Origin of the sequence: Pseudomonas gingeri, assembly GCF_013386165.1 — a bacterium.
Lineage (GTDB): Bacteria > Pseudomonadota > Gammaproteobacteria > Pseudomonadales > Pseudomonadaceae > Aquipseudomonas > Aquipseudomonas gingeri_C.
Genome location: NZ_JACAOS010000015.1, coordinates 668,923 through 725,353, shown reverse-complemented (window position 1 = coordinate 725,353; position 56,431 = coordinate 668,923). Strand labels below are relative to the sequence as shown.

Genomic DNA, 56,431 nt, shown 5'->3' with positions numbered 1-56,431 from the left:
TCACCGACGGCGCCCGTGACCGTTTCGAAGCGGCCCACTGGCAGGAAGCGCAGGTGGCTTCGGCGGCGCGCATCAATCTCTACGAAGAGAAGGTCAGCGAGGTCAATACCCGGCTGCGCGCCGGCTTCGATGAAGGCGCCTTGCTCGATGTCACGCTCTGGCCCCTGGTGAAAAGCGCCTATATCAGCCTGATCGACCTGCGTTTCGACGATGAGCTGGCGGAAACCTGGTACAACTCGACCTTTTGCGGACTGTTCAGCCACGACCTGATCAGCGACGGTTGCATGTTTATCCACACCACCCGGCCGTCACTGCGTCGGGCACGGGCGGCGCAGACCCGGATCTACCGGCCCCAGGGCGAATTGTCCGGCATGCTCGAGCAGATTTTCGCCGACTACAGCTTCAGCGAGGCCTACGCCGATTTGCCGGGAGACCTGCGACGTCTGGAAGCCCAGTTGCGGGAAAACCTGCCGGATTGGGTGTGCAAGGACCCGGAGCTGAGCGTCGAACTGTTTTCCTCGGTGCTCTACCGCAACAAGGGCGCCTACCTGGTGGGTCGCATCCATACCCAGGACGAACAATGGCCCCTGGTGATTCCATTGTTGCACCGTGAAGGGCGTGGCATCCAGATCGACGCCCTGATCACCGACGAAGCCGACGTGTCGATCATCTTTTCCTTCACCCGCTCCTATTTCATGGTGGATGTGCCGGTGCCGGCGGAGTTCGTCGGCTTTCTCAAGCGCATCCTGCCGGGCAAACATATCGCCGAGCTGTACACCTCCATCGGCTTCTACAAGCACGGCAAGTCCGAATTCTACCGGGCGCTGATCAATCACCTGGCCAACACCGACGACCGTTTCATCATGGCCCCGGGCGTGCGCGGCATGGTCATGAGTGTGTTTACCCTGCCGGGCTTCAACACCGTGTTCAAGATCATCAAGGACCGCTTTTCGCCGTCGAAGAACGTCGACCGCGCCACGGTGATCGAAAAGTACCGCCTGGTGAAAAGTGTCGATCGGGTCGGGCGCATGGCCGATACCCAGGAATTCGCCGACTTCCGCTTTCCCTTGAGCAAGTTCGAGCCGGCGTGCCTGGAGGAACTGCTGGAGGTGGCGGCGTCCACGGTGCAGGTCGAGGGTGACACGGTGCTGATTCGCCACTGCTGGACCGAGCGGCGCATGACCCCGCTGAACCTCTACCTGGAAAATGCCAATGACGCCCAGGTTCGCGAGGCGCTGGAGGATTATGGCCTGGCGATCAAGCAACTGGCGGCGGCGAATATCTTTCCCGGCGACATGTTGCTGAAGAACTTCGGCGTGACCCGCCATGGCCGCGTGGTGTTCTACGACTACGACGAAATCTGCTTTCTCACCGAAGCCAACTTCCGACATATTCCCGCGCCGCGCACGCCTGAGGATGAAATGGCCTCTGAACCCTGGTACTCCATCGGGCCACTGGACGTGTTCCCCGAGGAGTTTCCACCCTTCCTGTTCGCCGATATGGCGCAGCGACGGTTGTTCGACCAATTGCATGGCGAGTTGTACAACGCCGACTACTGGAAAGGCCTGCAAGAGGCGATTCGGGCCGGCAAGGTGATCGACGTGTTTCCCTATCGGCGCAAGGATCGGGATAGCGAATAAGGCAGCGGCAAGTTACAAGTTGCAAGCCGCAAGCTAAAAGCTGCGATAATCTTGCCGCTCGTAGCTTGCCGCTGCTTTTCTCTTCCCCCGACCTTGCGTACCTGATGACTGACGAATCGCCCGCTATCGACCAACTGCTGAAAAACCTCGACCAGGCCATGATTGCCGACCGCCACCGGTTGCGGCGGCAGTTGCTCGAGTTGCGCAAAAAGCCCGACGAAAGCAAGTTGGCCCAGTGGGTCGAGCGGATGCAGGCGTCCTGTGCCCAGGTCACGGCCCGGGGCAAGAGCGTGCCGCTGATTCGTTATGACGACAGCCTGCCGATCGCCGCCAAGCGCGACGAGATCAAGGAGGCTCTGCTCAAGCACCAGGTGCTGATCATCGCTGGCGAAACCGGTTCGGGCAAAACCACCCAGTTGCCGAAGATCTGCCTGGAAATCGGCCGTGGCCAGCATGGCCTGATCGGTCACACCCAGCCGCGTCGGATCGCGGCACGCAGTGTGGCGAGCCGGGTGGCCGACGAATTGGCCACGCCCCTGGGCGCGTTGGTCGGCTATCAGGTGCGTTTCGAAGACCAGAGTGATTCCAACACCCTGATCAAGTTGATGACCGACGGTATCCTCCTGGCGGAAACCCAGAACGACCGCTACCTGGAACGCTACGACACGATCATCGTCGACGAGGCCCACGAGCGCAGCCTGAACATCGACTTTCTGCTGGGTTACCTGAAAACCCTGTTGCCCCGGCGTCCGGACCTGAAGGTCATCATCACCTCGGCGACCATCGACCTGGAGCGTTTCTCCAAACACTTCAACGATGCGCCGATTGTCGAAGTGTCCGGGCGGACCTTTCCGGTGGACACCTGGTATCGCCCGTTGACCTCGCAGCAGGATGAAGAGGGCAACAGTGTCGAGGAGGATCTGAGTGTGGATCAGGCGATTATCGCCACCCTCGACGAGATCGCCGCCTTCGAGCGCAGCGAGCGCAAGAGTCCGGGCGATGTGCTGGTGTTCCTGCCCGGCGAGCGGGAGATCCGCGACGCCGCGGACATGTTGCGCAAGGCCCAGCTCAAGCACACCGAGATTCTTCCTTTATATGCACGCTTGTCGCCGGCCGAGCAGCAGCGGATTTTCCAGTCCCATCCGGGGCGTCGAGTGGTACTGGCGACCAACGTTGCGGAAACCTCGCTGACCGTACCGGGGATCCGTTATGTGATCGACAGCGGTACGGCGCGCATCAGTCGCTACAGTTATCGCGCCAAGGTCCAGCGCCTGCCGATCGAAGCGGTGTCCCAGGCCAGCGCCAACCAGCGCAAGGGCCGCTGCGGACGGGTCGAGCCGGGCATCTGCATTCGCCTGTACAGCGAGGACGACTTCAACGGCCGTCCGGAATTTACCGACCCGGAGATTCTGCGCACCAACCTGGCGGCGGTGATCCTGCAGATGCTGCACCTGCGGTTGGGTGAAATCACCGCGTTCCCGTTTATCGAGCCGCCGGACGGCAAGGCCATCAGCGACGGTTTCAACCTGCTGCAGGAATTGTCGGCGGTCAACCGCGAGAACCAACTGACGCCGTTGGGCCGCCAACTGGCGCGCCTGCCGGTGGACCCGCGCATGGGCCGCATGTTGCTGGAAGCGGCTACCCTCGGCAGTCTGCAGGAAGTGCTGATTGTCGCCAGCGCCATGTCGGTGCAGGACCCGCGCGAACGTCCGCCCGAGCGCCAGCAAGCCGCCGACCAGGCCCACGCGCAGTGGAAGGACGTGGATTCGGATTTCGCCGGGTTGATCAATGTCTGGCGTGGTTTCGAAGAACAACGCCTGGCCCTGGGCGCCAGCGCGTTGCGCAACTGGTGCCGGAAGAACTTCCTCAATTACCTGCGGATGCGCGAATGGCGTGATTCGCACCGTCAGTTGGGGCTGATTTGCCGTGACCTGCAGTTGAGTGTCAACAAGGAACCGGCCGACTATCCCAAGCTGCACAAGGCGGTGTTGTCCGGGCTGCTCAGCCAGATCGGCCAGAAAACCGAAGATGGCGACTACCTGGGCGCCCGCCAGCGGCGCTTCTGGGTCCACCCGTCCTCGGGCCTGGGGCGCAAGCGCCCGCAATGGCTGATGGCCGCCGAGCTGGTGGAAACCACCAAGCTCTATGCGCGGATGGTCGCCAAGATCGAGCCGGACTGGATCGAACCCCTGGCCGGGCACCTGATCAAGAAGAACCACTTCGAGCCCCATTGGGAGAAGAAGCGCGGCCAGGTCGTGGCCTTCGAGCAGATCACCCTGTTCGGCCTGATCGTGGTCGGACGTCGCCCGGTGCACTTCGGTCCTATCGAACCGGTGGCCTCCCGCGAGTTGTTTATTCGTGAAGGCCTGGTGCGCGGCGAGATCCAATCGAAAGCCAAATGCCTGAGCGCCAACCAGCAGTTGCTCGAGCAACTCGACGAGCTGGAGGCCAAGGCCCGGCGGCGCGACATTTTGGCCGACGAAGAAACCCTGTTCGCCTTCTACGATGCACGCCTGCCGGCGGAGATTCACCAGACCGCGACCTTCGACAGCTGGTACCGGGTCAACAGCCAGAAAGACCCGCAACTGCTGATCATGCGCGAAGAGGATGTGCTCGCCCGCGAGGCCAGCGAAGTCACCGCCGCGCATTATCCGGACACCCTGCACCTGGGCGACCTGGCCCTGGCCTTGAGTTATCACTTCGAGCCCAATCATCCGCGCGACGGCGTGACCCTGCGGGTGCCGGCGCCGTTGTTGCCGGCCTTGCCCGGCGAGCGCCTGGAGTGGTTGGTGCCCGGGGTGATCGAAGCCAAGTGCATTGCCCTGGTGCGCAACCTGCCCAAGGCGTTGCGCAAGAACTTTGTGCCGGTGCCGGATTTCGTCAAGGCGGCGCTGCAACGGATCGAGTTTGCCGAGGGCTCCTTGCCCCTGGCGTTGGGCCGTGAGCTGTTGCGCATGACCGGTGCGCGGGTCAGTGATGAAGCCTGGGCCGAGGCGGCGCAGCAGGTGGAAAGCCATCTGCGGATGAACCTGGAAATCGTCGACGCCCAGGGCAAGTTCCTCGGCGAAGGCCGCGATCTGGCCGAGCTGACGGCGCGGTTTGCCGAAGCCAGCCAGGCGGCCCTGGCCGTGCCGCAGACTGCGAAAAGCCAGCAGCCGGTTCAGGCCAAGGAGTTTGCCGCGGTGGCCCAGAGCACCCAGCAGAAGATCGCCGGGCTGTCGATGACCGTGTACCCCGCGCTGGTGGAAGACGGCGGTACGGTCAAGGAAGGGCGCTTCTCCACGCCGGCCGAAGCCGAGTTCCAGCATCGCCGGGCCTTGCAACGCCTGCTGCTGCAGCAGTTGGCTGAGCCGGCGAAGTTCTTGCGTGGCAAGTTGCCGGGCCTGACCGAGCTGGGTTTGCTTTATCGCGAATTGGGCCGGGTTGAGGCATTGGTCGAAGATATCCTGCTGGCGAGCCTCGACAGCTGCGTGCTGGACGGTGAGGACAGCCTGCCGCGCGATGGTGTCGGGTTGGCGTCCCTGGCCGAACGCAAACGCGGCACCTGGACCGAACATGCCGAACGCCTGGCGCGCTTGACCCTGGAGACGCTCAAACTCTGGCACGCGCTGCAAAAACGCTTCAAGGGCAAGATTGATCTGGCTCAGGCCGTGGCCCTCAACGATATCAAGCAGCAGTTGAGCCAGCTGGTTTATCCCGGTTTTGTCCGGCAGACCCCGGGTGTCTGGCTCAAGGAGTTGCCGCGCTACCTCAAGGCCATTGAGCTGCGCCTGGAAAAACTGCCGTCCCAGGTGCAGAAGGACCGGGTCTGGAGTACTGAACTGACGGGGCTGTGGGCCCAGTACCAGGCGCGGGCGGCCAAGCATGCCCAGGAAGGCAAGCGCGATCCGCAACTGGAGCTGTATCGCTGGTGGCTGGAAGAATATCGGGTGTCGTTGTTTGCCCAGCAGTTGGGGACCAAGGCACCGATTTCGGACAAGCGCCTGAGCAAGCAATGGAGCCAGGTCGAAGCCTGATACGCGATTCGGCGGCCGGGCCCCGGGGGCCCGGTTGTGTTCCATTGATCTCGGCCCTAGGGTCAAATCCCAATGTTTATGGCACACTTGACGGCTATAAATGCCGATTCCACGGTTTGAGCGCTGCAGGCTCGACCGGGACGGAAGAAAACGACTCCAGGCCCTTTGCCGTTTTGACGGCATTGGCCCTTTTATGTATTGGTACGAATGTACCAATGCCTTCTGCCTGAACAGAATAGAGGAACGAGCGTGCATAACGTCGTCATCAGCGGCACCGGCCTGTACACCCCGGCCAACAGCATTTCCAACGATGAGCTGGTGCAGTCTTTCAACAGCTATGTGCAGCAGTTCAACCTCGAAAACGCCGCCGCCATCGAGCGCGGCGAGGTTCAGGCACTGACCGAGTCGAGCGCCGCCTTCATCGAGAAAGCCTCCGGTATCAAGAGCCGTTTTGTCATGGACAAGGACGGCATTCTCGATCCGCAGCGCATGCGCCCGCGCCTGCCCGAGCGCTCCAATGACGAGTGGTCGATCCTCTGCCAGATGGCCATTGGTGCCGCCGAACAGGCCTTGCAACGCGCCGGCAAGACCGCCGCGGACATCGACGGCGTCATCGTCGCCTGCTCGAACCTGCAACGGGCTTACCCGGCGGTGGCCATCGAGGTCCAGGAAGCCCTCGGTATCCAGGGCTTCGGTTTCGACATGAACGTTGCCTGTTCCTCGGCGACCTTCGGCATCCAGACCGCCAGCAACAGCATTCAACTGGGCCAGGCCCGGGCGATCCTGATGGTCAACCCGGAAATCTGCACCGGTCACCTGAATTTTCGCGACCGTGACAGCCATTTCATTTTCGGTGATGCGGCGACGGCGGTGGTGGTGGAGCGGGCTGACCTGGCGACCTCGCCTTACCAGTTCGATATTCTCGGCACCAAGCTGCTGACCAAATTCTCCAATAACATCCGCAACAACTTCGGCTTCCTCAACCGCGCGGCGGAAGAGGGCATCGGCGCCCCGGACAAACTGTTTGTCCAGGAAGGTCGCAAGGTGTTCCGTGACGTCTGCCCGATGGTCGCGGAACTGATTGCTGCGCACCTGCAGGAGAACCAGCTGAACATCAGCGATGTGAAACGTTTCTGGTTGCACCAGGCCAACCTCAGCATGAACCACCTGATCGTCAAGAAGCTGCTGGGTCGCGAGGCCACTGAAGAAGAGGCCCCGGTGATTCTCGATACCTACGCCAACACCAGCTCGGCGGGTTCGGTGATTGCATTCCACAAGAACCAGGACGATCTGGCGGCGGGTTCGCTGGCCGTGCTCAGTTCGTTCGGTGCCGGTTATTCGATTGGTAGTGTGATTCTGCGCAAGCGTTGATTGGATGCCACTGACCCGATGACCTGTAGGAGCGAGCTTGCTCGCGATGGACGTCAACGATAACGCGGGAATCCTGATTGATACCCCGCAGTGCGCCAGCTACCATCGCGAGCAATCGAGCGTCGACCGACTGTTCCTACAGAGGGCGGCGTGAATCTTGAACCCTGAGGTTGTGAATGGCGGCGCCGGACGATAGTCAACTGCTTGAACGTTTACTGGCAGGCGAACAAAAGGCCTATAAGGAGTTGGTCAGCACCTACCAGAGTGCAATGCGGGCCGTGGCCTATGCCATTGTCGGCAGTCGGCAGGCCGATGAGGCGGTTCAGGATGCCTGGCTGGCGGTGGTGCGCAACCTGGCCGGTTTCCAGGGCCGCTCCAGCCTCAAGACCTGGCTGCTGACCATCACCGCCAATGCGGCAAAGAACCGCTACAAACAGAACCGTCGTGAAGTGCTGCTGGACGACCTTCCGTCGCCCCATGGCACCATCGGCGACGAACGGTTTGCCGCCGACGGCCATTGGGCATTGGCGCCGCACGCCTGGCACGAGGACACCCCCGAAGCCCTGCTCAGCGAAGATGAGCTGCGCCAGTGCCTGGAACATACGCTGTTAAGCTTGTCCGAGTTGCAGAGCAGTGTCTTGTTGTTGCGCGAGCGCCAGGGGCTGGAGCTGGAGGAGATCTGTAATCTTCTGGGGCTCTCGCTCTCTAATGTCAGGGTGCTGCTGCATCGGGCACGTTTGAAAGTCTTTGCGACCGTGGAGCATTTTGAGGAGACCGGCGAATGCTGACCTGCAAGGAACAAGTGGCACGTTCCAGCGACTATCTCGATGGCCAGTTGGGCTTTCGTGAGCGCTTGATGGTGCGCCATCACTTGATGTTCTGCCCCAACTGTCGGCGTTTTATTCGTCAGATGCGCTTGATGCAGGCCACCCTGAAGCAAATGCCCGAACCGCCGGTCGAAAACCTTGAAATTTTGTCCGCCCAGTTGGTGGCTCAGCACAAAGGTGCAGGAAACGACTAGTCGCAAAAGGCCATTGTTTTTCCATCAAAGCCCCGTAAACCGGGGCTTTTTGCTGATTTTTATTTGTCGTAAAAAGTTCCGCTGTCACAAAACCTTAATCTACCAGCAACGGCTCTGAAATAACCCCACGCCAAGATTCCCTCCCAACAAAGCAGGTCAGGCCCCGGCAACGGCTGCGCACCCGCGTGATGGCAACGGATGCCACAAAAAGACCCGAAGAGTTTGAATCCAGAGGAGCGAAACAATGAACAAGTGCACCTTGGCCCTGGCAGTGGCCGTAGGGGTTTTGTCCCAGCAGGCGTACGCCGATGGGCAAGCTGATGCAAAAGGTTTTATCGAAGGCGCTACGTCGACCCTGGGTCTGCGTAACTTCTACATCAACACCGATAACCGTAGCGGCAAACCGGCTCAGAGTCTGAACTCGGAATGGGGCCAAGGCTTCGATCTGCGTTTCAACTCCGGCTACACCCAAGGCACTGTAGGTTTCGGCCTTGATGTGATTGCCTTGGAAGCTATTCGCTTGGACAGCGGCAGTGGTTCCAACGGCGCGACCAAAACATCGGCTGGTGGTACGGTATTCCCAACCGAAGCCAATGGCAGTAAAAATCCAAGTGCAGTCAGTGACTTCGGTAGCCTGGGCCTGACCGGTAAAGTCCGTGTTTCGCAGACCGAACTGAAGATCGGTACCCTGCTGCCGAACAACCCGGTGATCAAGTACAACGACGGTCGTCTGCTGCCACAAACCTTCACCGGTGGCGAGATCAAGTCGAACGAGATCAAGGACCTGACCCTGACCCTCGGCCAGGTCGAGAAAGCCAAGGGCCGTAACTCCAGCAACGACGAAGATCTGTCGATTGCCGGCGCCAACGCCAGCTCGAACTACTCCGAGGGCACTACTGGCCGGTTCAGCAACAAGTTCCAGTACGCCGGTGCCGACTACAAGATCACCAAGGATCTGATCGCCTCGTACTACTATGGCGAACTGAAGGACTTCTACAAGCAGAACTTCCTGGGTCTGGTGAACAACTGGGCCATTGGTCCTGGCGTCCTGAAAAGCGACCTGCGTTACTACAACAGCACTAGCGATGGCGCCAACAACAATACCTCGGCCTACTACACCTCCGGTTACTACGGCGGTGGTGTCACCAAGGGCAAGGTCGACAACGATCTGTACAGCTACCTGGCCCTGTACTCGGTTGCCGGTCACACCTTCGGTGCTGGTTATCAGTACAGCAAAGGCGACAGCGACTTCCCATGGTTGAACCAGGGTGACGGCTCGTCTAACAGCACCATCACCGACATGCAGATCCAGAAGTTCGCCCGTGCCGGTGAGAAAACCTGGCAAGCTCGCTATGCCTATGATTTCGCCAAGGTCGGCGTACCTGGCCTGACCGCCGGTATCATTTACCTGCACGGCGACAATATCCAGAACACCGCTGGCAGCCAGAGCGAGTGGGAACGCGATATCAGCCTGTCCTACGTGATTCCTGAAGGTACCTTCAAGAACCTCGGTTTCGCCTGGAAAAACGCGATGTGGCGCACCAGCACCCTCGTTGCTTCCAGCGGCGACCAAGACGAAAACCGTCTGATCGTCAGCTACACCATTCCACTGATGTAAGCTCTGCTCTTTTGGCGCCCCGTTCGACGTAACTGTCGCGCGGGGCGTTTTTTTGTCTGTCTTTCGGACATGCTCAGCGGTTCTGTCCTTCCGCCATCTCTGCCCTGAGAGCTCCTGTCGGACAACCCGGCCGCTGTCCTGGAACCCTTGTCGAATGGTGTTCCCAGGCGACTTTCAAGTCCAATGAAATAGTTTTTAATATTCCATTCCCAGCGGGCTTTCAGACCTTTATCGGTTTTCCGTTCTACCTGTCGCCCTTCCTGCCACACTTGCGCGATACTCGCTCTGCGTGTTGCACCTGCCTGGGGATATCGATGCCGTTACAACGTCTGCAAAGCCTCTCTGAGGTCGCTGCCGAGCAATGGGATGCGTTGGTGCCCGACGGCCAGCCTTTCCTCAGCCACGGGTTTCTCAGCGCCCTGGAGGACAGCGGCAGCCTTGGCCCGCACTCGGGCTGGCAGCCGGAGCATCTGCTGCATGTGGAAGACGGTCGGCTGGTGGCGGCCTTGCCGAGTTATCGCAAATGGCATTCCTATGGCGAGTATGTGTTCGATCACGGTTGGGCCGAGGCCTGTCAGCGCGCGGGCATCGCCTATTACCCCAAGCTGCTGACCGCAGTGCCGTTCAGCCCGGTCGGCGGTGCGCGCCTGCTGGCGGCCAGGGCTGAGGATGGCTTCGAGCTGCTGGCCGCCTTGCCGGGCTATCTGGAGATCGAAGAGCTTTCCAGCGCCCATATCAACTTCACCGATACCCTGGCCGATGCCGCCCTGGCTGAACAACCCGGCTGGTTGCAGCGCTACGGTTGCCAGTTTCATTGGCAGAACCGCGGTTACCGGGATTTCCAGGACTTCCTCGATACCTTGAGTTCACGCAAGCGCAAGCAGATGCGCAAGGAGCGCGAGCAGGTCGCCGGGCAGGGCTTCGATTTCCAATGGCTGGAAGGCCGTGAGTTGAGCGAGGCGCAGTGGGATTTTGTCTACGCCTGCTATGCCAATACCTACGCCGTGCGCCGGCAGACGCCCTATCTGACCCGGGAGTTTTTCAGCCTGTTGGCCGCGCGCATGCCCGAGTCGATCCGCGTGGTCCTGGCCAAGCAAGGCGGGCGCCCGGTGGCCATGGCCTTCAGCCTGATCGGCGGCGACAGTTTCTACGGTCGTTACTGGGGCTGCCTGGCGGAGTTCGACCGGCTGCATTTCGAAACCTGTTTCTACCAGGGCATGGACTACGCCATCGCCCAGGGTCTGCAACGCTTCGATGCCGGTGCCCAGGGCGAGCACAAGCTGATTCGCGGCTTCGAACCGGTGATCACCCATTCCTGGCATTACCTGCTGCATCCGGGACTGCGGGCGGCGGTGAAGGACTTCCTCGCCCAGGAGCGAGTGGGCATCCTGGCCTACGCCGAAGAGGCGAGGGCAGCGCTGCCTTACCGCCAGGCCTGATCGCGCAACCGCCCGGTCCCGAACGGGGTTCAATCGATCCCGACAAACCCGCCGGTCTGGTGCTGCCACAAGCGTGCATACAGGCCGCCATGGGCCAGCAGCTCGGCATGGCTACCGGTTTCGGCGATCCGGCCATTTTCCAGGACCACCAAGCGGTCCATGCGGGCAATGGTCGACAGCCGGTGGGCGATGGCGATCACGGTCTTGCCTTCCATCAGGGTTTCCAGGCTTTCCTGGATCGCCGCTTCCACTTCCGAGTCCAGGGCCGAGGTCGCTTCGTCCATGATCAGGATCGGCGCGTCCTTGAGCAGTACCCGGGCAATGGCGACGCGCTGGCGCTGGCCACCGGAGAGTTTCACGCCACGCTCGCCGACATGGGCGTCGAAGCCGGTACGGCCCTCGGCATCCGACAGCAGCGGGATGAACTCATCGGCCCGGGCCTTGCGCACCGCTTCCCAGAGTTCGGCATCGCTGGCATCTGGCTTGCCGTAGAGCAGGTTGTCGCGAATCGAACGGTGCAGCAGCGAGGTGTCCTGGGTAATCATGCCGATGCGTTCGCGCAGGCTTTCCTGGGCGACTTCGGCAATGTTCTGGCCATCCACCAGGATTCGCCCGCCTTGCAGGTCATAGAGCCGCAGCAGCAGGTTGACCAGGGTCGACTTGCCGGCACCGGACGGCCCGATCAGGCCGATTTTCTCGCCGGGGCGAATGCTCAGGTTGAGATCGCTGATCACGCCGCTGCGTTTGCCGTAGTGGAAGTCGACGTGCTCGAAGCGCACTTCGCCCTGGCTGACCACCAGGCGCGGCGCTTGTTTGCGGTCGATGACGTTGATCGGTTGAGCGATGGTCTTCAGGCCGTCCTGGACCATGCCGATGTTTTCGAAAATGCCGTTGACCACCCACATGATCCAGCCGGACATGTTGACGATGCGGATCACCAGGCCGGTGGCCAGGGCGATGGCTCCGACCGAGATCAGCGACTGGGTCCACAGCCATAGCGCCAGGCCCGTGGTGCTGACGATCAGCAGGCCGTTGAGGCTGGTGATGGCGACGTCCATGCTGGTCACCACGCGGGCCGCCAGCTGGGTTTTCTCGGTTTGTTCCACCAGCGCTTCACGGGCGTATTGCTGCTCGAAACGGGTGTGGGCGAACAGCTTCAGAGTGGCGATGTTGGTGTAGCCGTCGACGATCCGGCCCATGAGTTTGGAGCGCGCTTCGGAGGAGATCACCGAGCGCTCCTTCACCCGTGGCACGAAGTAGTACAGGGCGCCGATGTAGCCGGCCAGCCAGACCAGCAGTGGGATCATCAGGCGCCAGTCCGCCTCGACGAACAGCACCAGGGAGCTGATGACATAGATCAGCACATGCCAGAGCGCGTCGACCGCCTGGACGGCGGAGTCACGCAAGGAGTTGCCGGTCTGCATGATGCGCTGGGCGATGCGTCCGGCGAAGTCGTTCTGGAAGAAGTTCAGGCTCTGCCTGAGCACGTAGCTGTGGTTTTGCCAGCGGATCATGCTGGTCATGCCCGGGCTGATGGTCTGGTGCACCAGCAGGTCGTGCAGACCGAAGAAGATCGGGCGCAGGATCAGGGCGACCACGGCCATCCACAGCAACTCGCGGCCATGGATCTGGAAGAATTCGGTATTCGGGGTGCCCTGGGCCAGGTCGATGATCCGGCTCAGGTAGCTGAACAGCGCCACTTCGATCAAGGCGGCGAACAAGCCGACGATCAACAGTGCGGCGAAACTTGGCCAGACCTGGCGCAGGTAATACAGGTAGAAGGGCAGGACGGTGTTCGGCGGGGCGGCAGTGGGGGCGTCGCGGAAAATATCGATCAGTTGTTCAAAACGACGATAGAGCATGGGTTCTGCGCCCGTCAGGCGGGCTCTCCTTGAGGTGGGGCAGTGGCAAGCTCCAAGCTTGAGGCTTGAGGCTTGCCGCTGTTCTTAATCGATCCTTTTGGCCGACTTGATATACACCGGGTCCGATGGCACGTCCGACATGCCTTGCTTGGTGGTGGTAGGCGAGTTGACGATGATATCGACCACTTCCATACCCTTGACCACCTTGGCGAAGACCGCGTAACCGGCATCACGGCCCGGGTCGAGGAAGTCATTGTCCTTCACGTTGATGAAAAATTGGCTGGTGGCCGAGTTCGGATCCGAGGTACGCGCCATCGACAAGCTGCCGCGCACGTTGTGCAGACCGTTGCTGGCTTCGTTCTTGATCGGCGCCTGGGTCGGCTTTTGCGACATCTGTGCGGTGAAACCACCGCCCTGGACCATGAAGCCCGGAATCACCCGGTGGAAGATCGTGTTGTTATAGAAACCACTGTCCACGTAAGCGAGGAAGTTCTTGGTGCTGATCGGCGCATGGACCGGGTCCAGCTCGATTTCAATGGTGCCGTTGGTGGTCACCAGTTGTACATGGGGCGCCTTGGCGGCGTCGGTGGCCGCCATCAGGTTGGCGGCGAACAGGACGGAGCCGGTGAACAGGGCGATTTTTTTCAGCATGGTTCAGTGATCCTGGGTGGTGGTTTCGACTGCAGTTAGAAACTCAAGCAGGGTTTGATTGAAGACCTGGGGTTGATCCAGCGGCGTGCCATGACGTGAGTCGGCGATCACCACCAGGCGCGCATCGGCGATCAGTTTGACATAGCTTTCCTTCAACGCGACCGGCGTGTAGTCATGGTCGGCGCTGACGATCAGGGTTGGACAGGCAATCCGTGAAAGTTGTTCCTGGACACCCCAGCCGACGATGGCGTCGAAGCTGGCGAGATAAGCACGTTTGTCGTTTTTTGCCCAGCGCTCAGCCATCTTGTGCCGCAATGGCGCCTGTTCCGGCTTGGGAAACAGCACCTTGCCGAGGATCTTGCCGATGCGTCTCAGGCCCACCACCCGGCCGAGGATCCAGCGCGAGGCCCATTGCAGATAATCGCTGGGTTTGCGCACCTTGACCTCGGGCATGCTGTTGACCACGCACAGGCTCCCGAGCACGTGCGGCTGGTCCACCGCCAGTTGGAAGCCGATCATCCCGCCCATGGAAATGCCCACCAGGTGCGGGCGGTCCAGGTTCAGGTGTTCGATCAAGGCCAGGATGTCGGCGCTGAATCCGGCGATGCTGTAGCGCTGGCGGGGCTTGTCGGAGCGGCCATGGCCGCGCATGTCCATGATGATCAGCCGGTGTTGCGCGGACAATGCCGGTATCTGCAGTTCCCAGTCCAGGGTGCTGGAGCCCAGGCCGTGTATCAGCAGTACCGGCGTGCCTTGGCCGTATTCCTCATAATGCAGCGTACAACCTTCGTGTTCGAAATAGGCCATCGATCAACGTCCTGTCAGGCTTGCTGGGGAGCGGCAAAGGGCGCGTCCAGAGGCGCGGTGTCGAAGGTACGCAGCAGTTCGATGAGAATCTGCGTGGCCGGCCCCAGGGGTTTGTCCTTGTTCGAGTACAGATAAAACGTCGGGTGGCGGCTGCCGCCCTGGTCCAACGGTAGCACCTTGAGCAGGCCTTCCCGGATTTCCCGTTCGATCATGTGTCGGGGCAGCCAGGCAAAGCCCAGGCCATTGCCGATAAAGGTGGCAGCGGTAGCCAGGCTGCCGACGGTCCAGCGCTGCTCGGCGCCGAGCCAGCCGACGTCCCTTGGTTGCTGGCGGCCGGAGTCGCGGATCACCACCTGCAACTGGCTTTCCAGGTCCTGGAAGGTCAAGGTGCGTTGCAGGCGATGCAGGGCGTGTTCCGGGTGGGCGACGGCGACAAACTCCACCGCACTCATTTCGGTGCCCAGGTAACCGGGGATATTGAAGCCGCTGATGGCCAGGTCGGCGACGCCTTCGAGCAAGACTTCCTCGACGCCCGACAGCACTTCTTCGCGCAGGCGCACACGGCAACCGCGGCTCTGCGGCATGAACGCGGTCAGCGCCCGGACCAGGCGCGCGTTGGGGTAGGCGGCGTCCACCACCAGGCGTACTTCGGCTTCCCAGCCCTGTTCCATATGGTGGGCCAGGTCTTCCAGCTGGCTGGCCTGTTTCACCAGTTGCCGGGAGCGCCGTAGCAGCACGCCGCCGGCTTCGGTGAGCACGGCTTTGCGCCCGTCGATGCGCAGCAGCGGCACGCCGAGCTGATCCTGCATGCGGGCCACGGTGTAGCTGACGGATGACTGCGAACGGTGCAGGGCTTCGGCGGCCTGGGCGAAGCCACCGTGATCGACCACGGCCTGCAGCGTTCGCCATTGATCAAGGGTCACGCGGGGCGCTTTCAAGTTGGGTTCCTCTTGTCCTAAGCTGGCGGTCCTTACTGGAGACTGCCGAATGAGAAAAATCTGTTGTGTGTTGCTGGCCATGCTGCCGTTGACGGCGTTTGCCTATCCCATCGACGTTGAAAAACAACTCAACGGCCAGAGCATCGACTACACGACCTTTGATACCGATACGGATATCGGCTCCATCCAGGTGAACAACTACGGGAAAACCGATGCCCTGTGCACGGTGGTCTTCCGTAATGGGCCCGAGGCCCCGCGGACCCGCAAGCTCGAACTGGGGGCCGGGCAAAGCAAGAATGCCAGCATCAAATTCACCCGCAGCATTATCCGATTGAGCCTGCAACTGACCTGCGTAGCGAAATGACACCCGAGGAGCATTCTGCCAAGCATGCTCCGCCTATCAACAAATTTATAGATAGGTTGCAGTCATTTTTTCGGCTTTTTTATCGGTTAATCGCTGTTTAATCTTCGCTCCATCGACTTACAACCCTTAGCGATGGAGCCTATATCCCATGTCTCGCGTACTGATCATCGAAAGCAGCGCCCGCCAGCAAGACTCGGTTTCCCGCCAGTTGACCCAGCAGTTCATCGGCCAATGGCAAGCTGCCCACCCGGCCGATCCGATCACGGTTCGTGACCTGGCGACCGACCCGGTGCCGCATCTGGACAGCCACCTGCTGGGTGGTTGGATGAAACCTGTCGAGCAACGCTCGACCATCGAGAAGGCCGCGCTGGAGCGCTCCAATCACTTGACCGACGAACTGCTGGCGGCCGACGTGCTGGTGCTGGCCGCGCCGATGTACAACTTCGCGATCCCGAGCACGCTCAAGGCCTGGCTCGACCATGTGCTGCGTGCCGGCTTGACCTTCAAGTACACCGACACCGGTCCGCAGGGTCTGCTGATCGGCAAGCGAGCCTATGTTCTGACCGCACGCGGCGGGTTGTATGCCGGTGGCACCAACGATCATCAGGAACCCTACCTGCGCCAGGTGCTGGCGTTTATCGGGATCCACGACGTCACCTTCATTCACGCCGAAGGCCTGAACATGGGTGGCGACTTCCAGGAAAAAGGCCTGAACCAGGCCAAGGCGCGGATCGCACAGGTGGCTTGAGGGCTTAATGTTCAGCTAATCGCCGGTTGTTTAAGTGGCGTCAGCAAAAGTTATTCAAACAGCCCCTTCAAGTTGTTTGCGCATCGAACCTCCCTTTGCACTGGTTGCTCCCTGAGTGCATGCAACCCGATCCGGCCGCCCAGCCGATCGGGTTTTTTTTTGCCCTGGATTCCTTGTGCGGCAGAAAGTCGCTAAGGTCGCGGCCATTATTTGCGAGGCACTCATGGGCTATCTACTTTTCGTCACGCTGCTCCAGGCGTTTTCCTTCAGTCTGATCGGTGAATACCTGGCCGGTCACGTCGACAGCTACTTCGCCGTGCTGGTGCGGGTGCTGCTGGCCGGCCTGGTGTTCATTCCCTTGACCCGCTGGCGTCAGGTGGAGCCGGCGTTCATGCGCGGCATGTTGCTGATCGGTGCCTTGCAGTTCGGCGTCACCTACGTGTGCCTGTACCTGAGTTTCCGGGTGCTGACGGTACCGGAGGTCTTGTTGTTCACCATCCTCACGCCTTTGCACGTGACCCTGATCGAAGATGCCTTGAACCGGCGTTTCAATCCCTGGGCCTTGCTCGCTGCGTTGGTGGCGGTGGCCGGTGCGGCGGTGATTCGCTACGACCGGATCAATCCGGATTTCTTCATGGGTTTCCTGTTGCTGCAACTGGCCAACTTCACCTATGCCGCCGGGCAGGTGCTCTACAAGCACCTGGTGGCGCGTCACCCCAGCGACCAGCCGCATTATCGGCGTTTCGGCTATTTCTACCTGGGGGCATTGGCGGTGGCGCTGCCGGCGTTTTTGTTGTTCGGCAAGAGCGGTTACCTGGCCGTGGCCCCCTTGCAGTGGGGCGTGTTGCTGTTCCTCGGGCTGGTCAGCACGGCGCTGGGCATGTACTGGTGGAACAAGGGGGCGTGCCTGGTCAATGGCGGTACGTTGGCGGTGATGAACAACCTGCACGTGCCGGTGGGCTTGCTGATCAACCTGCTGATCTGGAATCAGCATGAACCGCTGGGGCGGTTGTTCTTCGGTGGCCTGGTGATCCTGGCGGCGGTCTGGGTCAGCCGCCTGGGCGCCCGCCCGCTCAAGGCCTAGAGCGCATGCTCTTGCGGCTCGGGAATATGGCTGGCACCCAATAGCGCCGGCAGCATTCCGGCCCGCAGGTCGTTGCCGCTGGGCTGCTGGTACAGGCTCAGGCCGAACTCCGGCAGTACCGCCAGCAGGTAATCGAAAATATCCCCCTGGATCCGCTCGTAATCGGCCCAGACGGTGGTGGACGTGAAGCAGTAGATCTCCAGCGGCACGCCCTGGGCCGTGGTCTGCATCTGGCGGACCATGCAGGTCATGCCCTGCTGGACTTCCGGATGACTCTTCAGGTACGCCAGGGCATAGGCGCGAAAGGTCCCCAGGTTGGTCATGCGCCGGCGGTTCGCCGACATCGCCGCCACATTGCCCTGGGCCTCGTTCCAGGCCTTGAGCTCGGCCTGCTTGCGGCTGATGTAACCGGTCAGCAGATGCACCCGGCTCAGCCGCTGTTCTTCGTCATCGTGGAGGAAGCGCACGGCCCCGGCGTCGATGAACAGGCTGCGCTTGATCCGCCGGCCACCGGATTGCTGCATGCCGCGCCAGTTGCGGAACGACTCGCTCATCAGCCGCCAGGTCGGGATCGAGACGATGGTCTTGTCGAAGTTCTGCACCTTGACCGTATGCAGGGTGATGTCCACCACATCGCCGTCGGCACCGACCTGGGGCATCTCGATCCAGTCGCCGACCCGCAGCATGTCGTTGCTGGTCAACTGCACGCTGGCGACGAAGGACAGCAGGGTGTCCTTGTAGACCAACAGGATCACCGCCGACATGGCACCCAGGCCCGACAGCAGCAATAGCGGCGAACGGTCGATCAGCGTGGCGACGATAACGATGGCGCCGAACACGAACAGCACCATCTTCGCCAGTTGCACATAACCCTTGATCGAGCGCGTGCGGGCGTGTTCGGTGCGGGCGTAGATGTCCAGCAGAGCATTGAGCAGGGCGCTCATGGCCAGTACCTGGAACAGGAAGGTAAAGGCCAGCGCGACATTGCCGAAGAAGATCAGGCCGTTCTTGCTCAGTTCCGGCACCAGGTGCAGGCCGAACTGGATCACCAGCGACGGCGTGGTTTGCGCCAGTCGATGGAAAACCTTGTTCTGCAGCAGATCGTTGACCCAGTGCAGCGCCGGCTGGCGCCCCAGCAGCCGGGCGGTGTGCAGCATCAGATAACGCGCCACCCGGCCGAGCACCAGCGCCACGATCAGCAACAATGCCAGGCCGAGCCCCGCCTGCAGCAGGGGATGTTGATCGAGTGCGCCGAAAAAATCCTGGGTGCGCAGCCAGAGCTGTTGGATATCCATGGGGGATGACGAATCTTCTGAAGGAAATGATCGGGGGGATTAGATCATTTAACACCTGGAAGATGACCATTGCAGACAAGCCCGCTCACAAAAATCTCGCTGGCGAGCGGATTCCCGTCTCAGCTCATCCAGTTCCCGCCGTCGACGTTGTAGGTTTGGGCCACGACATAGTCGCTCTCCGCCGAGGCAAGGAAGATCGCCATTCCCGTCAGGTCTTCAGCGGTGGCCATTCGGCCATAGGGCACTTCCGCTCCCACCAGTCTCTTCTTTTCTCCCAAGGGGCGATTTTCGTGCTTGGCGAACAGGGCATCGACGCCGTCCCAGTGCTCACCGTCGACCACCCCGGGAGCGATGGCATTGACGTTGATCTGGTGCTTGATGAGGTTCAGGCCGGCAGACTGGGTCAGGCTGATCACGGCCGCCTTGGTTGCGCAGTACACCGCGACCAGGGCTTCACCGCGACGTCCGGCCTGGCTGGCCATGTTGATGATCTTTCCGCCATGGCCCTGGCCGACCATCTGTTTCGCGGCGGCTTGAAGGGTAAACAAGGTGCCGGCCACATTGATTGAGAACAGACGCTCGTAGCTTTCGCGGGTGATCTCGGTAATCGGTGCCAAATCAAACAGCGCAGCATTGTTGACGAGGATGTCGAGTTTGCCGGTCTGGGCCACCACGGTGGCAATGGCATCGTCGATGGAAGCCTGGTCGGTGACGTCCATTTTTACCGCGTAAGCCTTCGGGCCCAGTTCGATGGCCGTCGCCTGTGCGCGCTCCAGGTTGATATCGGCGATCGCCACGCGGGCGCCTTCGCGGATGTAGGCTTCGGCGAATGAGCGTCCGATGCCACGAGCCGAACCCGTCACCAATGCGCTTTTTCCTTCAAGTCGTTTCATCAGCTGTTTTCCCGTTTGCGAAAATACGGGGCTGCCGGCCAAAGGGCGGCGGCAGCCAGGGGGGTTATTTTTTAGGGTAGCCCGCGCGTTTCATGTCCTTGAGCGTGGTGCTCTGAGCCTCGCTCAGTGCCTGTTCCACCGACACCTGGCCGGTGAGCGCGGCGGAAAACAGTTTGCCCACCGAGGTGCCAATGGCCTGGAACTCGGGAATCGTCACGTACTGGATGCCAACATAGGGCACAGGCTTGGCCGACGGATGGGCAGGGTCGGCGTTCTTCATCATCTGCAGGGTGACTTCGGCGAAGGGCGCGGCTTTCAGGTAGGCGTCACTGTAAGTGGACAGGCGGGTGCCCGGCGGCACATTGGTGATGCCGTCCTTGTCGGCGACCAGTTGTATGTAGTCTTTCGACGTGGCCCAGGTGATGAAGGCCTTGGCGGCCTCTTTGTGCTGGGAGGTGGCGGGTATCGCCAATGACCAGGCATACAGCCAGGACGCGCCTTTGTCCGTGACTTCGACGGGCGCCGGGGCGAAGCCCACCGTGTCGGCGACTCGGCTTTGGGTCTTGTCGGTGGTAAAGGAGCCGGCGACGCTGGCATCGACCCAGATGGCGCATTTGCCACTGTTGAACAGGGCCAGGGTTTCGTTGAAGCCATTGCTTGAAACACCCGGCGGGCCATAGTTTTTGAGGGTGTTGACGTAGAAATTGGCTGCGGCGGTCCACTCAGGTCCGGTCAGCTCGGGCTGCCATTGCTCGTCGAACCAGCGCGCACCAAAGGTATTGGCCATGGTGCTGAGGAGCGCCATGTTCTCGCCCCAACCGGCCTTGCCACGCAGGCACATGCCGTATTGCTCTTTATCGGGATGGTGCAATTTGGCGGCGAACTGGCCGAGCTGGGTCCAGGTCGGATGTTCGGGCATCGTCAACCCGGCCTGCTTGAACAGGTCCGTGCGGTAATAGGTGACGGTACTTTCACCGTAGAAGGGCAGGGCATAGAGGGTGCCGTCGAGGGACAGGCCCTGGCGCACCGACGGGAATATATCGGCGACATCGTAGGCCGCCGGCAGATCCTTCATCGGCTCCAGCCAATGCTTGGCGGCCCACAGCGGTGTTTCGTAAGTGCCGATGGTCAAGACGTCAAACTGCCCGCCTTGTGTCGCAATGTCAGTGGTCAGCCGTTGGCGCAGGACGTTCTCTTCCAGTACGACCCAATTCAGCTTGACGTCAGGATGCTGTTCTTCGAAAACCTTGGAGAGCCGCTGCATGCGGATCATATCGCTGTTATTCACCGTCGCAATGGTGAGGGTCTCGGCGGCTTGGGCGGCACAGGCCAAAGACAAGCCCGCGGACAGGATGAGCGCGTGATGCCGGGTCTTCATGATGCTCTCCACTCCACGCCGCTGGCGTGGAATCATTATTGTTGTTGTAAGCCGCGGCTGGTCAAAAACGTCCTGGCCCGCGGCGGGTGACGGCTGGATTACAGCAGCTCCCGGAAGGCGCAACAAACGCGTTGAGGACGAGAAACCGATACTTTTTTAATCGTGCCGGCTTGTCCTTGGCAGGATCAAAAAAGTACCAGTCATGAGCCGTGCCCTGGGTAGCGAAGACGGCTTGATCCGGCTATGTTTCCGTTCAGAACTATAAAAGGGGCAAGCCATGCCTGACCGCCGCACCGCGCTATTCGAGCAGCACCCGGCCGAGCTGGAAGTCATCCTGCCCCAGCCGGAACACAGCTTTCGCTGGTACGAGCACGACTACCCCTACGCGCTTGCCCGCTGGAATCACCATCCCGAATACGAAATCCATCTGATCCGCCAGGGCAGCGGCAAACTGTTGGCGGGCGATTACATCGGTGCGTTTGCCGCCGGCCATGTGGCGATGATGGGGCCGGACCTGCCCCATGACTGGATGGGCGACTTGGCGCCGGGAGAGCACCTGGTGGGCCGCGATGTGGTGTTGCAATTCAACGGCGCGGCGCTGCTGGCCCTGCGCGAAGCCATGCCCGAGCTTGGCGATTTGCAGGTGCTGTTCGAGCGTGCCCGGCGCGGCCTGGAATTTACCGGCGATACGGCGCTTGAAGCGGCCCGGCTGTTGGAGGCCATCGGTCCTGCCCAGGGTTTGCAGCGTTTGCTGATGTTCCTGCAATTGCTGAACACCCTGGCAAGTGCGCCGGAGAATGAGGCGTGCTGTCTGGCCAGCACCTGTTATATGCCCTCGCTGGATGAGCGGAGCGCCGAGCGCATCCACAAAGCGTTCGATTACCTGCTCAGGGAATTGACGGGGGATGTCCGGCTGTCAGTGATCGCCGGGCAGTTGGGGATGAGTGAACCGGGGTTCTCACGGTTTTTCAAACGTATTACCGGGCACGGCTTTATCGACCTGATGCGCAAGCTTCGGGTCCAGCGCGCCTGCCGTTTGTTGCTGCAAACCCAGATGTCGGTGGCGGACATCTGTTTCGAGGTGGGTTACTGCAACCTCTCCAATTTCAATCGGCACTTTCGTGTGGAGATGAACCAGACTCCGACTGACTATCGTCATGCCAACCCATCCAGCGCAGAAAAACAGCGCTGTTTGTCGCGCTTTTCACAAAGAAACTCGGCCTCGGCGCTCGAAACCGTTACCCTATGCCGCTGATATTTTGTATTTCTTCGAGGTAGCACCCGTGTTTTCCGAATTCGCCCTGCACGAACGCCTGCTCAAAGCCGTGGCCGAGCTTAAATTTGTCGAGCCTACGCCGGTGCAGGCCGCGGCCATTCCGCTGGCGTTGCAGGGGCGTGACCTGCGGGTGACGGCGCAGACCGGCAGCGGCAAAACCGCTGCGTTCGTCCTGCCGATCCTCAATCGCCTGATCGGCCCGGCCAAGGTGCGTGTCAGCATCAAGACCCTGATTCTGCTGCCGACCCGCGAGCTGGCCCAGCAGACCATCAAGGAAGTCGAACGCTTCTCCCAGTTCACCTTCATCAAGTCCGGCCTGATCACCGGCGGTGAAGACTTCAAGGTCCAGGCCGCCATGCTGCGCAAGGTGCCGGATATCCTCATCGGCACCCCGGGGCGGATGATCGAGCAACTGAACGCCGGCAACCTGGACTTGAAAGAAGTCGAAGTGCTGGTGCTCGACGAAGCCGATCGCATGCTCGACATGGGGTTTGCCGAAGACGTGCAGCGTCTGGTGGACGAGTGCACCAACCGTCAGCAGACCATGCTGTTCTCCGCCACCACCGGTGGTTCCGGCCTGCGCGATATGATCGCCAAGGTCCTGAACAACCCTGAGCACCTGCAGCTCAATGCGGTCAGCCAGCTGAACGACACCACGCGCCAGCAGATCATCACCGCTGACCACAACCAGCACAAAGAGCAGATCCTCAACTGGCTGCTGGCCAACGAGACCTATCAGAAAGCCATTGTCTTCACCAACACCCGAGCCATGGCCGACCGTATCTACGGCCGCCTGGTGGCTCAGGAATACAAGGCTTTCGTCCTGCACGGCGAGAAGGACCAGAAAGACCGCAAGCTGGCCATCGACCGCCTGAAGCAGGGCGGGGTGAAGATCCTCGTGGCCACCGACGTCGCCGCACGCGGCCTGGACGTGGACGGCCTGGACCTGGTGATCAACTTCGATATGCCCCGCAGCGGCGACGAATACGTGCACCGTATCGGTCGCACCGGGCGTGCCGGTAACGACGGTCTGGCGATCTCGCTGATCTGCCACGGCGACTGGAACCTGATGTCGAGCATCGAGCGCTACCTCAAGCAGAGCTTCGAGCGTCGCACCATCAAGGAAGTCAAAGGCACCTATGGCGGGCCGAAGAAGGTCAAGGCTTCGGGCAAGGCCGTGGGCGTGAAGAAGAAAAAGACCGACGCCAAGGGCGACAAGAAGAAGTCGGCCGCCAAGGCACCGACCAAACGCAAGATCGCCAACCGACCGAAGACCGATGCCCTGTCGTTGGTCAGCAAGGACGGCATGGCGCCGCTCAAGCGTCGCAAGCCGGAAGCGCCGGCTGCCGAATAAGCCGCTGATAGCTGCGTGAAAACGCAGTGAAGCGCGTGTTTCATAGCAATGCCCCGACTTGTCGGGGCATTGGCGTTTTTGTGCGGCTGTGCTTGCGCAACGGTCTTGCAAATAGTGGAAAGCGGTAGTGGCACTTTGCTAAAAAACCGCAGTCAGATGGGAACTTCAACCACGGCGCTCTGGTAGTATTTCGCGCTCACGTCGGCAGGATGATGGAGCCCTGGAAGGCTCCATATAGGGAATAATTGATGAACTACCTCGAACGCTCCATGTCTGCTCTGCGCTCCATCGGCATCACATTCCCAGACCAGAATGCCCCGGTGCTGGCGCTGCTGGACAAGGTGTCGGTGTATGACCCCACCCGTGTCACCAATATCGCCGCCACCCTGCAACAGTCCACCGTGTTCAATGCCGCGGTCCGCGACAAGTTGCAGAGCATGGATATCAGCACCCGTTATGCCGATATCGCCGCCAGCTTCGATTCGATCCAGACCGATGCCCGGCAGATGATGGAGTGGATGGCCGACGGCAAGCTGCAATTCTCCGAGCGCATCCAGCTGGGCTGGATGAATATGCGCCGTGGCTCGATCCCGGATCGCTTTGAAGACATTCGCAAGAACTACCTGAGTGTGGCGAAATCGGCGAATGAGCAGATCCAGCTGGAAAACCTGATTCTCGAGGCTTACCAGGACTATCGCCTGGCAATGAAAACCGCCGAAGTGGATGCCTGCGAAGTGCAGAAAATCGCCCAGGCGAAGATGGATACCGGGCGCCAGTCCCTGACCGAAGCCGGGGCCGCCCTGGAGGGCGCCGAGCTTGAGGCGACCGAACGGGCCAAGCTCGAACTGGCCCGGGACGTTGCCCTGCGCGACCTGCAGGATGAGGACAAGCGCTACCAGATCATCACCGACATCGCCGACCAGTTGAAGACCGCCTACAACGCGGCCGAGCTGGTGTTCGCCCGCCTGAGCCAGTACCACAGCGTGAAAGAGCGCCTGTACCAGCGTGCCGTGAGCTTTTTCGCCACCAACGAAATCGTCCTGACTGGCCTCGCGGCGGGCTTTACCTCGTCCGGCGGGCTGGCCGAGGTGACCAACACCCTGAATGCGATGAACGAGGGGATCAACTCCAGCCTGGAAATCCAGGCCAAGGTCGGCGGCGACCAGCTGAATGCGGCGCTCAAGGCGGGTTACGGCTCGACCCTGAAAGCCAGTTCGGTCAAGGCCCTGGCTGACGCCGTGGTGGACTTCCAGGCCAGTAGCCTGAGTCTGATTCAGGAGTTGCGCAAGGAGTCCTCCGCGGCGGCGATGGAAATCGAGTCGATCACCGAGGACAGCAAGCGCCGCTTCAGCGCGCTCCTGCAAAAGGGGATCTGAAGTGAGCAACGTTGTCTCCCTCAGCGAGCAGATGGGGGCCATGGCGCTGATCGACGAAATGCGTTTCAGCCAGGCCGAACTGCAGAAACAACTGGACCTTCCCAAGCATCGCCTGCGGGTGGCCGAGCAGATCCGCGAGTTTTACCGGGCCAAGGGGATCGAAGTCGAGGATGCCCTGGTCGAGGAGGGGGTGCGCAACTTCTTTGCCAACCGCCTGACGTATCAGGCGCCTTCGGCACCGGTCGGCCCGTTGAGCCGATGGCTGGCCCGGGCCTATATCACCCGGGGGCGCTGGCTGGTGCCTGCCATCGGGATCCTGGGGGTGGGACTCTGGTTGGTGCTGATGGGTCCGTCTTTTGGTGAGGCGTCGATCAGAGCCGCCCAGAATAAAGTAGATGAGACTCGGGAACTGGTGGCAAGCCATGCCGGGCAGCGTGAGCAGCTGGAAAAACAGGTCGCGATGCTCAAGGCTGACGCGCTGGTCACGAATTTGCCCGCTGCCCGGCAGGTCTTTGAACAGACCGGGCCGGTGCTGGAGGCCGCGCGTGGAGCAGAGCAGATCACGCTGCCGGTGCAGGTCACGCAGCAGAGCTACAAAGAGGACGCCAAGCAGGCCAACGCGGCGCTCAAGAGCCTGAAGAAAGACAGCGCCGACATGAAGGCGCTGACGGCTCAACTGGATGCGCTGAATGCGCAAACGAGCGCGATCAGGCCCTGGCTGGCGAAACTGCAGGATGCACAGGAGCAGGTGCGCAAGATGGGCTTGAGCAAGGCGGATGCCGAGCAGTTCCAGCCGTTGCTTGCCAAGGTCGACCAGGCCGTCAAGGGCATGGATGCCACGGCTGCCGAGCAAGGATTGCAGGCGGTCGAGCAACTGCGGGCGATAGCGGCCACGCCCTTGACCCTGGAAGTGGTCAGCCGGACCGGCGAGAAGTCGATGGTTGAGCGCAACTTTGATCCGACGGGAGGCAAGAGTTGGTACCTGTTGACCGAAGCGCTCGACGCCTCGGGCAATGTGGTCCCGCTGCCGATTACCAGTGTCGAGACCGGGGAGCGGCGTTATGCCTCGATTTTTGGCGTGCGGGTCAATCAGGCCACCTATCAGGCGGTCAAGAACGACAAGCTGGCGGATGGCCTCGTCGATGATCGGCTGATGGGGAAAAAGGCGGCCAACTCGCTGTCCTTTGCATTCGTCAAAGGGCCGGTCAAAAGCAAACCTGATTACATCCTGGAGTGGTAATGAACGCGAGTCGCATAGAAGCCACGATCCGTGACAACTCCCGGAACCAGGAGGCGCTGCTGCGCCAACTGCAACTCGAGTTGTCCGCTGCGCACGACCAGGAGTTGCGTCTGCAGCAGGGGATCAGCAACGCCTTTCCGCATATCGCCAATTATCAGTTGTCCGGCGGTGCGCCGCTTTCCGTCGAGGTCCAGCGCCTGCTCGACCAGCGCGGGCAGGCCGAAGCTGCTCTGCGCCAGGACCTGGCGGCGGTGGAAGCGGATATTGCCGGGCAGTTGCAGACGATTGCCGACTTGGCCGAGGAGTCTTCGAGCCTGGCTGCCGGTCTCGATCAGCAAGTCGAGCAGGATCCCCGGTACCAGCAACAGATGGCCCTGGTCAGCGAGGCTGACGAGCAGTCCTACAAGGAACTGCGGGATGAGTGTCGGCTCAAGCTCCTGGCATTCCAGGGCGATGGGCTTTACGTCTACCTTCGTGACCGCGGATTCGGGACGCAGGGTTACGCTGACAAGCTTGTCTGGCGCGGGCTGGACCGTTGGATTGCGCGACTGTGCAATTTCACCCAGAACAGCGCCGCCGAGCGCACCTTGCTGGCGATGCAGCGAGCCAATGAGGCGGTTGGCAAGGAGCGTCAGGCAAATCGGGCGGCCCAGGAGGCCGAACGTGCGCGACTGCATCAAAGTGCCTTGTCCAACAGCGATGTGCCGGCCTTGCAAGAGCGCCAGCGGCAAGCGCAGTCGGCGCTGGAAGCGAGCAAGGCACAGGCCAATCTGATCCATCAGCGCCTGGAGCCCTACGCCAGCAAGCGTGACGAGGATTTCGTCAAGGCGTCCGAGCTGTTGTCCCTGCAACTGGCCGAGATGAATGACCTGACCTTGGCGAGCCTGGCCGGGCAGACCCAGGGCGGGCAGGATGACGAGCTGGTGCGCCGGGTGCGTGATCTGCGGGCGGAACTGGAAGTGTTGCTGCTGCGCGTGCCGTCTCTGGAGCGGCAGTACCTGGAGGCCAAGAATAACTATGAGCGGGCCAAGCAGCTGGAGCGTGCGTTGCAGTCAGAGGGGCTGGTCAGTTCCAGCTACGACTACCGGAATGTGGATATTGAGGCGTTGCTCATTGGGTTCATGCAGGGTGCGATCGCGCTCTCCCAAGTGGTGAATGAGGTGGCGAACCGTCGTCAGTTCATCGTGGTTGCCCCCACCCAGCATAGCAGTGCCCGCCCGAGCAGCAGTCGAAGCAGTAGCTCGCGCAGCAGTTCAGGCAGCTTCTTTGGCAGCGGTTCGTCGGGTGGTTCCAGTTCCAGTTCCAGCTCCGGTAGCTCGTCCAGCTCGTCCGGATCCGGGAGTTGCGGCGGCTTTTCCACCAGCGACAGTCTCTAGATCGGGCGGTCGCTAGGAGCAGGAACGGGGCAGCGCAGGCTGCCCTGTTTCGTCTAGGCTAAAACGTCAAGGTGTTGTCCGGCCTGCGTCCACTGGTCATCCCCGCCGCCACCCCGGCTGAACCGCCGTGGCCGCCACCGGTCAACCCTTATGCAAGGCCTCTCACTCGCCTACGCAAAGGGGTAATCAGTATGACGACTTACAACTGGGAACTGATCGAACGTCTGCTTCATGAAGCGCAGAACTGCGCCGGCCATAACTTCGCCCCTCGGGCCTACGCCGAGGAGCACGCCACCGCCCAGGCGGCACTGGGGCAGGCGACAGGTAGTCTCGATGATCTGAAGGCCCAGGCGGCCGACTATGAGCGGCTGTTGTTGAAGAACGGCTATATCGAGAGCCGTCCGGAGACTGAGGGCGGCAATGGCGAGAACTTTATCCTCACGCTTCGTGGCTCCAGCTTGCTGAGCCTGCTCGACAGCAGCATTCCCGGCAATGACCACCCTTTGCAGGTCCTCGACGAGCAGGCCGATGCGTTGGACCCGGCCACCTTCGACCAATTGGCCGCCAAGGCACAGATCGCCTGATTTCCCTGCCTCTGCACGACGGCCTTTGCTTAATCAGCCTGGGCCGTTTTCAGGCATTTGAGTTGCGCGAAGTCATGCCGCATTTCCTCGATCTTCTTCAGTAGGCGCGCCTGTTGGTCGGCGTTGCTCTCGGCCATCAGCGCCACCAGCAGATTGCGGCTGGCCTGCTCCGCTCGCTGGTGGGCCTGACGGTATTCGGCGGTCCACAGGCTGTCCTGATCTTGCAGCAACTGTTCGATCCGTTGCGGGAAGTCCGCGCGCTGGCGCTGTTCGACTGCCTCGCTCAATTGCAGTTGCCAATTCATCCGGTTGGCCACCCATAGGCGGTTCTGTTCGCCCAGGCTGGTGGACCAGGCGGTGATGCGTTGCTGCTGGCTCAGGCTCAGCGGCCCGAGCCAACCCTTGAGGCGCTTGCTCATGCGCTCGGCGCGCTCGCGGATCTGTTCGTCGAGGGGTGGGACCACGTATTCGGCCCGATGCTCACGCTGGTCCTTGGCAAAGGCCTGGTTCATCTCGGCCACCTGTTGATCGCTCAGGCCCCGTAGCAGTTCGACCGCCGAGGGGGTAATGGCACGCGTCACCTGGGCAATGGCCTGGCGGGCCTCGGCGGTGCGGGCCTGCACGGCGGCATCGGTGACCTGTCCGGTTTCGATCATCTGCTGCACACGTTCGAGCCAGTCGAGGTAGTCGGGCAATTGCGTGGTGCAATGCCAGTGCAGGTGCTCCTTGAGGCGTTCGCGGAACCAGTCTTTCTGCCCACGGTTCATGTCGACGTAGTCGCCGAGAGTCCAGGGGATGATCACATCGAGGTTGCGGTAGGCCAGGCCTGCCCGGGAGCAGGCGCCGAGTACCAGGCTCAGAAGCAGCAACGAGAAGAAGGCGCTCAGCCGGTGCGACATGGAGGGACCCTGTTGAGGACATTTCTCCATGGAACGCTTATGTGGCCAGTGGTTCAACCTTTCAATGGTTTCCAGCGATGACCGCAGCGGCTGGTACGGGCGCACAGTGGCTTGCGCGCGGAGCGGTCTATGGGGCGGGGGGGCGCTTCAGCCCTGCGCCTTGGGGTTCAAAGCGCAGAGTGGCTTGGGTGTTGCGAGGAGGGAATTACTTCTTGCCGAGGGTGATCTGTTTCGACGGGCCGAAAGTCTGGCCGCTGACGCCTTTGGCAATTTGCTGGATCTCGCCGCCGGATTTCAGGAAAGCTGCAATTTGCTCGTTGATCGAATCGCTGGTTTCAACGGCTGGAGCGGGCTTTGCTTTGCTGTTGGATGCTTTTACGCGCATGGCGGCCATTAACCTGTGTAGATATTAACTGGATCGATCATTCTACCTGAAAGGCTTGACAATTGCTTGATAAATATCCAGTACACAGGTAGGGAGGTATTCGTAATGGCTTCACGCGGACCTGGTTATTGTTGGCTAAGCTACTGTTTTGACTCGTAACCATGCCTCGATATTTTCCACGAAAAGGCAGGATTTCAAGGGCGAACACCGTCGCTGGTCTGACGAACGGGTATGTTTTTGTCGGCAAGCCCTTGAAAATCAAGCCTTGCAGCGGGCTTTTCAGCCGGCGGCACGTGCTGTGAAACAGTACCGCCAAACTCGGGTAGAATGCCAGCCACGCAATGAGGGTATTGGAAATGGCTTTAGTCGGGCGTTATAACAGCTTGCAAGTGGTTAAACACACTAATTTCGGTTTGTATCTGGACGGTGGCGCGGACGGCGAGATTCTTCTGCCCAACCGTTATATCCCCAAGGATATTCCCAGTGAAGATGAAGACTGGCTCAATGTTTTCGTTTATCTGGACAGTGCTGACAAGTTGATTGCCACCACGGAAAAACCCAAAGTTCAGGTCGGTGAGTTCGCCAGTCTCAAAGTCAAGGAAGTTAACAGTATTGGTGTATTCCTCGATTGGGGATTGTCCAAGGATCTGCTGTTGCCGTATTCCGAAGAGAAGCGTCAGTTGACCGCCGGTGACTATTGCGTGGTGCATGTCTACCTCGACAAGCATACCCGTCGCATCACTGCCACCGCGCGCCTGGATCGTTACCTGGACAAGACGCCGGCCAGCTACGCCCTCGGCCAGGAAGTCGACCTGCTGGTGGCCGAAGCGACCGACATGGGCTTCAAGGCGATCATCAACAACAAGCATTGGGGCCTGATTCACAAGAACGAAGTGTTCAAGTTCCTGCGTGCCGGCAAAGAGGAAAAAGGCTTTATCAAGGAGATCCGTGCCGACGGCAAGATCAGCCTGAGCCTGCAACCCGTGGGCGAGGAAGCCTCCGGCAGCCTGAACACCAAGATCCTTGCCAAGTTGCGTGAAAACAACGGTGTGCTGGCGGTCAGCGACAAGAGCGATCCGACCGTGATCAGTGGTTTGTTCGGGGTCAGCAAGGGCAACTTCAAGAAGGCCATTGGTGCGCTCTACAAGCAAGGGCAGATCGTCATCCATGCCGATCGCATCGAGTTGAGCTGAGCCTTGGCGCCGAGGCAGGACGGCGTCGCTGTCCTGCCTGTCAGCGTTGTTGATCAGCGTTGAACCTGGGCCGTCCGCGGGACCGAGGCCATCCCGGGTTTCAGCAACACCAACCCGGCCAACACCAGGCCACTGCCCGCCACGATCAAGGCCGGTTGCAGGCCACCGCTGAAGTGACTGCTCAGCGCCGCGAGCAATGGTCCGCAGAGTTGGCCGATGGCGAAGCAGGCGGTCAACAGCCCGGCATTACGATGGGTTGCGTGGGGCGCCAGTTCCCGCGAACGCTGCATGACCAGCTGCATGCAGGCCAGGAACGGCGTACCGCAGAGAATCACCCCCAGTACCAGCCCCGGACCGCTCGACAACAGGCAGGCGAAAACCCCTGCGGCCTGTAGCCAGAGCGTCGCCATCAACCAGCGACGGGTGTTGTCGGGCGTGGCGCGACGCAGGCTCACCATTACCACGCCAAGGGCCGCGACCAGGCCGAAGCCGGGCCAGAACAAATCGGCCTGCCATTGACCGTGGAAGCGCGCGTTGGCCATCTGCGAGAGAAAGGTCGCCGGGATGATGTAGCCCAGGCCATAAAGGGCATAGATCAGACCCAGATGACCGATGGGCTGCTGATCGCTGTCCTTGGCCACGGAAGTCGCTGCGGCGGCGGCCGTGGCATTCGGCAGCGGCAGGAAGGGCAGGATCAGCAGCAACATCAGCAGGCCGACGCCGGCGTACACCAACCACAGGGTCGACGAGTTCTGTCCCAGCAGGTTCGAGCCCAGCGCCAGCAGGCCGGTGAGTACGATGCCCAGGCCGGGGCCGGCAAACACCCAGGCACCCAGGCGCGGGCGGCCGGCGGCGTGGGCCAGCGGCAGGCTCAGGCTGGTGATCATGACCACGACCCAGGCACTCGCGACCCCGAGGCCGAAGCGCAGCAGCCAATGTGACCAGAATCCATGGGCCCAGAACGACGCCAGGGTGAGCAGCACGCATAACCACAGGCCGGCCAGCAGGCGCAGGCGGATGTGGTGCGCGCGCCGGGCAAATATGGCATCTACTGCGCCCAGCAGGTAGCCCAGGTAATTGGCGGCGGCGATCAGGCCGCCGGCGGTCAGGTCGATCTGGCCTTCGCTGATCAGGTGCGGCAGTTGCGGGGTCAGGGAAAAACGGCCCACCCCCATGGCCAGCATCAAGGCGATGAAACACGCGGTTAAACGAATCAGCGGTGACATGGTGTCATTTCCTGGCAGAGGACGATGACCGTCAGGCTAGGATCGATTGACTTTCTTTAAAAATGAATAATAGTGAGTAACTTGTTCAGTTTTGGAGACGATCATGGAGTTCAGCCAATTACGGATCTTCCAGGCCGTGGCCGAGGAGGCCTCGATCACCCGCGCCGCCGAACGTCTGCACCGGGTGCCGTCGAACCTGTCCACGCGGATAAAGCAGCTTGAGGAGCAACTCGGCGTCGAGCTGTTCCTGCGTGAGCGCCAGCGCCTGCAACTGTCTCCGGCCGGCAAGGTCCTGCTCGATTACTCGAACCGGCTGTTCGCGCTGCATGACGAGGCCCAGGCCGCTGTGCGCGGCGGGCAACCGGCGGGGGACTTCGTACTGGGCACCATGTACAGCACCGCAGCGATTTACTTGCCGTCGATGCTGGCGCGTTATCACCGCACTTATCCCGAGGTGAACCTGCAGGTGCAGTCCGCGCCCAGCGGCGAATTGCTCGAAGGTCTGGTTGCTGGGCGCCTGGATGCGGCCCTGGTGGATGGCCCGCTGCAACTGGCCGGGCTCGACGGCATCGCGTTTTGCGATGAAACCCTGGTGCTGATTTGTCCGGCCGATCACCCGCCGGTGCGCAGTGCCCTTGAGGTGCAGGGGCAGCCGGTGTTCACCTTTCGTCGCGGCTGTGCCTACCGCCTGCGCCTGGAGGCCTGGTTCGGTCACTATCATGCGACCATGGGCCGGGCCATCGAGATCGAGTCCTACCCCGGGATGCTCGCCTGTGTCACCGCCGGCTCCGGCGTGGCGTTGATGTCCGAGTCGATGCTGGCCAGCCTGCCAGGGCGTGAAAGCGTGTCGGTGCATCGGCTGGTGGAGCCTTTTGCCAGCGCCACCACCTGGCTGATGTGGCGCAAGGGCATGGTCGGTGCCAACCTGGCGGCCTGGATCGAGCTGCAGAAAAGTGCTTTGCCAGCGGTGCAGAGCAGCGCCGAAGGGCTCCGCGCGTCGGCTTGAAGCGTTTTGCCATGATTTAAATCAAAGATCCTGCTGCAAGGGACAGCATTGCGTAGGACTTAGGGCTATGATCTGTGTGAAGCGGCTACAGAACTCCGTCGCTCGCATTACCCTGAAGGGGGCTATATGAAAGACAAACTGCAAACCTGGCTCCATGACCTCGGTGTTGCCCTTGGCCTGATCGAACCGCCACTGCAACCGGTACCTATTCGTACCGACGATGATCGCCGTCGCCGCCAGCCGCGTCGGTAAGAGCCTACGGGCGAGCAGCACGATTCTGCGTCGTTCGTAGGACCGTGCTGACGAGGGTCAGTGCCTGGCGATTTTCTGCAGGAAACGACTCAAGTCGTTGACTGTGACCGCTTCCTTGAGCAAGCGGTCTTCTTCTTCGGTGAATGCCGTCAGCTCAAATTCATCTTCCAGACGGAACATCAGGTCCTCGATGTCCTGTTTATCCAATCCGAGTGCCTGCAAGGTCTGATTGTCCTCGAACTGTGGATGGTCCTCGAGCCGTTGGCTGATGAAGTGATGCACCCTCTTGCGAATATCGACTCTGCTCATGCGTCCGGGCTCCTTTGTTGCCTTTGCGGTAAGGGCGGGGGGACTGTGCCGAGCAGCGTGAACTCGCTGGGGCGGGTTTTCTCGTAGATAAACCGACTGAGATCGCCAAGGGTGGTGATGCCCCTCAGGTCACGGTTCAGATCCAGTCGCACATCGAACAGGCATTCGAGGTTATGGAACAATTCGATGAGGTCGAGAGAGTAGGCATCTTCCGTTGCCTTGGAGGGATCCTGCAGCCATTTCAGTGATAGCTGCTCCTCAATGGAATGGCAGATCTGCTGATGAATTTCGAGCCTGTTCATAAACGCCTCGCGGAAAGATTCTTATTGTTTGGCCCTTTCCTCGGGCATTGCGATAGTGGTCAAACTTCGACACCAGCGATCCTTGTGCCTTCCGGTTAATCAAAAAGGCAGTCGCTATAGGCCAGTACAGCACAAGTTTTGCGCGGGACTTGACCGTTCATCCCTCTGGACGCTTACAGGGCGGTCAATGGGGGGAGGCGGCAGGCAAAAAAAACGGGTGCGACAACCGACGTCGCACCCGTTGAAGTAACCGCGGTATCAGATGGCGCTGGCGACACTGGCCGGGCGTGGGGACAGCAGGCTGACCACGACGAAGCTGATCAGACCGATGGCCAGGCTGTAGTAGATCGGGGTATTGGCGTCCAGGCCGTCCTTGATCATGAACACCAGGGCGGTGATAAAGCCCAGGGCCATGCTGGTAATGGCGCCGCTGGTGGTGGCGCGTTTCCAGAAGATCGCGCCGATCAGCGGAATCAACATGCCGCCCACCAGCAGGTTATAGGCCAGGGTCAGGGCGCTGATCACGTCGCTGACCACCAGGGCAATCCCCAGTACGACGATCCCGGTCAGGCAGGTGAACAGGCGGTTGATCCCCAGGCTCGACTGCTTGCCGCCGCGCAGTTTCGGCAGCAGGTCTTCGGTCAGCACTGTGGAGGCGGCGAGCAGGCCGGCGCTGGCGGTGGACATCATGGCCGCCAGGGCCGCGGCGATCACCAGGCCACGAATACCATCGGGCAGCGACTGTTTGACGATGGCGGCGAAGGCGTTGTTGACGTTGGCCAGGTCCGGAATCAGCACATGGGCGGCCATGCCGATCAGGGCACAGGCCAGGCCGTAGGCGATGCAGTAAACCCCGGCGACGCTGCCGGCATACTTGGCGACTTTCTCATCCTTGGCGGTGAATACCCGTTGCCAGATGTCCTGGCCAATCAGGATGCCGAAGAAGTAGATCAGGAAGTAGGTGATGATGGTGTCCCAACCGATGGTGGTGAAGCTGAAGCTGCTCGCCGGCAGCTTGCTCACCAGTTGATCCCAGCCGCCGACGCGGTAGAGGCAGATCGGCAACAGGATGAACATCAGGCCCACGGTCTTGATGATGAACTGGACGATATCGGTCAGGGTCAGCGACCACATGCCGCCGATGGTCGAGTAGACCACCACCACGCCGCCGCCCAGCAGTACCGAGAGCCAGAACGGCAGGTTGAACAGCACTTGCAGCACGGTGCCGATGGCGAGGATCGAGGTCACGCCGATCATCAGTGCGTAGGCCAGCATGATCACTGCGCTGGCCTGGCGGGCCATGGGGTTGTAGCGCTTCTCCAGGACCTGGGTCACGGTGAAGATCTTCAGCTTCAGCAGCGGTTTGGCGAGAAACAGGTTCAGCGCGATGATGCCAAAGCCCAGGGCCGCACAGAGCCAGAACCCGGAAATCCCGTGGACATAACCCAGGCGTACGGTGCCGACCGTGGATGCGCCGCCGAGTACCGTGGCGGCCATGGTGCCCATGTACAGCGTCGGGCCCAGGTTGCGCCCGGCCACCAGGTAGTCTTCGTGGGTCTTGGCCTTGCGCATGCCGTAGTAACCGAGCACGAGCATGCCTGCGGCATAAATGAGTACAACCAATAAATCCAAAGCCATGACGGCGTGTCTCCGATTATCTTTTTTATGGTGAAGCAAAAGGGGGGCGTGGGCGCATTGGATTCTGTGGGAGCTGGCTTGCCAGCGACGGCGGCGGTGAGTTCCGTATCGCTATCGCCGGCAAGCCGGCTCCCACAATAAGCGTTCCAACACAGGCCTGGGACTCAGGCCGCCTGACGCATTCCAGGCTTCAGTGTTTTGCCATCCTGGCTGCGCGCATCCTGCGGTCCATACACCTGCGCCGTTTCCGGGAACAGACTGAGCAGGGCCAGGTACATCAGCGCCGCCAGGCCGAGGGTGATCGGCAGGCTGATGTCGATGCCATCGGCCAGGTTGCCCAGGGGGCCGACGAACTGCCCCGGCAGGTTGACGAAGCACAGGCCCACCAGCGCGCTGGGGATCCAGGCGCCCAGGCCGCGCCAGTTCCAGCCGTGGCTGAACCAGTAGCGACCGCCGGTTTCACCGCGGGTGAAGACTTGCAGGTCATCCGGGCAGTAGTAGCCGCGGCGCACCAGCAGACCGATGATCATGATCACCATCCACGGGGTGGTGCAGGTGATGATCAGCACGGCGAAGGTCGACACGCTCTGCACCAGGTTCGCCGCGAAGCGTCCGATGAAGATGAAGGCAATCGACATCACGCCGATCAGCAGGGTCGCCTTGACCCGCGAGAGCAATCGCGGGAACACGCTGGACATGTCCAGCCCGGTGCCATACAGCGAGGTGGTGCCGGTGGACATGCCGCCGATCACCGCGATCAGGCACACCGGCAGGAAGAACCAGGTCGGCGAGACGGCTAGCAGGCCACCGACGTAGTTGTTCGCGGTGATGTAGTCCGGTGCCTTGATGGCCACGATGGTCGCGGTGGCAAGGCCGAACAGAAAGGGGATCAAGGTGGCGATCTGCGCGGCAATGACCGCCAGCATGATTCGCGTTTTCGAGGTTTCCCGGGGGATATAGCGTGACCAGTCACCGAGGAACGCACCGAAGGAGATCGGGTTGCTCATGGCCACCAGCGCGGCGCCGATGAAGGCGGCCCAGAAACCGGCCTGGCCCATCGCAACGGTCCCGGCGAAATGGCTGTCGAAGGCCGGCGCAAAAGCGAAGATCCCCAGCAGGAACAGCAGGCTGGCGGCCCACACGGCGATGCGGTTGACCCACAGCATGAAGCGGAAGCCGTAGATGCACACCGTCAGTACCAGGATCGCGAACAGGCCATAGGCCAGGCCCAGGGTCAGGTCGGTTTCCGGCACGCCGATCAGGCGCTTGGCACCGCCGATCAGCGCATCCCCGGAACTCCACACCGAGAGCGAGAAGAACGCGATGGCGGTCAACAGCGACAGGAAAGATCCGACGATCCGTCCGTGCACACCGAAATGCGCCCCAGAGGAGACGGCGTTGTTGGTGCCGTTGATCGGACCGAACAGGCCCATGGGCGCCAGGATCAGCGCGCCGAGCACCACGCCCAGGACGATCGCCCAGACGCCGGCCTGGAAGGACAGGCCGAACAACACCGGGAAACTGCCGAGCACGGCGGTGGCAAAGGTATTGGCGCCGCCGAAGATCAGGCGAAACAGGTCGCTGGGTCGGGCGTCGCGTTCGTGGTCGGGGATCTGTTCGACCCCGTTGGTTTCGATGCTGCTAAGGCTTTTTTCATTGTTATTTTTATTCATGATCGCTCCGATCACTGCGGTGCCCTCGTCTTCCGCGAGGGCTACCTGCGTTGGCTAAGGGGAGGGCAGTCCTTGAGGTGTTGCTGACAAATGTTCGTGGCAGGCCAGCCATAGGCCTTGTTCCGGTTGTTTGCGAAACACAATGGTTTCGCGCTCCTGGCTAAAGAGAAGCTCCCCTTGCATGCGCAGCTCGGTGGCCACGTCATGGATGAAAATCGCCACGTTGCCCTGCAGGCTGACGAAAGCGTTGCTCGAGGTGCACGCGAGCACCTCGAAGCCATCCTCCGCACGCCAGTTGTCCCACAACGCCTGATAGGCATCGCGTGACAGCAGGGGGTGTTCGAGGGTGTAGAAAACGAAGCTGGCATCGGCGCTGAAGGCGCCGAAGTAGGCTTCGCGATCATTGGCGGCGAAGGCGGCCACCAGATCGGCGGCGGCCTTGAGTACCTGGTCACGGTCGTTCATGGGGACTCCTTAGCGGTGGGCTACGCCGGGCAGTACGCAGAGCATCTCGTACAGCAGGTTGGCGCCCAGCAGCGAGGTGTTGCCGGTGGTGTCGTAAGGGGGCGAGACTTCCACCAGGTCGCAGCCGACCAGGTCGAGGCCCTGGCAACCACGGACGATCTCGATCGCCTGGATGGTGGTCAGGCCGCCGATTTCCGGGGTGCCGGTACCGGGCGCCCAGGCCGGGTCGATACCGTCGATATCGAAGCTCAGGTAGACCGGGCCGTCGCCTACTTTTTCGCGGACTTCAGCCATCAGCGGGGCAAGGGATTTGTGCCAGCACTCTTCGGCCTGGACCACCCGGAAGCCCTGCTTGCGGCTCCAGTTGAAGTCTTCGGCGGTATAGCCCTGGGCGCGCAGGCCGATCTGTACCACGCGGTCGCAGTCCAGCAGGCCTTCTTCCACGGCGCGGCGGAAGGTGGTGCCGTGGGCGATTTTCTCGCCGAACATGTGATCGTTGACGTCGGCGTGGGCGTCGATGTGTACCAGGCCGACCTTGCCGTGCTTCTTGTGGATGGCGCGCAGGATCGGCAGGGTGATGGTGTGGTCGCCGCCCAGGGTCAGCGGGATGACCGGGTGTTCGAGGATGGCGTCGTAGGCTTCTTCGATGATGCGCACGGCGTCCAGCAGGTTGAAGGTGTTGATCGCCACGTCACCAATGTCGGCTACCGACAGCGAGTCGAAGGGTGCGGCACCGGTGGCCATGTTGTACGGGCGGATCATCACCGATTCGGCGCGGATCTCCCGCGGACCGAAACGGGTCCCGGCGCGCAGCGAGGTGCCGATGTCCAGCGGGATGCCGATGAACGCGGCGTCGAGGCCGGCGGCCGATTGCAGGTGCGGGAGGCGCATCATGGTGGCGATACCGCCGAAGCGCGGCATTTCGTTACCGCCCAGTGGTTGGTGAAGAATCTTGTCCACGGGTAAGCCTCATCATTTATTTTGGTTATCAGGGGGCGATTCTGCGAAAGGCGTCGGGCGGGAAGAATCGCTGACGGCAAATAGTTAGTTCAGATTTTTCTAAACTAATGGGAAACTGATGGGACAGAATTGTTTCCGGCAATGCAGACCTTCACCAGGAACTCCCATGGCCAACGCTTTACCCGACCTCAAACTATTGCGCATCTTCGTCAGCGTGGTCCGGCACCAGGGTTTTGCCAACGCCCAGCAGGAGCTCAACCTTTCGACCTCGGCCATCAGCACCTACATGAGCCAGCTTGAAGCGTCCTTGGGCCTGGTGTTGTGCCATCGTGGCCGTGGCGGTTTCAGCCTGACCAGCAAGGGCGAGCTGTTCCACCAGGAAACCTTGCGCCTGCTGGGTGAACTCGAAGGCTTCGAGCAATACGCCGCCGCCCTCAAGGGCGAATTGCGCGGCACCCTGAACCTGGGTGTGATCGATTCCACGGTCAGCGAGCCGGCGTTGCCCCTGGCCGAAGCCATCGGCGCCTACAGCCAGGAGCACCCGGCGGTGCACCTGCACCTGTCGGTGATGAGCCCTTACGAATTGCAACTCGGTGTGCAGGACAATCGCCTGGACCTCGCCATCGGTGCTTTTTCCACGCGCATGAGCGGGCTGGTCTACCAGCCGCTGTACCGTGAACAGCACTGGCTGTATTGCAGTAACCGGCATCCGCTGTACAACGAACGGCGCATCCCGGAGCAGGTGATTACCCAACAACGCATGGTCGGGCGCGGTTACTGGAGCCAGGCCGAACTGGCGCGCCATGGCTTCAAGCACAGTGCGGCGACCGTGGAAAGTATGGAGGCGCAACTGATCCTGGTGCTCTCCGGCGCCTATATCGGTTACCTGCCGGAACACTACGCCCAGCCCTGGGCCGACAAGGGTGACCTGCGGGTGCTGTTGCCGGCGACCTTCGGTTACCAGGCGCCGTTCTCCATGATCCTGCGTCGGGGCCGTAGTCGCGAGCCGTTGATCCAGACCTTCCGCGACCTGCTCAAAGCGCAGCTCAACCAGCCCTGATCGGTAGTTCTCCCATGTCCAGAGCCCGCTGTGAACGTTGCCTGCGTCCCGAAAGCCACTGCCTGTGCGCACTGATCCCACAATTGGACAGCCGCACCCGGGTGCTGCTGTTGCAGCACCCCAGCGAAGTCAATCATGCCTTGAACACTGCCCGGTTGGCGGCGCTGGGGTTGATCAATGCCGAGTTGCGGGTGGGTGAGGTTTTCGAGGACCTGCCGCAACTCTTGCAACAGCCCGGCTACCAGGCAAAGTTGCTCTTCCCGGCCGACGATGCGCAACCCTTGCAGGCGTATGCGGCCGCCTCGGGCGATGTGCCGCTGTTGCTGGTGGTGCCCGACGGCACCTGGCGCAAGGCGCGCAAGATGCTCTACCTCAATCCATTGCTGGCGGCCTTGCCACGGGTGACGCTGGAGGCGGGCGCGGTGTCGCGCTACCGATTGCGCAAGGCGCCGGAGCCGGGCGCCTTGTCGACGGTGGAGGCGATTGTCCAGGCGCTGGAAACCCTTGAAGCACCGGTTTCATTCGCTGCGCTGCTGAGGCCATTCGAGGCGTTGATCGAGGGGCAGATCCGGGCGATGGGGGAGGAGACTTTCCTGCGTAACCACGAAAAAAAACGCCCGGCAGTGCCGGGCGATTGAGATCAGTCGATCAGCCGACTCAGTGATGACGTGGCTTGAGGATCGCCGGCTTTTCGTCCGGGGCGTTGCACAGCAGGTACAGCGCGGTCAGGGCTTCCGGGATTTGTACGATCATGTCGTCCATCAGGTTGGCATCGGCGGCGATATCGGCGAACTCCGGTTGTTCGTCGAACAGGCCGGAACCGACCATGATCGGCAGGAGCATTTCGCTGACTTCGTCTTCGGCGGTTTCGAACCAGGCTTCCTCGCGCAGGAACACCCCTTCCATGAAACCGATGCACCAGCCGCGCAGTTCGGAGTCGTCCGGGTCATCGCCCAGGTCCAGGTCGCACGGCAGCTCGAATTCTTCATCGGCAGCCAGTTGGCGGGCGATATGGGCCTTGAGCTGGATCAGCGTGGCTTCGATCTCTTCGCGCTGGGCCGCGTCGGTGTAGTGCGGCTCCTCGGCAAACAGGGCGTCGATCCATTCCCGATCGGGGACGATTTCGGCGCAGATCGACAACGCGGTCAGGTAGCCATGGGCGGCCACATAGTCCAGCGCTTCTTCGTGCAGCTCGTCGGCGTCGAGGAAGGCTTGCAGGCGGGTGAGTTGCTCAGCGAAGGACATTGAAGGCTACCTTGGGAATAAACGATAGGCAATTCTAGGCGTTCTTGAGCCCTCAGGCCAGCAAGCACTGAATTCCCTTAACCGACCGGCACCGCCCATTGCCGTCGGACGCTCGGGTATACTGCCGCGTTTTGTGATGCGCTGCTGACCCTCAGGGTTGCTCGGGAAATGCCTGCTTACGGATTTTTTCGTGAAAACGGCCCATCTTCAGCCAGCCTTTGAACAAGCGTTTCGATGATTTTTGGAGTGGTTATGCTCGAACAGGCTCAACGCGTCCTCAAGGACATCTTCGGTTACGACAGCTTCCGTGGTCGCCAGGGTGCCATTATTGAGCGCGTGGCCAATGGCGGCGATGCCCTGGTGCTGATGCCCACCGGGGGCGGCAAGTCCCTGTGTTTCCAGGTCCCGGCATTGTTGCGCGAGGGCCTGACCGTGGTGGTCTCGCCGTTGATCGCGCTGATGGACGATCAGGTCGCGACCCTCGAAGAGCTCGGGGTGGCCGCCGCCGCGTTGAACTCGACCCTGAGCGCCGAGCAGCAGCGCGACTTGGCGGCGCGGATTCGTCGCGGCGAGGTGAAAATGCTCTACCTGGCCCCCGAGCGCCTGGTGCAGCCGCGGATGCTGTCGTTCCTGCAGAACCTCGAGATTGCCCTGTTCGCCATCGACGAAGCCCACTGCGTGTCGCAATGGGGCCACGACTTCCGTCCCGAGTACCTGCAACTCGGTCAGTTGGCCGAGCTGTTCCCCCATGTGCCACGTATCGCCCTGACCGCCACCGCCGACAAGCGGACCCGCGAAGAGATCGTCAATCGCCTGCACCTGCAGAATGCCGAGCGCTTCCTGTCGAGCTTCGACCGGCCGAATATCTTCTATCGCATCGTGCCCAAGGAGCAGCCGCGCAAACAGTTGCTGGCGTTCCTGTCGCAACGACGCGGCGATGCCGGGATTGTCTACTGCCTGTCGCGCAAGAAGGTCGATGAAGTCGCCGCGATGCTCTGCGAGCAGGGTTTTCCGGCGCTGCCGTACCACGCCGGGCTGGCCAGCGATGTGCGCGCCGCCAACCAGAAGCGCTTCCTCAACGAGGAAGGCCTGATCATGGTGGCGACCATCGCTTTCGGCATGGGCATCGACAAGTCCAACGTGCGTTTTGTTGCCCACCTCGACCTGCCCAAGTCCCTGGAAGCCTACTACCAGGAAACCGGTCGGGCCGGCCGCGACGGCCTGCCGGCGGATGCCTGGATGGCTTATGGCTTGCAGGACGTGGTGATGCTCAAGCAGATGCTGCAGAACTCCGAGGGTGACGAGCGGCACAAGCGCCTGGAGCACCACAAGCTCGATGCCATGCTGGCCCTGTGCGAAGAAACCCGCTGCCGCCGCCAGACCCTGTTGGCCTATTTCGATGAAGACATGCCGCAACCTTGCGGGCACTGCGACAACTGCGTCGATGGCGTGCAGACCTGGGACGCCACCGAACCGGCACGCCAGGCGCTGTCGGCGATTTTCCGCACCGGCCAGCGCTATGGCGTCGGGCACCTGGTGGATGTACTGCTGGGCAAGGAAAACGACAAGGTCCGCAGCTTCGGCCATCAGCACCTGACGGTGTTTGGCGTCGGCAAGGCGCTGGCCGAAGGTGAATGGCGCACGCTGTTCCGCCAACTGGTAGCCCGCGGGCTGGCCGATATCGACCTGGAAGGCTACGGCGGCCTGCGCCTGAGCGACAGCTGCCGGCCCCTGCTCAAGGGCGAAGTGAGCCTGGAGCTGCGCCGCGACCTCAAGCCGCAAACCACCGCCAAGAGCGTGTCCGCCAGCCCCGCCAGCCAACTGGTGCGTGGCGAGGAACGCGAGCAGTGGGAAGCCCTGCGCGCCCTGCGGCGCAAGCTGGCGCAGGAGCATGGCGTGCCGCCGTATGTCATTTTTCCCGACTCCACCTTGCTGGAAATGCTCCGCAGCCAGCCGACTTCCCTGGCGGAAATGGCCAAGGTCAGCGGCATCGGCGCGCGCAAGCTGGAGCGTTACGGCGAGGCGTTCCTCGAAGTTCTGGGCGGCGAGGCCGAGACCCCGAAAACCGTGGCCGATATCCGCCATGAACTGATCAGCCTGGCCCGGGCCGGCATGACCCCGTTGCAGATCGCCGGGCAGTTGCAGTGCTCGGAGAAGAATGTCTACACCTTGCTCGCCGAAGCCGTCGGTCGTCAGCAACTGTCGCTGGAACAGGCGCTGGACCTGCCGGAAGACCTGCTGGGGGAAATCCAGGATGCCTTCCTCGACGGCGAAGGCGAACTGCCCCCCGTGACCGCCATTGCCGAGTTGTTTGCCGGACGTGTGCCGGAAGGGGTTCTGTACTGCGTACGGGCCGCCTTGCAGGCCGAATTTGAAATGTGAGGTCGGTATTGTTCCCGGCCACTGTTCTATTCACGACAAGTAACGATTCAGCGCCGGGCAAGCCTTGCCTCTGCGCATCGACCATGCTTAGCTGACTAATAATTAGTTTTGTCTATTTAAGTCTAACCCTGAGTGTTTTATGCCGTTGACCGATGAACACCGTTTTGGCATGCAGTTGGCGCACATGTCGCGAGGCTGGCGTGCGGAACTGGATCGCCGTCTGGCCGGCCTGGGCTTGTCCCAGGCGCGCTGGCTGGTCTTGCTGCACCTGGCCCGTTTTACCGAAGCCCCGACCCAGCGTGAGCTGGCCCAGAGTGTCGGTGTAGAAGGGCCGACCCTGGCCCGTTTGCTCGACAGTCTGGAAACCCAGGGCCTGGTCCAGCGCCAGGCGGTGCTGGAAGACCGGCGCGCAAAGAAAATCGTCCTGAGCCCCTCGGCACGGCCCCTGATCGAACAGATCGAAACCATTGCCACGGCCTTGCGCCATGAACTGTTCGTTGGTGTCGACGATGAAGAACTGCGGATCTGCATGCGGGTCCACAGCCGGATTCTGGCCAATCTGGAAAAATCTTGAGGCATTCCTGGGCTGCCGACCTTGGAGAATCTTCCGGCGGCAGACTATAAGAGTTACTGGTTCTGTGTATTGTGTCGGTGTCCGATCCGCGCGCGGGTCGTCACGCCAGCTAAGGGATGCTCATGCTCGAGAGTTTGCAGTCCGCGTTGCGGTGCTCCATTGGAAAATCTTCCTTGAACCGGGCTCGCCTGTTGGCCGTGCTGGCCGGCGGGTTGTTGTATTCGGCCCTGGCTCCAGCCATGGGGCTGGGGGATATCACCCTGCATTCGGCGCTCAACCAGCCGCTGAACGCAGAAATCGCCTTGATCGAGCCGGGCGACCTGGCCGACGGCGAACTGTCGGTGAGCCTGGCGACACCCGAGGAGTTCGCCCGGGCAGGCGTCGAGCGGGTGTTTTTCCTCAATGACCTGCGTTTTACCCCGGTGTTGCGGGGTAACAGCAGTGTTATCCAGGTGCAGAGCAACAAGCCGGTCAGTGAACCTTTCCTGAATTTCCTGGTGCAGGTCAATCGGCCCAACGGGCGTTTGCTGCGCGAATACACCGTGCTGCTCGATCCGCCGGGCAACCTGCCAGCGGGTTACAGCCTGCCGGCCCGCAGCGCGGCCCTGGAACAACCGGCCCCGGTGGCGAATATCCCACCGCCGCCGGCCCTGCAAGGCAAACAGTACATCGTGGTCAAGGGTGACAATCCCTGGACCATTGCCAAACGACTGCGCGAAGCCGGCAGTCAGGCGTCGGTCAATGAACTGTCCCAGGGTATTCGTGCCCTCAATCCAGGCAGCGACCGCTTGCGGGTTGGCCAGAGCCTGTTGCTGCCGGACGTTGCCGTGGTTGCGGCCCCTGGCGCTTCAGCGACTTCAGCAGCACCAGTTGCTGCCGCTGGCACTACCGCTGCGGCTCTACCGAATGCGGCAGCGCCGTTGGCCGAGACCGTGCAAAGCGCCGAGGACCTGGCCAAGGCTGCCCTGGAAAACCAGCAGTTGCAGAAGACTGTCGATGATCTGCAGGTCAGGTTGAAGGCCCAGGACGAGATGATTGCCAGCGGCCAGAAACAGGCGGTCGAGCTGCAGGCGCAAGTCGCCGAGCTCAAGGCTAAAGCCGTTGCTCCTGCGCCGGCCGTGGTGGCCGCGCCGGTGGTGCAGCCGACACCGGTCGCCGAGACGTCCGATGGTCCGAACTGGCTGCTATGGGTCGCGGTGCTGTTGCTGATCGTGCTGTTGGCCGTGGCCTTTGTCCTGCGGCGCAAGCGCCAGCAGGCTGAGCAGACGCCGGAGGTCGTGCCGCCTGCGGCTCCGGTTGCGGAGCCGATGGTCAGTCGTGTGGTGACGCCGGCCCAGCCGACCAAGGCGGCAACGACCGCGCCAACCCGGATCGAGCCGGTGGTCGCTCCGGTGGCGGCTTCACGTCAGTCCAGTGAGGTGCCTGACGCCCTTGAGGGCGTGAGCATCTATATCGCTTATGGCCGCTTCAAGGAGGCGGCGGGCATTCTCCACGAGGCCATGCTCAAGGAGCCTGAGCGCACCGACTTGCGCCTGCGTTTGCTTGAAGTGCTGGCCCAGCAGGGCGACAGTGCGGCTTACGCGACAGAAGAACGCCATCTGCTGGACGCCGGGTTCAGTGAGTCAGCCCTGCAGGAACTGCGCGCCAAGTATCCGAAGTTGCAAACTGCTGTCGTTGCTCCTGTTCCTGCCTCAGCCCCGGTCGCGGTACCTCCGGTAGCGGCTTTGGCGGCGGTCGCTGCCGTGGCCGCCGCCGCCCCGGTATTGGCGGCGCACTGGAATGAGCCTGTTGAGGCAGCGACGACTGCCCCTGCGGCGGACGAACCGTTGGAAGACGAATTCCAGCTCAACCTCGATGACCTGTCCATGGATGCCGATTGGGATCTGGTCAGCCCGTTCGACAATGCGCCTCAGGCCCGCAGCAAGACTGCCGATGAACCTTCCATGCCCGTCGAGCTGGAGCCTGAGCCCGAGCCGATCTTCACCCACAGTTTCAATGAGCTGCCGGAAGTGTTCGAGATGCCGGACGAGCAGTTCCTCAGCGATTTCTCCGAGCTTGAGCCTGAGCCGCACGTTGAGCCTGTTGGCGAAGTGGAGTTGAGCCTGCCAGAGGATGGGGACTCGCTGGACGACGCATTTCTTGACGGTTTCATGAGTGATTCCGAGCCTCTGGACATCGAACCCCTGGAAGTGGATTTCGACAGCCTGGAGCGCGAGCAGGTCTCGGCCAGCAAACTTGAGCGGGCGCAAACCTGCATCAATGTCGGCGACCTGGACCATGCCAGCCAACTGCTCCACGAGCTGCTCCGGGAAGGCGATGAACCCTTGAAGCAAACGGCGCGCACCTTGCTCGCCAGTATTCGCTGATCCGGGTTAGCCCTGCGAACATCAGAAGGTCTGGCCCAGATTCAGGTACAGCGCCTTCTGATTGTCGTCATTGATGCCATAGCTGAAGTTCAACGGCCCCAAGGGGGTATCGAACCCCAGGAACACACTGGCGGCGTTGATATAACCGGTGTCGAATGAGTCGTCGTTGTTCCAGGCCCGGCCCCGTTCCAGCGAGGCGCCCAGGTACAGCGGGAAATCCAGCGGCAAGTAGGCCCTGGGTGTCAACCGACGATAATAGACCGCGCGCATCAGGCTGATGTTCTGTCCGGCAATCGAGTCCTGGCGAAACCCCGACAACTGCCGTGCGCCGCCGAGCAGGAAGCTTGAGGTGACCACCTCGGCATCATCCAGGGTGCGCCCGTAACGTCCGCCGAGGATCCAGGTGTTCGGCCCCTGGCTCAGGGCCTTGTCCAGGGTGAATTCCCACTGGCGGTAGCGTTGGGTCGAGCCCAGGCTCGGGTCGAACTCGCGCAGGGTCAGGTTGATGTTCTCGCCGGTGTGCGGGAAGTAGACGTTATCCAGGGAGTCGAAGGAGTATTTGAGCGCGTAGAAGCCTTCGCTGAAACTCACCCTTGGCAGGCTGCGATCGCCGATCTTCACGTCGGCCTTGCCCCAGGCTTCGCCGATACCGAAGCGAATCTCGCCGTTGTTGGCAATCTGTCGACCGATGTTCAAGCCAAAGCCGTAACGTTCCAGGCGGTATTGGGCAATTGGATCGTTATCCAGGGTCGCGTCCACGTTCTGCGTTTGCAGGTTCACATAGGGCGCGACAAAGTAGCGCGAGCCGGTGTCCAGCGGTTGGTAGAACTCGCTGTAGAGATCCTGCTGGTCGCCGATCTGGGCCCGGCTCAGCCACTCGCCGCCGAGGCTGTTGATGCCGTTGACCCGATAGCTGGCGCCGATATTGAAGGCACTGTTCCCGCGCATGTCGTCCGACAGGTTCAAGCCCAGGCGCAGGTAGTCGGTGCCGCTGCGCTTGCCCCGGGCACTGATCACCAGGGTGTGTTCCTGACCCTTGCGTGCAACCCGGTATTGCACCTGCTCGAAGTAGTCCAGGCCGTAGAGGGTGCCCATGTCGATGCGCAAGCGCTCGAGGTCCAGCGGCTCGCCGAGGGGCTGGCGGATGTAATAGCGGATCACCGCTTCGCTGACCTTGGAGTCGTTCTCGATCTTGATCCCATTGATCACCGGGGTTCGCTGCTCGGGCGCACGGGCGGCGACCAGTTCGGCGTCGGGGTTGGGCGGTGGACGCAGAGCGGCCAGGCGCGCGTCGAGAATGCGCGTGGCGCGATAGCCGGCGTCGATGATCTCCTCGGCACGGCCGAAGTCGGTACTGCCGTAACTGGCCAGTGCCGGCTGGATCAGGATGTCGTTGCGGTGCAGCGTGGCCAGTTGTTCTTCGGAGTTGCGCCGGGTCATCAGGGTAATGGACTGGTTGAGGACGTCGACCACGGTTGCCAGTTGCTTGCGTGAGCGCAGCGGGGTGCCGATATCGACCACGATGGCGATGTCGACGCCCATCTCGCGCACCACATCCAGGGGTATGTTATCGGTCATGCCGCCGTCCACCAGCAGGCGGCCGTCCAGTTCGACCGGGGCGAACACCGCCGGGATCGACATGCTGGCGCGGACCACCTGGGGCAGGTGGCCGCGGCGGAACACGACCTTTTCTCCGTTGGCGATATCGGTGGCGACCGCCCGAAACGGAATCGGCAGCTTGTCGAAGTCGCGGGTGCCACTGGCATGGGCGAGCATGCTTTCCAGCAACATGGCCAGGTTCTGGCCCTGGATCACCCCCAGCGGAAGGCCCAGGCTGCCGTCGTCATGAAAACTGAGCTGCTGTTTGACCAGGAAGTCGCGGTCGTCCTGTTTGCGCCGAAACGGGATGTCTTCCCGGGGCGGGGCGTCGGACAGCGCCTGTCTCCAGTCGATGCCCAGGGCGAGTTTTTCCAGTTCATCGATCTTGTAACCCGAGGCATACAGCCCGCCGATCACCGCGCCCATGCTGGTGCCGGCGATGGCGTCGATCCGGATGCCCTGTTCTTCCAGGGCCTTGAGCACGCCGATATGGGCCAGGCCACGGGCGGCGCCGCCGGACAGCACCAGGCCGATTTTTGGCCGTGGCGCCTCGGCGGCTTGCAGCGCCAGGGGCAGTAGACAGAGGAGCAGGCAGGACAACAAGCGGCGCATCATGATCTCGGGAGAGGCGATAAAGGTCGCTATTATAGCGACGACCTATTCCTCAGGAGCCCGGCGCAATCATGACCGCACGTAAACCCCATATCGTCATCACCTACTGCACCCAGTGCCAATGGCTGCTGCGTGCCGCCTGGCTGGCCCAGGAACTGCTCAGTACTTTCGCCGACGATCTCGGCCAGGTGGCCCTGGAGCCGGGGACCGGCGGGGTGTTCCGGATCACCTGCGACGAGGTGCAGATCTGGGAGCGCAAGGAGGATGGCGGCTTTCCTGAAGCCAAGGTACTCAAGCAGCGGGTACGGGACCGGATCGACCCCGAGCGCGACCTCGGGCACAACGACCGGCCCCGATAGGCGCCGACTTACGACGGGCTCAGCTTCGACTTGATGAGCCCGACGATGACCATCAGCACACCGCCGCCCACACCACCGCTGGCAACGCTGCTGAGGATAGACGCCAGGTCCAGTGCGCCATTGCCACTGCCCACGCTGCCGTTGGTGACGAGATCGAGCAACTGCCCGCCCAGACCGCCGCCGAGTATGCCCAGGATGGAATTGATCACCGGGCCCAGGTTGTATTTTGCCAGCACTGATCCGGCCACGTTACCGCCCACGGCGCCGCTGATCGCTTGAATCAAAAGACTGACGATGTCCATGGATGAAACCCTCCAGCATGTTGATGGGGAGGGCCGCTCGAATCGAGTCGATTCAGGGGGAATCACTGCTGCTGTCGTCGAGAAACCCTGATCTCCGTGAACGACAGCAAACTGTTGCGGATGTCACCAGTATAGGCGGATTGGGTTTTCGTCAATGAGCTGACGCGCCTTGCTGGTTTTCCCGAGGGGCGGCCGCCGCGCCCAGGCGGCTGGAAACCACGATAGCGAGAATGATCAGGATGCCGCCGAGCAACATGCGCAGCGTCGGGTTTTCGCCGAACAGCAACCAGGCGGCGGTGATTCCGTATACCGGTTCCAGGGCAAAGACGACCGCCGCGGTGCGCGCCTTGATCACCGCGAGGCTGGCGACGAACAGGCTGTGGGCCACGCCGGTGCAGAACACCCCGAGCAGGCCGATCCACAGCCAGTCCAGCGCCGGCACTTGCGCCAGGGCCGCCGCCCAGGGCAGCAGGCAGACGGCGACCACCAGGTTCTGGCACAACGCCGCCTGCACGGCTGGAATCCGCCCGGAGCCGGCGCGATTGGCCAGCGACAGCAGCGAGAACAGCAGGCCGGAAAGCACGGCCCAGAGCAGGCCACCGGTGGCCTGGCTGGCGAGGTCGAAGTCGGGTGTGACCAGCACCAGGCCAATACTCACCAGCACCACCAGGAGGATTTCATTGAAGCGGATACGCTCGCGAAAGATCAGTCCTTCGAGAATCACTGTAAAGGCCGGGAAGCTGGCGAAGCCCAGGGTTGCCACGGCCACACCGGCGACTTTGACCGCGATGAAGAAGCTTACCCAGTGCCCGGCCAGCAGCAGGCCGCTGAGCAGCAGGCGCCGCCAGTCCTGTGCTTGCAAGGGCTGCCAGCGCTGATGGCGGGCCAGGCGGGCGAACAGGCTGAGGGCCAACACCGCGAAGAAGGCCCGGCCGAAGACGATGATGGTCGGCGCGGCGCTCGCGAGTTTGCCGAATACGCCGGTCAGGCCAAACATCAATGCGCCGATATGCAGGGCGCCCAGGGCGGTACGGGGAGTCATGGTGGTCCTTGGAAACGGTAACTGACAGAGCCGCAGTCTAGAGGGCGACCGGAGTGCCTGTCTGTCGCGTGGCTCCTGTCGTTTGTCTCAGGACTCGCGCCGCAGTGCGCCGGGTGTACGGCCGAATTCGCGCAGTACCGCGGCGGCAAAGGCGCTTTGCGACTGGTAGCCGACACGGCTGGCGATCTCGCCGATCGGCAGTGCCGACTCGCGCAGCAGCCCGAGGGCAATATGCAGGCGGCGACTGCGCACGTAGTCCATGGGCGTCTGGCCGTATTCGGCGACAAAACGTGCATGCAGGCGGGCGCTGGAGAGGTCGGCGATACGTGCCAGGTCGGTCACCTGCAGTGGGTGAGCCAGGTGGCGATCGATATGCGCGTTGAGGGCGGCCAGGGGCAAGCGTTTGCCGCCGAATGGGCGGGTGCCCGGGCTGTTCAGGCTGGCGAGCAGCAGCACCGCGCCCTGTTGGGCGATCAGTGGATCTTCCACCGGGCTTGCCGCCAGCCACTGCACCAGTTGGCCCTGGGCGGTATCGAGGGTGAGTGGCCCGGCGGTGTCGAGCAGGCGCCGGCTGGCCTCGGCATGTTCACCCAGGGTGTTCAGCAGCCAGTGTTCGTCCGGTACGTCGAGCACCAGGCAGCGGCTGCCATTGGGGCTGGCGCAGACATGATGGGCATCGCTGGGGATCACCGCGACGCTTTGCTGTATGACCTGGCTGCCGTGGCCCTCGATCTCGAAATCGAGCAGGCCGGACAGGCCGAATACCAGCTGCGCATGGGCGTGGCTGTGGGTAATCAGGTCGCGGCTGTAGTGGCGCAGGGTCAGGATCGGTCCCATCGCGGTCTCCTTGGCATCGCCGCAGTCTACACCGCTTGCCGTCCGGGCGGTTGTCATCGGACTGCCACGTACCTGTCATGGTCCATTAACTGCCCCGGTGCAAGCTCAGGAAAAATCCGGAGAATGCCCATGACCCGTGCAGAGCTCGCCAAACCCAGCCGTAAGCAGCGTGTGCGAACCCTGTGGATTTCCGACGTGCACCTGGGGACCCGGGATTGCCAGGCCGAACACCTGTCGCAGTTTCTCAAGGGCTTCCAGGCCGACCGTATCTACCTGGTGGGGGATATCATCGACGGCTGGAAGATGCGCGGCGGCATGTACTGGCCGCAAGCCCATACCAACGTGATCCGCCGGCTGCTGACCATGAGCAAGCGCGGCACCGAGGTGATCTACGTCACCGGCAACCATGATGAATTCCTGCGTCGTTACTCCAAGCTGATCCTGGGTAATATCCAATTGGTCGACGAAGCGGTGCACCACACCGCCGACGGTCGCAAGCTGTTGGTGATCCATGGCGACCAGTTCGACGTGATCACTCGTTATCACCGCTGGCTGGCGTTCCTCGGCGATTCTGCCTATGAGCTCACCCTGACCCTCAATCGCTGGCTGAACCACTGGCGGGCCCGCTACGGTTATGGCTACTGGTCGTTGTCGGCCTACCTCAAGCACAAGGTCAAGACCGCGGTCAGCTTTATCAGCGATTTCGAAGAAGCCATCGCCCACGAATGCGTGAAGCGCGGGCTGGACGGGGTGGTGTGCGGGCATATCCACCACGCCGAGATCCGCAAGGTCGGCGAAGTGGACTATCTCAACTGCGGTGACTGGGTTGAATCCTGCACCGCCCTGATCGAGCACTGGGACGGGACCATCGAGCTGTATCGCCTGGCGGATGCCCAGGCGAAAGAGGCACAGCTCAAGTTGGAGTTGGAGAAGGTTGCCGAGTTGGGCTAAAGCGCATCAGGCCGTCGGGTTTTGCTCCATCGCAGCCTTGTAGATTGATTGCCTGGGCTGGGCGAACAGCCGCTCCATCATCGGTTCGAAAAAGCTCAGGGGCAGGCTTTCGTAGTCCGGGTCGAAGGCCGCCGCATCGTATTTGGCGCAGAACTCGATGGTGGCCAGGTACTGCGGGTGGTCGCGAAACTGCTCGCGCAAATGGCGATCCATCCCCAGGTAGTGGAAGAAGTAGTAGCCCTGGAAAATTCCATGCTTTTCCACCATCCACAGATTTTCGGCGCTGACGAAGGGCTTGAGGATCGCTGCGGCGATATCCGGGTGGTTGTAGGAACCGAGGGTGTCACCAATATCGTGGAGCAGCGCGCAGACCACGTACTCCTCGTCCCGGCCGTCACGCCAGGCCCTGCTGGCGGTTTGCAGCGAATGGGTCAGGCGATCCACCGGGAAACCGCCGAAATCACCTTCCAGCAACTTCAGGTGGGTCAGGATCCGCGCCGGCAGTTGCCGGGCGTAGGCGCTGAAGTCGGCGGCAATCACCGCCCAATCCTCCTGGGTACAGTCCTGCATATGGGTAAAGCGGGCTTGTCCCGTCATCGGCTGTGTCCTCTTGTGGTTCTTATTCGATGCCGGTTCCAGTCTAGGGCTTGCCTGCGCCCTGGCAGTGGCTGCACAGGACGTGTTGCTGGCCCCTTGGGCCTAAAACGCTACCTTGCCGAGGATCATGTCGCGAAACATGACGAAATCGCCGAGCAGACTGTAGAGAGGGTGCTCAAAGGTGGCCGGGCGATTCTTCTCGAAGAAGAAATGTCCGACCCAGGCGAAGCCATAACCGGCGATCGGCACCGCCAGCAATAACCCTGCGGAGCCGCGACCGATGGCCAGGGCGAGAAAAAAGATCACCAGGCTGGTACCGACGAAATGCAACCGACGGCAAGTACTGTTGCCATGTTCGCTCAGGTAGTAGGGGTAGAACTCTGCGAAGCTATTGAATTTTTTGATGTTTTCCACGGGTTACTCTCCGCGTTGGCCTGCTCTTGCGTGGAGGGTTCCACGGGGAGCTTATTTAAGTCTAGAGTGATTGGCAGCGACTATCAGTGACAATAGACGCCACTTTAGTATCCTTAGGCCATCAGTCGTCCTATACGACTTATCATGCAAGAAAAGGCCATGAGCGAGAGAACGACTTCTGCAAGCTGGGCGATGGGGATTGTCAAGGCGCTGGAGATGGATGGCCTGGATTGTCGTGTCCTGTTCAGGCAGCTGGGGCTCGATTACGCCGCACTCGACGATCCCGACGCACGCTTTCCCCAGGACTCGATAACGCGACTGTGGCAGCGTGCAGTGGAGCTTTCCGGTAATCCGGCAATCGGTCTGAACATGGGCCGGGTCGTACGCCCTGCGTCGTTTCATGTCGCCGGTTATGCGCTGATGTCCAGCCAGACCCTGGCCGAGGGTTTCAGGCGCCTGGTGCGTTATCAGCGGATCATCGCGGAAAGCGCTGACCTGAGCTTTCGTCTTTTGCCCGAAGGCTATGCGTTGATCCTGACAGTGCACGGCGACCATCTGCCGCCCACCCGCCAGAGCGCCGAGGCCTCCATGGCCTGCGCGTTGGCGCTGTGCGGCTGGCTGAGCGGGCGCACCCTGCAACCGCGCAAAGTGCTGGTCCAGGGCCCGGAGCCGGAGGACCTTGGCCCTTATAAAGAGGTGTTCCATGCGCCGCTGGTGTTCAACGCGCCCTACGATGCGCTGATTTTCGAGCAGGCCGACATGGAAGCGCCGCTGCCGACCGCCAACGAAGCCATGGCCTTGCTCCACGACCGTTTTGCCGGCGAATACCTGGCGCGCTTCTCCGAAAGCCGGGTGACCCACAAGGCGCGCCAGGTGCTGTGCCGGCTGCTGCCCCAGGGCGAGCCCAAGCGCGAAGTGGTGGCGCAGACCCTGCACTTGTCCCAGCGCACCCTGCAGCGCCGTTTGCAGGAAGAAGGCACCAGTTTCCAGGCGCTGCTCGACGACACCCGTCGCGAGTTGGCCGAGCAGTACCTGGCGCAGCCACGCATGACCTTGCTGGAAATCGCCTACCTGCTCGGATTCGCCGACCCGAGCAACTTTTTCCGCGCCTTCCGCCGCTGGTTCGAGGTCACGCCCGGCGAGTACCGGGCGCGGCTATTGGGAGCGGTGGCCTCGATCAATGACGCCAGAATGCGGGAATGCACAGAACGAACACTGTGATGATTTCCAGCCGGCCGAGCAGCATGCCCAGGGACAGGATCCACTTGGCAGCGTCCGGCAGGGTCGAGAAGTTGCCTGAAGGCCCGATCACCTCGCCCAACCCCGGCCCCACGCCGGAGACGGTACTGGCGGCGCCGGTCAGGGCGGTCATCCAGTCCAGGCCGAGCAGCGACAGGGCCAGGGCGATGGCGCAAATGGTGATGGCGAAGAAAAACGAGAAGGTCAGGATCGAACGCACGATTTCTTCGTCGAGACGGTGACCGTTGTATTTCTGCTTGATCACTGCCCGCGGGTGGATCAACTGGTTGAGGTTGGCCTTGAGCAGGATATAGGCCACCTGGAAACGGAACACCTTGATCCCGCCGGCCGTCGAGCCCGAGCAGCCGCCGACGAAGCCCAGGTAGAAAAACAGCATCAACGAGAAGTTGCCCCACAGGCTGTAGTCGCCCAGGGCGAAGCCGGTGGTGGTGACCACCGAGGTCACGTTCAGCGCCACGTGGCGCAAGGCGTCGAGCCAGTGCAGGTTGGTGGTCCACCAGTACCAGGTGCCGAGCACCAGCCAGGTCAGCAGCAGCAAGCCGAGCAAACCCTGCACTTGCTGGTCCTTGATCAGCGCCTTGCGATGGCCGCGCAGGGTCGCTACGTACAAGGTGAACGGCAGGCTTCCGAGGATCATCACCACCACGGCCACCCAGTGCACTGCCGGTTGGCTCCACTTGGCCAGGGACTGGTCCGAGGTGGAGAAACCGCCGGTGGAAATGGCTGACATGGCGTGGTTGATCGCATCGAACAGGCTCATGCCGGCCCACCAGAAGGCCAGGCTGCCGAGGATGGTGATGCCGACATAGGCGGTGACGATCAAGCGCGCCACCATGTGCGAGCGCGGCATGACCTTTTGCGAGCGGTCCGAGGATTCGGTCTGGAACAGGCGCATGCCGCCGATGCGCAGCAGCGGCAGGATTGCCACCGCCATGCCGATAAAGCCGATCCCACCAAGCCAGTGCAGCAGCGAGCGCCAGATCAGGATTCCCGGGGACATGTTGTCCAGGCCACTGAGCACGGTCGAGCCGGTGGCGGTGATGCCCGACATGCTTTCGAAAAAGGCGTCGGTGTAGCTGGTATGCAGGGTCAGCACAAAGGGCAGGGCAGCAAAAATGCACACCACCACCCAGCTTGAGACGGTGAGCAGGTACATGTCCCGGGGACGCAGGTGCACCTGTTCCGGGCGACCGCGGATCACCAGCGCCAGGCCGGCGAGGAAGGTCAGGGTGCTGGCCCAGAGAAAGGCTGGCAGATCGCCGGTGCGTTCGAAGATCACCAGGACCAGCATGGGGATTGCCATGCTGACGGCGAGGGTAATCAGGAAGATGCCGATGATGAAACCGATGATGCGCAGGGTCGGCATCGCCATGAAATAAGCTCGTGAAAGGGGGACAGGCGCCATTTTACCCACGACCCTGGTCATGTAAACCGGCACGGCGGCGCGGGATCTGGCTAGAATAGCCCGATCATTTTCCAGAGGAGGTGGCCGATGGAGGCTCTCGACAATTTGCTCAACCGTGTTTCCGCACCGCGCCTGCTCGATCCGGCACCGACCCAGGCCCAGCGCGATATCCTCTTCTCCGCTGCCCTGCGCGCACCGGATCACGGGCAGCTACGGCCTTGGCGTTTCCTCACCGTGGAAGGTGCGGCCCGTGAGCAATTGGGCAACCTGCTGGCCGAGGCGGTGCGTCTGCAAGAGGGCGACGCAAACCCGGCCGCCATCGACAAGGCCCATGCCATGCCTTTGCGCGCCCCCTTGGTGATTGTGGTGGTGGCCCGTTTGCAGGAGCACTTCAAGGTGCCGAAGTCCGAGCAGTTGCTGGCGGCCGGTTGTGCTGCCCACGGCATCCTGCTGGCGGCCCATGCCCAGGGGATCGGCGCGGTGTGGCGCACCGGCGAGCTGTCCTATTCGCAGCATGTGGCCAAGGGCCTGGGGTTGGGCGACGACGAGGAAGTGATCGCCTTCCTGTACCTGGGCACGCCGCAGAATGAGCTGCGCCAGCCACCGAAGGTCGATCTGACGGAGTTTGTCAGCGCCTGGTCGGCTTGAAATGTTTTCTGATGCTTGCGGCTGAGACAGCGGGCGTTCATAGGGCGTAAACTGGTTTACATCTACACCGGAGGCCATTTATGAGCGCCCAACTATCCCCCATAGTGTCGGAGTTTGAGACTGAAGAGCTGGCAGCCAG

53 protein-coding genes (2 of these 53 running past the window's edge) are annotated in these 56,431 nt (G+C 61.7%); 29 read left to right on the top strand and 24 right to left on the bottom strand.

Going from position 1 to position 56,431, the window contains the following annotated elements:
- From aceK to HX866_RS15915, 7 genes are all read left to right on the top strand, one after another.
- A protein-coding gene (gene aceK / locus HX866_RS15945; protein ID WP_177140088.1) for a bifunctional isocitrate dehydrogenase kinase/phosphatase crosses the window boundary here: on the top strand, nt 1-1,640 show its 3' portion. 82 nt of this gene lie to the left of the window's left edge; 1,640 of the gene's 1,722 nt are visible here — the last part of the coding sequence; its start codon lies beyond the left edge, outside the window; its stop codon occupies nt 1,638-1,640.
- A 104-nt stretch (nt 1,641-1,744) separates the two neighbouring features.
- On the top strand, nt 1,745-5,656 hold the full coding sequence (hrpA, locus tag HX866_RS15940; RefSeq protein ID WP_177092668.1) for an ATP-dependent RNA helicase HrpA: 3,912 nt from the start codon (nt 1,745-1,747) through the stop codon (nt 5,654-5,656).
- Nucleotides 5,657-5,905: 249 nt separating this feature from the next.
- A complete protein-coding gene (locus tag HX866_RS15935; protein WP_177092667.1) occupies nt 5,906-7,027 on the top strand; it encodes a beta-ketoacyl-ACP synthase III in 1,122 nt (373 codons plus the stop codon).
- 176 nt (nt 7,028-7,203) lie between these two features.
- Nucleotides 7,204-7,815 (top strand): RNA polymerase sigma factor, encoded by a 612-nt coding sequence (locus HX866_RS15930; RefSeq protein ID WP_177092666.1) that lies wholly within the window; start codon nt 7,204-7,206, stop codon nt 7,813-7,815.
- A complete protein-coding gene (locus tag HX866_RS15925; protein ID WP_177092665.1) occupies nt 7,809-8,048 on the top strand; it encodes an anti-sigma factor family protein in 240 nt (79 codons plus the stop codon). The genes HX866_RS15930 and HX866_RS15925 overlap by 7 nt, the downstream gene beginning before the upstream one ends.
- A 244-nt stretch (nt 8,049-8,292) precedes the next feature.
- Nucleotides 8,293-9,666 carry an OprD family porin gene (locus tag HX866_RS15920; RefSeq protein WP_177092664.1) on the top strand — a complete coding sequence of 458 codons (1,374 nt, stop codon included), beginning with the start codon at nt 8,293-8,295 and terminating at the stop codon, nt 9,664-9,666.
- Nucleotides 9,667-9,980: 314 nt separating this feature from the next.
- On the top strand, nt 9,981-11,105 hold the full coding sequence (locus HX866_RS15915) for a GNAT family N-acetyltransferase (RefSeq protein ID WP_177092663.1): 1,125 nt from the start codon (nt 9,981-9,983) through the stop codon (nt 11,103-11,105).
- Between the two features lie 29 nt (nt 11,106-11,134).
- Here the strand turns inward: HX866_RS15915 and HX866_RS15910 are convergent, their stop codons facing one another.
- From HX866_RS15910 to HX866_RS15895, 4 genes are all read right to left on the bottom strand, one after another.
- On the bottom strand, nt 11,135-12,967 hold the full coding sequence (locus HX866_RS15910; protein WP_177092662.1) for an ABC transporter ATP-binding protein: 1,833 nt from the start codon (nt 12,965-12,967) through the stop codon (nt 11,135-11,137).
- Nucleotides 12,968-13,051: 84 nt separating this feature from the next.
- The gene (locus HX866_RS15905; RefSeq protein ID WP_177092661.1) at nt 13,052-13,618 is read right to left on the bottom strand and encodes a peptidylprolyl isomerase; all 567 of its coding nucleotides are present in this window, start codon (nt 13,616-13,618) and stop codon (nt 13,052-13,054) included.
- Between the two features lie 3 nt (nt 13,619-13,621).
- Nucleotides 13,622-14,425 carry an alpha/beta fold hydrolase gene (locus HX866_RS15900; RefSeq protein ID WP_177140087.1) on the bottom strand — a complete coding sequence of 268 codons (804 nt, stop codon included), beginning with the start codon at nt 14,423-14,425 and terminating at the stop codon, nt 13,622-13,624.
- 14 nt (nt 14,426-14,439) lie between these two features.
- The gene (locus tag HX866_RS15895; protein ID WP_100938915.1) at nt 14,440-15,363 is read right to left on the bottom strand and encodes a LysR family transcriptional regulator; all 924 of its coding nucleotides are present in this window, start codon (nt 15,361-15,363) and stop codon (nt 14,440-14,442) included.
- Nucleotides 15,364-15,412: 49 nt separating this feature from the next.
- Here HX866_RS15895 and HX866_RS15890 point away from each other — a divergent pair, with 49 nt between their 5' ends.
- The 3 genes from HX866_RS15890 to HX866_RS15880 all read left to right on the top strand — a co-directional run bounded on the left by HX866_RS15890 (nt 15,413) and on the right by HX866_RS15880 (nt 17,559).
- Nucleotides 15,413-15,727, top strand: coding sequence for a 3-phosphoglycerate kinase (locus HX866_RS15890; RefSeq protein WP_177100063.1), 315 nt, complete (start codon nt 15,413-15,415; stop codon nt 15,725-15,727).
- A gap of 148 nt (nt 15,728-15,875) precedes the next feature.
- On the top strand, nt 15,876-16,475 hold the full coding sequence (locus tag HX866_RS15885) for an FMN-dependent NADH-azoreductase (RefSeq protein ID WP_177092658.1): 600 nt from the start codon (nt 15,876-15,878) through the stop codon (nt 16,473-16,475).
- A 223-nt stretch (nt 16,476-16,698) separates the two neighbouring features.
- A complete protein-coding gene (locus HX866_RS15880) occupies nt 16,699-17,559 on the top strand; it encodes a carboxylate/amino acid/amine transporter (RefSeq protein ID WP_177140086.1) in 861 nt (286 codons plus the stop codon).
- On the opposite strand, the gene HX866_RS15875 is transcribed toward HX866_RS15880, so the two are convergent.
- The 3 genes from HX866_RS15875 to HX866_RS15865 form a co-directional block, all read right to left on the bottom strand.
- On the bottom strand, nt 17,556-18,854 hold the full coding sequence (locus HX866_RS15875; protein ID WP_177140085.1) for a mechanosensitive ion channel family protein: 1,299 nt from the start codon (nt 18,852-18,854) through the stop codon (nt 17,556-17,558). The two genes, HX866_RS15880 and HX866_RS15875, sit on opposite strands and share 4 nt — an antisense overlap.
- Nucleotides 18,855-18,973: 119 nt before the next feature.
- Entirely contained in the window at nt 18,974-19,747 is a 774-nt protein-coding gene (locus HX866_RS15870; protein WP_177124924.1) for an L-iditol 2-dehydrogenase, read from the bottom strand.
- Between the two features lie 64 nt (nt 19,748-19,811).
- Nucleotides 19,812-21,125, bottom strand: a complete 1,314-nt coding sequence (locus HX866_RS15865; protein ID WP_177124925.1) for an ABC transporter substrate-binding protein — start codon at nt 21,123-21,125, stop codon at nt 19,812-19,814.
- 277 nt (nt 21,126-21,402) lie between these two features.
- On the opposite strand from HX866_RS15865, the gene HX866_RS15860 reads away from it, so the two are divergent.
- From HX866_RS15860 to HX866_RS15835, 6 genes are all read left to right on the top strand, one after another.
- On the top strand, nt 21,403-22,380 hold the full coding sequence (locus HX866_RS15860; protein WP_177092653.1) for an AraC family transcriptional regulator: 978 nt from the start codon (nt 21,403-21,405) through the stop codon (nt 22,378-22,380).
- Nucleotides 22,381-22,408: 28 nt separating this feature from the next.
- A complete protein-coding gene (locus HX866_RS15855) occupies nt 22,409-23,755 on the top strand; it encodes a DEAD/DEAH box helicase (protein ID WP_177092652.1) in 1,347 nt (448 codons plus the stop codon).
- A gap of 248 nt (nt 23,756-24,003) precedes the next feature.
- Nucleotides 24,004-25,131 (top strand): merozoite surface protein 3b, encoded by a 1,128-nt coding sequence (locus HX866_RS15850; protein ID WP_177140084.1) that lies wholly within the window; start codon nt 24,004-24,006, stop codon nt 25,129-25,131.
- Between the two features lies 1 nt (nt 25,132).
- Entirely contained in the window at nt 25,133-26,371 is a 1,239-nt protein-coding gene (locus tag HX866_RS34800; RefSeq protein WP_177124926.1) for a DUF6384 family protein, read from the top strand.
- The gene (locus tag HX866_RS15840; RefSeq protein WP_177140083.1) at nt 26,371-27,747 is read left to right on the top strand and encodes a hypothetical protein; all 1,377 of its coding nucleotides are present in this window, start codon (nt 26,371-26,373) and stop codon (nt 27,745-27,747) included. The genes HX866_RS34800 and HX866_RS15840 overlap by 1 nt, the downstream gene beginning before the upstream one ends.
- A 191-nt stretch (nt 27,748-27,938) precedes the next feature.
- Nucleotides 27,939-28,331 carry a transcriptional regulator gene (locus HX866_RS15835; RefSeq protein ID WP_177140082.1) on the top strand — a complete coding sequence of 131 codons (393 nt, stop codon included), beginning with the start codon at nt 27,939-27,941 and terminating at the stop codon, nt 28,329-28,331.
- Nucleotides 28,332-28,360: 29 nt separating this feature from the next.
- Here HX866_RS15835 and HX866_RS15830 read toward each other — a convergent pair whose 3' ends face one another.
- Nucleotides 28,361-29,230, bottom strand: a complete 870-nt coding sequence (locus tag HX866_RS15830; RefSeq protein ID WP_177140081.1) for a DUF6279 family lipoprotein — start codon at nt 29,228-29,230, stop codon at nt 28,361-28,363.
- 205 nt (nt 29,231-29,435) lie between these two features.
- Complete coding sequence (locus HX866_RS15825; RefSeq protein WP_176987101.1) at nt 29,436-29,624, bottom strand: hypothetical protein; 189 nt, start codon at nt 29,622-29,624, stop codon at nt 29,436-29,438.
- A 347-nt stretch (nt 29,625-29,971) separates the two neighbouring features.
- Between HX866_RS15825 and HX866_RS15820 the strand changes: the two genes are divergently transcribed.
- Nucleotides 29,972-30,808, top strand: coding sequence for a CvfB family protein (locus tag HX866_RS15820; RefSeq protein WP_177092646.1), 837 nt, complete (start codon nt 29,972-29,974; stop codon nt 30,806-30,808).
- A gap of 53 nt (nt 30,809-30,861) precedes the next feature.
- On the opposite strand, the gene HX866_RS15815 is transcribed toward HX866_RS15820, so the two are convergent.
- Nucleotides 30,862-32,034, bottom strand: a complete 1,173-nt coding sequence (locus HX866_RS15815; RefSeq protein WP_177140080.1) for an MFS transporter — start codon at nt 32,032-32,034, stop codon at nt 30,862-30,864.
- A 103-nt stretch (nt 32,035-32,137) separates the two neighbouring features.
- Here HX866_RS15815 and ptrR point away from each other — a divergent pair, with 103 nt between their 5' ends.
- A complete protein-coding gene (gene ptrR, locus HX866_RS15810) occupies nt 32,138-33,040 on the top strand; it encodes a putrescine utilization regulator PtrR (protein WP_177092644.1) in 903 nt (300 codons plus the stop codon).
- 126 nt (nt 33,041-33,166) lie between these two features.
- Nucleotides 33,167-33,292 carry a PA1414 family protein gene (locus HX866_RS34375; protein WP_017903325.1) on the top strand — a complete coding sequence of 42 codons (126 nt, stop codon included), beginning with the start codon at nt 33,167-33,169 and terminating at the stop codon, nt 33,290-33,292.
- Nucleotides 33,293-33,349: 57 nt separating this feature from the next.
- Here the strand turns inward: HX866_RS34375 and HX866_RS15805 are convergent, their stop codons facing one another.
- The 6 genes from HX866_RS15805 to speB form a co-directional block, all read right to left on the bottom strand.
- Nucleotides 33,350-33,601 carry an acyl carrier protein gene (locus tag HX866_RS15805; RefSeq protein WP_177124929.1) on the bottom strand — a complete coding sequence of 84 codons (252 nt, stop codon included), beginning with the start codon at nt 33,599-33,601 and terminating at the stop codon, nt 33,350-33,352.
- Nucleotides 33,598-33,903 carry an acyl carrier protein gene (locus HX866_RS15800; RefSeq protein ID WP_177092642.1) on the bottom strand — a complete coding sequence of 102 codons (306 nt, stop codon included), beginning with the start codon at nt 33,901-33,903 and terminating at the stop codon, nt 33,598-33,600. The genes HX866_RS15805 and HX866_RS15800 overlap by 4 nt, the downstream gene beginning before the upstream one ends.
- Before the next feature lie 258 nt (nt 33,904-34,161).
- Nucleotides 34,162-35,541 (bottom strand): sodium:solute symporter, encoded by a 1,380-nt coding sequence (locus HX866_RS15795; RefSeq protein ID WP_177124930.1) that lies wholly within the window; start codon nt 35,539-35,541, stop codon nt 34,162-34,164.
- A 164-nt stretch (nt 35,542-35,705) separates the two neighbouring features.
- Nucleotides 35,706-37,214, bottom strand: coding sequence for a purine-cytosine permease family protein (locus tag HX866_RS15790; RefSeq protein WP_177124931.1), 1,509 nt, complete (start codon nt 37,212-37,214; stop codon nt 35,706-35,708).
- A gap of 54 nt (nt 37,215-37,268) precedes the next feature.
- Nucleotides 37,269-37,679, bottom strand: coding sequence for a YybH family protein (locus tag HX866_RS15785; protein ID WP_177092639.1), 411 nt, complete (start codon nt 37,677-37,679; stop codon nt 37,269-37,271).
- Between the two features lie 9 nt (nt 37,680-37,688).
- Nucleotides 37,689-38,639: an agmatinase gene (gene speB / locus HX866_RS15780; protein ID WP_177092638.1), complete on the bottom strand. Its 951-nt coding sequence runs from the start codon at nt 38,637-38,639 to the stop codon at nt 37,689-37,691.
- Nucleotides 38,640-38,805: 166 nt separating this feature from the next.
- Here speB and HX866_RS15775 point away from each other — a divergent pair, with 166 nt between their 5' ends.
- Nucleotides 38,806-39,699 (top strand): LysR family transcriptional regulator, encoded by an 894-nt coding sequence (locus HX866_RS15775; protein ID WP_040065200.1) that lies wholly within the window; start codon nt 38,806-38,808, stop codon nt 39,697-39,699.
- A 14-nt stretch (nt 39,700-39,713) separates the two neighbouring features.
- The gene (locus tag HX866_RS15770) at nt 39,714-40,337 is read left to right on the top strand and encodes a tRNA-uridine aminocarboxypropyltransferase (RefSeq protein ID WP_177124932.1); all 624 of its coding nucleotides are present in this window, start codon (nt 39,714-39,716) and stop codon (nt 40,335-40,337) included.
- A gap of 19 nt (nt 40,338-40,356) precedes the next feature.
- On the opposite strand, the gene HX866_RS15765 is transcribed toward HX866_RS15770, so the two are convergent.
- Complete coding sequence (locus tag HX866_RS15765; protein WP_177092636.1) at nt 40,357-40,944, bottom strand: UPF0149 family protein; 588 nt, start codon at nt 40,942-40,944, stop codon at nt 40,357-40,359.
- A gap of 252 nt (nt 40,945-41,196) precedes the next feature.
- On the opposite strand from HX866_RS15765, the gene recQ reads away from it, so the two are divergent.
- From recQ to HX866_RS15750, 3 genes are all read left to right on the top strand, one after another.
- Nucleotides 41,197-43,326, top strand: a complete 2,130-nt coding sequence (recQ, locus tag HX866_RS15760; RefSeq protein WP_177092635.1) for a DNA helicase RecQ — start codon at nt 41,197-41,199, stop codon at nt 43,324-43,326.
- 139 nt (nt 43,327-43,465) lie between these two features.
- Complete coding sequence (locus HX866_RS15755) at nt 43,466-43,900, top strand: MarR family transcriptional regulator (protein WP_103496492.1); 435 nt, start codon at nt 43,466-43,468, stop codon at nt 43,898-43,900.
- Between the two features lie 122 nt (nt 43,901-44,022).
- Complete coding sequence (locus HX866_RS15750) at nt 44,023-46,266, top strand: FimV/HubP family polar landmark protein (protein ID WP_177140079.1); 2,244 nt, start codon at nt 44,023-44,025, stop codon at nt 46,264-46,266.
- A 21-nt stretch (nt 46,267-46,287) separates the two neighbouring features.
- Here the strand turns inward: HX866_RS15750 and HX866_RS15745 are convergent, their stop codons facing one another.
- A complete protein-coding gene (locus HX866_RS15745) occupies nt 46,288-48,477 on the bottom strand; it encodes a patatin-like phospholipase family protein (RefSeq protein WP_177140078.1) in 2,190 nt (729 codons plus the stop codon).
- A gap of 71 nt (nt 48,478-48,548) precedes the next feature.
- Here HX866_RS15745 and HX866_RS15740 point away from each other — a divergent pair, with 71 nt between their 5' ends.
- Nucleotides 48,549-48,836, top strand: a complete 288-nt coding sequence (locus tag HX866_RS15740) for a SelT/SelW/SelH family protein (protein WP_100938944.1) — start codon at nt 48,549-48,551, stop codon at nt 48,834-48,836.
- Nucleotides 48,837-48,844: 8 nt separating this feature from the next.
- On the opposite strand, the gene HX866_RS15735 is transcribed toward HX866_RS15740, so the two are convergent.
- From HX866_RS15735 to HX866_RS15725, 3 genes are all read right to left on the bottom strand, one after another.
- Nucleotides 48,845-49,138, bottom strand: coding sequence for a hypothetical protein (locus tag HX866_RS15735; protein WP_177092632.1), 294 nt, complete (start codon nt 49,136-49,138; stop codon nt 48,845-48,847).
- A gap of 151 nt (nt 49,139-49,289) precedes the next feature.
- Nucleotides 49,290-50,180: a DMT family transporter gene (locus HX866_RS15730; RefSeq protein WP_177140077.1), complete on the bottom strand. Its 891-nt coding sequence runs from the start codon at nt 50,178-50,180 to the stop codon at nt 49,290-49,292.
- Nucleotides 50,181-50,267: 87 nt separating this feature from the next.
- Nucleotides 50,268-51,017, bottom strand: coding sequence for an AraC family transcriptional regulator (locus HX866_RS15725; RefSeq protein ID WP_177124936.1), 750 nt, complete (start codon nt 51,015-51,017; stop codon nt 50,268-50,270).
- Between the two features lie 129 nt (nt 51,018-51,146).
- Between HX866_RS15725 and HX866_RS15720 the strand changes: the two genes are divergently transcribed.
- Nucleotides 51,147-51,968 (top strand): UDP-2,3-diacylglucosamine diphosphatase, encoded by an 822-nt coding sequence (locus tag HX866_RS15720; protein ID WP_177140076.1) that lies wholly within the window; start codon nt 51,147-51,149, stop codon nt 51,966-51,968.
- A 6-nt stretch (nt 51,969-51,974) separates the two neighbouring features.
- Here HX866_RS15720 and HX866_RS15715 read toward each other — a convergent pair whose 3' ends face one another.
- A complete protein-coding gene (locus tag HX866_RS15715) occupies nt 51,975-52,565 on the bottom strand; it encodes an HD domain-containing protein (RefSeq protein WP_177140075.1) in 591 nt (196 codons plus the stop codon).
- 102 nt (nt 52,566-52,667) lie between these two features.
- Nucleotides 52,668-52,979, bottom strand: a complete 312-nt coding sequence (locus tag HX866_RS15710) for an Mpo1-like protein (protein ID WP_177092627.1) — start codon at nt 52,977-52,979, stop codon at nt 52,668-52,670.
- Nucleotides 52,980-53,138: 159 nt separating this feature from the next.
- Here HX866_RS15710 and HX866_RS15705 point away from each other — a divergent pair, with 159 nt between their 5' ends.
- Nucleotides 53,139-54,200, top strand: a complete 1,062-nt coding sequence (locus HX866_RS15705) for an AraC family transcriptional regulator (protein WP_177092626.1) — start codon at nt 53,139-53,141, stop codon at nt 54,198-54,200.
- On the opposite strand, the gene HX866_RS15700 is transcribed toward HX866_RS15705, so the two are convergent.
- Nucleotides 54,157-55,611 (bottom strand): TrkH family potassium uptake protein, encoded by a 1,455-nt coding sequence (locus HX866_RS15700; RefSeq protein ID WP_177140074.1) that lies wholly within the window; start codon nt 55,609-55,611, stop codon nt 54,157-54,159. The two genes, HX866_RS15705 and HX866_RS15700, sit on opposite strands and share 44 nt — an antisense overlap.
- Before the next feature lie 120 nt (nt 55,612-55,731).
- Between HX866_RS15700 and HX866_RS15695 the strand changes: the two genes are divergently transcribed.
- Nucleotides 55,732-56,292, top strand: coding sequence for a nitroreductase family protein (locus HX866_RS15695; protein WP_177092624.1), 561 nt, complete (start codon nt 55,732-55,734; stop codon nt 56,290-56,292).
- Between the two features lie 80 nt (nt 56,293-56,372).
- A protein-coding gene (gene relB / locus HX866_RS15690; protein ID WP_177092623.1) for a type II toxin-antitoxin system RelB family antitoxin crosses the window boundary here: on the top strand, nt 56,373-56,431 show its start. The gene runs 133 nt beyond the window's last position; only the first 59 of its 192 coding nucleotides appear in the window; the start codon lies at nt 56,373-56,375; its stop codon lies off the right edge, out of view.

Bases quoted from the DNA above. Each gene is read 5' to 3' on its own strand.
- hrpA (WP_177092668.1), top strand. From the start codon at position 1,745: ATGACTGACGAATCGCCCGCTATCGACCAACTGCTGAAAAACCTCGAC.
- HX866_RS15930 (WP_177092666.1), top strand. From the start codon at position 7,204: ATGGCGGCGCCGGACGATAGTCAACTGCTTGAACGTTTACTGGCAGGC.
- HX866_RS15925 (WP_177092665.1), top strand. From the start codon at position 7,809: ATGCTGACCTGCAAGGAACAAGTGGCACGTTCCAGCGACTATCTCGAT.
- HX866_RS15920 (WP_177092664.1), top strand. From the start codon at position 8,293: ATGAACAAGTGCACCTTGGCCCTGGCAGTGGCCGTAGGGGTTTTGTCC.
- HX866_RS15915 (WP_177092663.1), top strand. From the start codon at position 9,981: ATGCCGTTACAACGTCTGCAAAGCCTCTCTGAGGTCGCTGCCGAGCAA.
- HX866_RS15910 (WP_177092662.1), bottom strand. From the start codon at position 12,967: ATGCTCTATCGTCGTTTTGAACAACTGATCGATATTTTCCGCGACGCC.
- HX866_RS15905 (WP_177092661.1), bottom strand. From the start codon at position 13,618: ATGCTGAAAAAAATCGCCCTGTTCACCGGCTCCGTCCTGTTCGCCGCC.
- HX866_RS15900 (WP_177140087.1), bottom strand. From the start codon at position 14,425: ATGGCCTATTTCGAACACGAAGGTTGTACGCTGCATTATGAGGAATAC.
- HX866_RS15890 (WP_177100063.1), top strand. From the start codon at position 15,413: ATGAGAAAAATCTGTTGTGTGTTGCTGGCCATGCTGCCGTTGACGGCG.
- HX866_RS15885 (WP_177092658.1), top strand. From the start codon at position 15,876: ATGTCTCGCGTACTGATCATCGAAAGCAGCGCCCGCCAGCAAGACTCG.
- HX866_RS15880 (WP_177140086.1), top strand. From the start codon at position 16,699: ATGGGCTATCTACTTTTCGTCACGCTGCTCCAGGCGTTTTCCTTCAGT.
- HX866_RS15875 (WP_177140085.1), bottom strand. From the start codon at position 18,854: ATGGATATCCAACAGCTCTGGCTGCGCACCCAGGATTTTTTCGGCGCA.
- HX866_RS15870 (WP_177124924.1), bottom strand. From the start codon at position 19,747: ATGAAACGACTTGAAGGAAAAAGCGCATTGGTGACGGGTTCGGCTCGT.
- HX866_RS15865 (WP_177124925.1), bottom strand. From the start codon at position 21,125: ATGAAGACCCGGCATCACGCGCTCATCCTGTCCGCGGGCTTGTCTTTG.
- HX866_RS15860 (WP_177092653.1), top strand. From the start codon at position 21,403: ATGCCTGACCGCCGCACCGCGCTATTCGAGCAGCACCCGGCCGAGCTG.
- HX866_RS15850 (WP_177140084.1), top strand. From the start codon at position 24,004: ATGAACTACCTCGAACGCTCCATGTCTGCTCTGCGCTCCATCGGCATC.
- HX866_RS15840 (WP_177140083.1), top strand. From the start codon at position 26,371: ATGAACGCGAGTCGCATAGAAGCCACGATCCGTGACAACTCCCGGAAC.
- HX866_RS15835 (WP_177140082.1), top strand. From the start codon at position 27,939: ATGACGACTTACAACTGGGAACTGATCGAACGTCTGCTTCATGAAGCG.
- HX866_RS15830 (WP_177140081.1), bottom strand. From the start codon at position 29,230: ATGTCGCACCGGCTGAGCGCCTTCTTCTCGTTGCTGCTTCTGAGCCTG.
- HX866_RS15825 (WP_176987101.1), bottom strand. From the start codon at position 29,624: ATGGCCGCCATGCGCGTAAAAGCATCCAACAGCAAAGCAAAGCCCGCT.
- HX866_RS15820 (WP_177092646.1), top strand. From the start codon at position 29,972: ATGGCTTTAGTCGGGCGTTATAACAGCTTGCAAGTGGTTAAACACACT.
- HX866_RS15815 (WP_177140080.1), bottom strand. From the start codon at position 32,034: ATGTCACCGCTGATTCGTTTAACCGCGTGTTTCATCGCCTTGATGCTG.
- ptrR (WP_177092644.1), top strand. From the start codon at position 32,138: ATGGAGTTCAGCCAATTACGGATCTTCCAGGCCGTGGCCGAGGAGGCC.
- HX866_RS34375 (WP_017903325.1), top strand. From the start codon at position 33,167: ATGAAAGACAAACTGCAAACCTGGCTCCATGACCTCGGTGTTGCCCTT.
- HX866_RS15805 (WP_177124929.1), bottom strand. From the start codon at position 33,601: ATGAGCAGAGTCGATATTCGCAAGAGGGTGCATCACTTCATCAGCCAA.
- HX866_RS15800 (WP_177092642.1), bottom strand. From the start codon at position 33,903: ATGAACAGGCTCGAAATTCATCAGCAGATCTGCCATTCCATTGAGGAG.
- HX866_RS15795 (WP_177124930.1), bottom strand. From the start codon at position 35,541: ATGGCTTTGGATTTATTGGTTGTACTCATTTATGCCGCAGGCATGCTC.
- HX866_RS15790 (WP_177124931.1), bottom strand. From the start codon at position 37,214: ATGAATAAAAATAACAATGAAAAAAGCCTTAGCAGCATCGAAACCAAC.
- HX866_RS15785 (WP_177092639.1), bottom strand. From the start codon at position 37,679: ATGAACGACCGTGACCAGGTACTCAAGGCCGCCGCCGATCTGGTGGCC.
- HX866_RS15775 (WP_040065200.1), top strand. From the start codon at position 38,806: ATGGCCAACGCTTTACCCGACCTCAAACTATTGCGCATCTTCGTCAGC.
- HX866_RS15770 (WP_177124932.1), top strand. From the start codon at position 39,714: ATGTCCAGAGCCCGCTGTGAACGTTGCCTGCGTCCCGAAAGCCACTGC.
- HX866_RS15765 (WP_177092636.1), bottom strand. From the start codon at position 40,944: ATGTCCTTCGCTGAGCAACTCACCCGCCTGCAAGCCTTCCTCGACGCC.
- recQ (WP_177092635.1), top strand. From the start codon at position 41,197: ATGCTCGAACAGGCTCAACGCGTCCTCAAGGACATCTTCGGTTACGAC.
- HX866_RS15755 (WP_103496492.1), top strand. From the start codon at position 43,466: ATGCCGTTGACCGATGAACACCGTTTTGGCATGCAGTTGGCGCACATG.
- HX866_RS15750 (WP_177140079.1), top strand. From the start codon at position 44,023: ATGCTCGAGAGTTTGCAGTCCGCGTTGCGGTGCTCCATTGGAAAATCT.
- HX866_RS15745 (WP_177140078.1), bottom strand. From the start codon at position 48,477: ATGCGCCGCTTGTTGTCCTGCCTGCTCCTCTGTCTACTGCCCCTGGCG.
- HX866_RS15740 (WP_100938944.1), top strand. From the start codon at position 48,549: ATGACCGCACGTAAACCCCATATCGTCATCACCTACTGCACCCAGTGC.
- HX866_RS15735 (WP_177092632.1), bottom strand. From the start codon at position 49,138: ATGGACATCGTCAGTCTTTTGATTCAAGCGATCAGCGGCGCCGTGGGC.
- HX866_RS15730 (WP_177140077.1), bottom strand. From the start codon at position 50,180: ATGACTCCCCGTACCGCCCTGGGCGCCCTGCATATCGGCGCATTGATG.
- HX866_RS15725 (WP_177124936.1), bottom strand. From the start codon at position 51,017: ATGGGACCGATCCTGACCCTGCGCCACTACAGCCGCGACCTGATTACC.
- HX866_RS15720 (WP_177140076.1), top strand. From the start codon at position 51,147: ATGACCCGTGCAGAGCTCGCCAAACCCAGCCGTAAGCAGCGTGTGCGA.
- HX866_RS15715 (WP_177140075.1), bottom strand. From the start codon at position 52,565: ATGACGGGACAAGCCCGCTTTACCCATATGCAGGACTGTACCCAGGAG.
- HX866_RS15705 (WP_177092626.1), top strand. From the start codon at position 53,139: ATGAGCGAGAGAACGACTTCTGCAAGCTGGGCGATGGGGATTGTCAAG.
- HX866_RS15700 (WP_177140074.1), bottom strand. From the start codon at position 55,611: ATGGCGATGCCGACCCTGCGCATCATCGGTTTCATCATCGGCATCTTC.
- HX866_RS15695 (WP_177092624.1), top strand. From the start codon at position 55,732: ATGGAGGCTCTCGACAATTTGCTCAACCGTGTTTCCGCACCGCGCCTG.